At 52.2% G+C, this 57,671-nt stretch carries 36 protein-coding genes (1 of these 36 running past the window's edge); 20 read left to right on the top strand and 16 right to left on the bottom strand.

The features are described from left to right. Both RIC19_RS21755 and RIC19_RS21750 read left to right on the top strand, forming a co-directional pair. On the top strand, window positions 1–980 hold the 3' portion of the coding sequence (locus RIC19_RS21755) for a hypothetical protein (protein ID WP_350180483.1). It extends 541 nt beyond the left edge of the window; only the last 980 of its 1,521 coding nucleotides appear in the window; its start codon lies off the left edge, out of view; its stop codon occupies window positions 978–980. 10 nt (window positions 981–990) lie between these two features. Further along, window positions 991–2,568, top strand: a complete 1,578-nt coding sequence (locus RIC19_RS21750; protein WP_350180482.1) for a glycoside hydrolase family 28 protein — start codon at window positions 991–993, stop codon at window positions 2,566–2,568. Between the two features lie 2 nt (window positions 2,569–2,570). Here RIC19_RS21750 and RIC19_RS21745 read toward each other — a convergent pair whose 3' ends face one another. The 6 genes from RIC19_RS21745 to RIC19_RS21720 all read right to left on the bottom strand — a co-directional run bounded on the left by RIC19_RS21745 (window position 2,571) and on the right by RIC19_RS21720 (window position 13,479). Beyond that, window positions 2,571–4,007, bottom strand: coding sequence for a sulfatase (locus tag RIC19_RS21745; RefSeq protein WP_350180481.1), 1,437 nt, complete (start codon window positions 4,005–4,007; stop codon window positions 2,571–2,573). 31 nt (window positions 4,008–4,038) lie between these two features. After that, entirely contained in the window at window positions 4,039–5,262 is a 1,224-nt protein-coding gene (locus RIC19_RS21740) for a 3-keto-alpha-glucoside-1,2-lyase-like domain-containing protein (protein WP_350180480.1), read from the bottom strand. A 32-nt stretch (window positions 5,263–5,294) separates the two neighbouring features. After that, a complete protein-coding gene (locus RIC19_RS21735) occupies window positions 5,295–6,800 on the bottom strand; it encodes a T9SS type A sorting domain-containing protein (protein WP_350180479.1) in 1,506 nt (501 codons plus the stop codon). Between the two features lie 47 nt (window positions 6,801–6,847). After that, window positions 6,848–9,205, bottom strand: coding sequence for a hypothetical protein (locus RIC19_RS21730; RefSeq protein ID WP_350180478.1), 2,358 nt, complete (start codon window positions 9,203–9,205; stop codon window positions 6,848–6,850). A gap of 156 nt (window positions 9,206–9,361) precedes the next feature. Beyond that, window positions 9,362–11,725 (bottom strand): family 78 glycoside hydrolase catalytic domain, encoded by a 2,364-nt coding sequence (locus RIC19_RS21725; RefSeq protein ID WP_350180477.1) that lies wholly within the window; start codon window positions 11,723–11,725, stop codon window positions 9,362–9,364. Continuing rightward, on the bottom strand, window positions 11,722–13,479 hold the full coding sequence (locus tag RIC19_RS21720) for a sulfatase-like hydrolase/transferase (protein WP_350180476.1): 1,758 nt from the start codon (window positions 13,477–13,479) through the stop codon (window positions 11,722–11,724). The genes RIC19_RS21725 and RIC19_RS21720 overlap by 4 nt, the downstream gene beginning before the upstream one ends. Window positions 13,480–13,711: 232 nt before the next feature. Between RIC19_RS21720 and RIC19_RS21715 the strand changes: the two genes are divergently transcribed. From RIC19_RS21715 to RIC19_RS21695, 5 genes are all read left to right on the top strand, one after another. Beyond that, window positions 13,712–16,165: a hypothetical protein gene (locus RIC19_RS21715; RefSeq protein ID WP_350180475.1), complete on the top strand. Its 2,454-nt coding sequence runs from the start codon at window positions 13,712–13,714 to the stop codon at window positions 16,163–16,165. 8 nt (window positions 16,166–16,173) lie between these two features. After that, window positions 16,174–17,316 (top strand): four-carbon acid sugar kinase family protein, encoded by a 1,143-nt coding sequence (locus RIC19_RS21710; protein WP_350180474.1) that lies wholly within the window; start codon window positions 16,174–16,176, stop codon window positions 17,314–17,316. 4 nt (window positions 17,317–17,320) lie between these two features. Beyond that, window positions 17,321–18,376 (top strand): 4-hydroxythreonine-4-phosphate dehydrogenase PdxA, encoded by a 1,056-nt coding sequence (pdxA, locus tag RIC19_RS21705; protein WP_350180473.1) that lies wholly within the window; start codon window positions 17,321–17,323, stop codon window positions 18,374–18,376. Further along, the gene (locus RIC19_RS21700) at window positions 18,373–19,299 is read left to right on the top strand and encodes a 2-keto-3-deoxygluconate permease (RefSeq protein ID WP_350180472.1); all 927 of its coding nucleotides are present in this window, start codon (window positions 18,373–18,375) and stop codon (window positions 19,297–19,299) included. The genes pdxA and RIC19_RS21700 overlap by 4 nt, the downstream gene beginning before the upstream one ends. Window positions 19,300–19,380: 81 nt before the next feature. Then, complete coding sequence (locus tag RIC19_RS21695) at window positions 19,381–20,367, top strand: DUF6282 family protein (protein ID WP_350180471.1); 987 nt, start codon at window positions 19,381–19,383, stop codon at window positions 20,365–20,367. A 130-nt stretch (window positions 20,368–20,497) separates the two neighbouring features. Here RIC19_RS21695 and RIC19_RS21690 read toward each other — a convergent pair whose 3' ends face one another. Both RIC19_RS21690 and RIC19_RS21685 read right to left on the bottom strand, forming a co-directional pair. Further along, a complete protein-coding gene (locus RIC19_RS21690) occupies window positions 20,498–22,081 on the bottom strand; it encodes a RagB/SusD family nutrient uptake outer membrane protein (RefSeq protein ID WP_350180470.1) in 1,584 nt (527 codons plus the stop codon). A gap of 22 nt (window positions 22,082–22,103) precedes the next feature. Next, entirely contained in the window at window positions 22,104–25,340 is a 3,237-nt protein-coding gene (locus RIC19_RS21685; RefSeq protein ID WP_350180469.1) for a SusC/RagA family TonB-linked outer membrane protein, read from the bottom strand. A 189-nt stretch (window positions 25,341–25,529) separates the two neighbouring features. Here RIC19_RS21685 and RIC19_RS21680 point away from each other — a divergent pair, with 189 nt between their 5' ends. From RIC19_RS21680 to RIC19_RS21665, 4 genes are all read left to right on the top strand, one after another. Then, a complete protein-coding gene (locus RIC19_RS21680; protein ID WP_350180468.1) occupies window positions 25,530–29,639 on the top strand; it encodes a hybrid sensor histidine kinase/response regulator transcription factor in 4,110 nt (1,369 codons plus the stop codon). Between the two features lie 242 nt (window positions 29,640–29,881). Then, the gene (locus RIC19_RS21675) at window positions 29,882–32,206 is read left to right on the top strand and encodes an FG-GAP repeat domain-containing protein (RefSeq protein ID WP_350180467.1); all 2,325 of its coding nucleotides are present in this window, start codon (window positions 29,882–29,884) and stop codon (window positions 32,204–32,206) included. 79 nt (window positions 32,207–32,285) lie between these two features. Next, a complete protein-coding gene (locus RIC19_RS21670) occupies window positions 32,286–33,836 on the top strand; it encodes a hypothetical protein (protein ID WP_350180466.1) in 1,551 nt (516 codons plus the stop codon). A 150-nt stretch (window positions 33,837–33,986) separates the two neighbouring features. Then, window positions 33,987–35,003: a GntR family transcriptional regulator gene (locus RIC19_RS21665; protein ID WP_350180465.1), complete on the top strand. Its 1,017-nt coding sequence runs from the start codon at window positions 33,987–33,989 to the stop codon at window positions 35,001–35,003. Window positions 35,004–35,021: 18 nt separating this feature from the next. Here the strand turns inward: RIC19_RS21665 and RIC19_RS21660 are convergent, their stop codons facing one another. The 4 genes from RIC19_RS21660 to RIC19_RS21645 form a co-directional block, all read right to left on the bottom strand. Then, window positions 35,022–36,269 carry a cation:proton antiporter gene (locus tag RIC19_RS21660; protein ID WP_350180464.1) on the bottom strand — a complete coding sequence of 416 codons (1,248 nt, stop codon included), beginning with the start codon at window positions 36,267–36,269 and terminating at the stop codon, window positions 35,022–35,024. A gap of 18 nt (window positions 36,270–36,287) precedes the next feature. Next, window positions 36,288–36,701, bottom strand: a complete 414-nt coding sequence (locus RIC19_RS21655) for a YeeE/YedE family protein (protein ID WP_350180463.1) — start codon at window positions 36,699–36,701, stop codon at window positions 36,288–36,290. 12 nt (window positions 36,702–36,713) lie between these two features. Next, complete coding sequence (locus tag RIC19_RS21650; protein WP_350180462.1) at window positions 36,714–37,313, bottom strand: YeeE/YedE family protein; 600 nt, start codon at window positions 37,311–37,313, stop codon at window positions 36,714–36,716. A gap of 132 nt (window positions 37,314–37,445) precedes the next feature. After that, on the bottom strand, window positions 37,446–38,312 hold the full coding sequence (locus RIC19_RS21645) for a helix-turn-helix domain-containing protein (protein ID WP_350180461.1): 867 nt from the start codon (window positions 38,310–38,312) through the stop codon (window positions 37,446–37,448). A 172-nt stretch (window positions 38,313–38,484) separates the two neighbouring features. Between RIC19_RS21645 and RIC19_RS21640 the strand changes: the two genes are divergently transcribed. Next, window positions 38,485–41,442, top strand: a complete 2,958-nt coding sequence (locus RIC19_RS21640; protein ID WP_350180460.1) for an aminotransferase class III-fold pyridoxal phosphate-dependent enzyme — start codon at window positions 38,485–38,487, stop codon at window positions 41,440–41,442. A gap of 235 nt (window positions 41,443–41,677) precedes the next feature. Beyond that, entirely contained in the window at window positions 41,678–42,631 is a 954-nt protein-coding gene (locus RIC19_RS21635) for a c-type cytochrome (RefSeq protein WP_350180459.1), read from the top strand. A 41-nt stretch (window positions 42,632–42,672) separates the two neighbouring features. Here the strand turns inward: RIC19_RS21635 and RIC19_RS21630 are convergent, their stop codons facing one another. Together RIC19_RS21630 and RIC19_RS21625 are read right to left on the bottom strand one after the other, a co-directional pair. After that, entirely contained in the window at window positions 42,673–43,323 is a 651-nt protein-coding gene (locus RIC19_RS21630; RefSeq protein ID WP_350180458.1) for a response regulator, read from the bottom strand. After that, window positions 43,320–45,290 carry an ATP-binding protein gene (locus RIC19_RS21625; protein WP_350180457.1) on the bottom strand — a complete coding sequence of 657 codons (1,971 nt, stop codon included), beginning with the start codon at window positions 45,288–45,290 and terminating at the stop codon, window positions 43,320–43,322. Before RIC19_RS21625 ends, RIC19_RS21630 begins: the two co-directional genes overlap by 4 nt. A 138-nt stretch (window positions 45,291–45,428) precedes the next feature. Between RIC19_RS21625 and RIC19_RS21620 the strand changes: the two genes are divergently transcribed. The 6 genes from RIC19_RS21620 to RIC19_RS21595 all read left to right on the top strand — a co-directional run bounded on the left by RIC19_RS21620 (window position 45,429) and on the right by RIC19_RS21595 (window position 52,967). Next, window positions 45,429–46,115: a hypothetical protein gene (locus RIC19_RS21620; RefSeq protein ID WP_350180456.1), complete on the top strand. Its 687-nt coding sequence runs from the start codon at window positions 45,429–45,431 to the stop codon at window positions 46,113–46,115. 32 nt (window positions 46,116–46,147) lie between these two features. Continuing rightward, window positions 46,148–47,236, top strand: a complete 1,089-nt coding sequence (locus RIC19_RS21615; protein WP_350180455.1) for an endonuclease — start codon at window positions 46,148–46,150, stop codon at window positions 47,234–47,236. A gap of 1,083 nt (window positions 47,237–48,319) precedes the next feature. Then, a complete protein-coding gene (locus RIC19_RS21610) occupies window positions 48,320–50,173 on the top strand; it encodes a sensor histidine kinase (RefSeq protein ID WP_350180454.1) in 1,854 nt (617 codons plus the stop codon). Next, window positions 50,145–50,861, top strand: a complete 717-nt coding sequence (locus tag RIC19_RS21605; RefSeq protein WP_350180453.1) for a LytR/AlgR family response regulator transcription factor — start codon at window positions 50,145–50,147, stop codon at window positions 50,859–50,861. Before RIC19_RS21610 ends, RIC19_RS21605 begins: the two co-directional genes overlap by 29 nt. Before the next feature lie 294 nt (window positions 50,862–51,155). Next, window positions 51,156–52,079 carry a hypothetical protein gene (locus tag RIC19_RS21600; protein ID WP_350180452.1) on the top strand — a complete coding sequence of 308 codons (924 nt, stop codon included), beginning with the start codon at window positions 51,156–51,158 and terminating at the stop codon, window positions 52,077–52,079. A gap of 258 nt (window positions 52,080–52,337) precedes the next feature. Continuing rightward, window positions 52,338–52,967 (top strand): fibrobacter succinogenes major paralogous domain-containing protein, encoded by a 630-nt coding sequence (locus RIC19_RS21595; protein WP_350180451.1) that lies wholly within the window; start codon window positions 52,338–52,340, stop codon window positions 52,965–52,967. An 852-nt stretch (window positions 52,968–53,819) separates the two neighbouring features. Here the strand turns inward: RIC19_RS21595 and RIC19_RS21590 are convergent. After that, on the bottom strand, window positions 53,820–55,277 hold the full coding sequence (locus RIC19_RS21590) for a hypothetical protein (RefSeq protein ID WP_350180450.1): 1,458 nt from the start codon (window positions 55,275–55,277) through the stop codon (window positions 53,820–53,822). 248 nt (window positions 55,278–55,525) lie between these two features. Here RIC19_RS21590 and RIC19_RS21585 point away from each other — a divergent pair, with 248 nt between their 5' ends. After that, window positions 55,526–57,202, top strand: a complete 1,677-nt coding sequence (locus RIC19_RS21585) for an FISUMP domain-containing protein (RefSeq protein ID WP_350180449.1) — start codon at window positions 55,526–55,528, stop codon at window positions 57,200–57,202. A 105-nt stretch (window positions 57,203–57,307) separates the two neighbouring features. Here the strand turns inward: RIC19_RS21585 and RIC19_RS21580 are convergent. Beyond that, window positions 57,308–57,671 (bottom strand): response regulator transcription factor (locus RIC19_RS21580; protein WP_350180448.1); only part of this gene is annotated, 364 nt, incomplete at its 5' end.

The following is a 57,671-nucleotide window of genomic DNA, read 5'->3' as shown; positions in this document are numbered from 1 at the left end:
GCCATACCGGGCGGGGCCCCTGCTGGAACCACCCGGACTACCGCGCCTGGATCAGCGGTACAGTTAAGGACCTCGTGACGCACTTCGACATCGCAGGCTTGCAATATGGGGCAGAGCGCACCGGGCCACTCTCCTACCTCCTGTACAGGGGCCTGGTACCTACCTGCTTCTGTGAGCATTGCACCCGGCGCAACGAAGCTAAAAATATTGACGCCGGCAGGGCCCGGGAAGGCTATCAGCAGCTTTATCAATTCATGCAAAAAGTCGAAGCTGATGTGCTGCCCGCTGATGGGGTACTCGCTTCCGTCTATGGTTACCTGCAACGCTACCCCGAGATACTCTCCTGGAACTATCAGTGGTTTCAGGCCGATAATGAAATACACCAGGAAATTTATGACGTAGCCAAAGCTATCAAACCCGACTTTGAAATTGGCCGCCACGTAGACCACCAGAGGTCCAGCTGGGATATCTGGTACCGGGCTGCCGTACCCTACTCCGACATGGCAGGCTCTGCCGATTTTGTAAAACCGATTGTTTACCATGACATCCTGGGCCCAAGGCTACGGAACTGGGTCATCAAAGAGATGCACCGGCATGCATGGCGGGACAAGACAGAGGCGGAAATACTGCAGGAATTCTATGCCTTGTTTGGATATGACTCCGCCCAAATGCCTGCACTTGAAGAGCTGAACAGCCGGGGGCTGGGCGCCCCTTATGTACAAAAAGAGACCGAACGCTGCGTCAAAGGCCTAAACGGTGGCGCCAAAGTATACACCGGACTGGGCGTGGATGTGCCATGGCACCTGCCTGAAGGCGGTATGGCTCCCTTCCCCAGCCCCCCGGATGTGCTAACGGCAGCCATACACGGAGCCTTCCAAGCCGGCGCTGACGGCATACTGATCTCCCGCGAGTACGAAGAAATCCGCCTGGAAAGCCTGAAAACCATCGGACAGGCTATGGCGGCAATCCACAGACCATAACACATCAAGTATGAACCTAAAGACAAAATGCCTTCTATTCTGGCTCGCTTTCCAGGCTTGCCTGATCAATCTGCACGCTCAAAGCCAACCGGCAGACCCTTTCGATAGCTTCAACCAAAAAGTCGAAGCTATTACCAATCAAATTACTGAAGTAAATATCCCCGATCGTACCATCAACCTAATGGAATATGCCGGGCAGGCACCTGACAGGGAAGGGACCTTCGACTTCCGGGAGTCCATCCAAAATGCAATACGGGAACTCTCAGCCCAGGGCGGAGGAACCCTCCACTTCCCCCATGTTGCTGAACCAGATGCCTGGGTCAAGCTGACAATGATCTACCGCATCAAAGGCCCAATCCACCTGGAAAGCAATATCGAACTGCTGATCGACCACTCCGTAAAGCTCTTTTTTGAATGTGCCCCGGAAGCCTATCTCGTGGATGGCAAAGGCACCCTGCGCCGGTACGAAGGCACCACGCTATACAGCCTCAGCCCCCTGATTTATGCCTTCAACAAACGGAATATCCGCATACGGGCCAATAAGGGCAACGGCGCCCTTCCGGAAATCACGGGCGATGGCGAATCCTGGATCCACTGGAGCAGTCAGGTGAAGGATGCAATGGCAGCAAGAGGAGAAGAACCCTACTGGGAATTCATCCGGGCCGTTAATAATGCTGATGTACCGCTGCGGGAACGCCACTATACAGATCTGGAACGGCACCCCTACCGCCCCATTATGATGGAGTTCTTCCTCTGCGAACAAGTGGAGGTCAACGGGCTTAAATTGTCTGATTCTCCCTTTTGGGTCGTCCACCCGGTTTTCAGCCAGAATATGGCTTTCCGGAATATCATTTTTGATGCCCAAAATGTCAATAACGATGGATTCGACCCGGAATCGTCTAAAAATATACTCATCGAAGACATCATTTTCAACAACCATGATGATAATGTCGCCATCAAAGCCGGCCGGGACAAAGAAGGGCGGGACGGTGTTGACATCAGCGGCACCGAACTCGAAGGGCTGGAGTCGGACTACATCCAAAACAGCCGCCTGGGCGGGGCCACGGAGAATATCGTCTTCCGCAACAGTACCATACAAGGCCACTATGCATTGGCTATAGGGAGCGAGATGTCAGGCAGCGTGCGCAATATCTATGCTTACAACTGTGTGGCGCCCATCTACGTCAAGTCAGGCCTGTTTATCAAAAGCAGCCGCAAACGCGGGGGCACAGTCAGCGATATTTATATCCGTAACTTCCAGATTAACCGGACATTACTGGATGCTATTGCGATAATCCCCAACTACGATGGGGATGCGGAATCTCCCTACCCTCCATCCTTTTCGAATATCTATATTGAGAATTTCCGGGTCAGGTCTACCGAAAATGGGCTGCGGTTATATGGTTGGCCGGATGCCAGGACAACGGACATCTACCTGAAGAATATCCGTTTTAACGAAGCGGCAAACCCCCTGCAATACAACTTTGTGGAAAACATCCGCCTGCAGCGTGTAAAAATCAACGATCAGGTGTACAACGACACCCTTTCGCGCAGTGAGGCCGACGAGTCCACACCGAATCAAAACTAATGCTACTGTGCCGGGGTGTCAAAATCAGCACCCCGGACACGCAGCATCTGCTGATGCAGGATATCGGTCAGTTCCTGATAGGCAGCCTGTCCGGCCAGGTTGTTCATTTGTTTGGGGTCTTGCCTTAGGTCGAATAGCATGCGGGCGGCTACACTGTCCGGCCCGGGCATCCACGCTGTGTAGGCATAATCATCAGTAATGAGGGACAGCCCGTCTTCCCATTTGGAAAAGGCATAACCCTGGCCTTCAGCGTCGGGGTTTTTCAGCTGCGGCTCCAGGCTTTGCCCCATAAGGTGTGCAGGCATTGGCACTCCTGCTAAATCGCAGAGGGTAGGGTAAAGATCAACGAGCTCGGCCACCGCATCTGTTTGGGAAGGAGCATAGCCTGGCGCACGCAAGAGCAAGGGAACGCGCTGAGCTTCCAGGAAGTTGAACTTTTTGCACCACATGCCATGATCGCCAAGGTACCAGCCATGATCGCCCCACAACACTACAACCGTATTGTCTGCGAGCCCGTATTCTTCCAGTGCATCCAGTACCCTGCCCACTTGTGCATCCACATAACTGACCGAGGCGTAGTATCCATGTATCAGCTTACGGGCCATAGAATCGGGTAGCGGGCCCTCAGGTATGCCGTAGTACACCAGCAGCTCTGTCCAGGGGTGAAAGGCCTCTTCGGGGGCGCTTTCCGGATGGTAAGACTGATGGCTGGGCAGCTCAATCGCACCGGGGTCGTACATATCCCAGTAACGAGCAGGGGGCGTAAATGGCAGATGAGGTTTAAGGAAACCGGCAGCCAGGAAAAAAGGCTGTTCCTGAGCTTTCAATTGCCTCAGGCGGGCTATAGCCAAATTGGCGATCTTACCGTCAAAATAGGCGGTATCGGGCAGGTCAAGATGCTCCCATGGCAAACCGAGCTGATGCAGGGAATCCAGGTAAAGATTTTCTTCAGAGTGGTAATCTGTCCAGCGCAGGCGGCCCTGAAAACGCTCGGGGGGCACACTCCACCCCTCAAGATGATCGTCGGCCCGGTCAAACACTTTACCAATGGAATAGGTTTGATAGCCTTGCTGCCTGAAATGAGTATGCAGGGGGACCGCTTCCGGATAGTCCTCGTCTGCCCGGGTGCGGGCACCCAGAAAACGATATCGGGTTGGATAGGCTCCCGTCAGCACGCTAGCCCGGGAAGCGCCACATACCGGCACCTGACAATAAGCGCGGTTGAACTGCACCGCAGTACTGGCCAGGCGGTTAATATTGGGGGTATGGATGTGGCTGCTACCGTAAGCGCCCAGCTCGGGCCGCAGGTCATCCACCGCAATGAATAAAATGTTTGGAGGAGAAGCAGGGGCGGGCTCACTGCAACCGATACCGCTCATCAAAAGCAGCACCAGGCACAGGAGCCAGCACCCGGTCTTCAATAATTGGCTTTGCATCATCCTAAATCCTTAAATATCTGTGATCAACTTTTTAGTAACCCAGGAAAGGAATGCCTTCCATATCCTTGATCATCATATCTTTCACTTGCAAGGCCTGCCCGGCAGCATCTGCACCCAACCAGAACCCGAGAGGACCGGCGCGGTCCAAAGCTGCAGGCACATGCGCCTCTGCCGTTTTCTGTCCGTTGATGAATACGGCTATCTGATCGTCAAAAGCGAACACTTCCAGCATATTCCAGCCTTGAATATCGGTACTGCCCGCCGGAGCACGACCGTAACCCATAATGGAGCCGGCTGGCCACTTTTCCAAATTGTCTTTTGTGGAATGTAAACTGATCAGCAGGCTATTGGCGTTGCCCACAGATGAAGACAGGGTATCCCACCTGAGCACTATTGCCGCCGCCTGAGCTTCTTCCACTCTAAAGCGGCATTTGAAGTAAACGTTTCGGTAAGCCTCAAGCGTTAGCAACGCTCCATCAGCAGTTGTTGTGGAGCCGGTGAGCAGTGCGTCGCTCAGGTTCCATTCCGCAGGCCCGATGGCCCGCCAGCCCTCCAAAGAGGCTGTTTCCAACGCAGGCCTGAGCTTGCGCTTGATGGTCCGGCGTAAGTAGTCTTCGATGGTTGGTCCCAGGTATACGGGTTCAGGTAGTGGCTTTATACGAATGTTGCGCCAGGACACTTCATGTTTGCGGAAGCCCCCATGGCACTGTAGCCCGATACGCCCCGAAAAACTGCGCCGCTCATGGGTTTCCATCATCAGGCTGTCATTGATCCAGGCCTGAATGTGATCGCCTTCAGCCCGGATGCGCAGGTGGTTCCAGCCTTCTGTATCAATATGGCCGAGCCAGGGAGCGCGGGCAACCCCATAAATCGATCCGCTCGGATAGTCTTTTTGTGGCTCATTCTCCAGGTTGATTTCATAACCAGTTACTGCCGGGTGCCCGGCCCTGAAGTCGTTGTAGCGAATGGCCACCCCACTGTTGTGGGGCGGAGGCAGGTAATACTCCGCTTCCAGTTCAAAGTGGGCATATTCGGCTTCTGTCAGCAACCAGCCTCCCTTCATGGAAGCCCGGTCTTTGAGTGTTAGCACACCGTCTGCTATTTCGATGTCAAAATCGCCAACGGCTTCCCACCCCATCAGGTCTTTTCCGTTGAAAAGCTCCTGCCAGGAAACAGGCTCCTGGCAGAAGACGGAGTTTAGACGGATCAACGTCATCCAAAATAATGTCCAATAAAAACTTTTTCTGTATTGCATGTTCCGTTTTAATGATAGTGGGACTTATAGCGTCATAGTGAGCCTTTGACAAAGGAAGACCGCCTCAGGGTGCCATCCTGCATTCTCAGCTGAACGTAATAGAGGCCTGGAGGCAGCGCAACGGTATCAAGCGTCAGAGGGTCGACCAGGCTATTCACTGAAGTAGCCAGCACCTGTTGCCCGAAAGGATTATAAACAACCAGGCCTCCGGTTTCAGCAGCCGGAACATCCAGGGCCAGCTCCTCCCGGCAGGGATTCGGAAATGCTCTTATGCCGGGGATTTCCCGCTTGAAGTCGAGGAAGCCGGTAGAGCTCTGGGCATAGTCGTAAAGGGCCCGGTACTTGGGCGCATCCGCCATAGGCTGCCCGGTGAACCGCTTGGAGCCCCAGCAGTTTTGGCTGGAACATTCACCAGCATTTACGTAATGGGCGAACACGGTAAGATAGTCGTCCAGTGCTTCCAGGTATTCGATGTACAAACCATACATCTCCGGATCATAATTGACCATGTCGGCATTCGTCTGAATATGCTGCCCGCCTTCGTAGGCAATCAGGTTTATTGATTCATCAATGGCTTTGACCTTTTCGTAATTTTTGATCACGCCGTCCATACGGGAATCTTTGCTGGGGTTGTCCCAGCGGTGGTCAAAAATATCGGTATGCAGCAGTTGCCACACATTGGAGACATTAGCATTCAGGCCATTGCCCCCGAAATAGGGCGCTATGCCAAACACATCCGGGTGGAGCCCGTTGGGATTGTCGCTGCTGTACAGGTAGGTGAGCTGCTCATGGCCGATCCAGCTATTGGTTGCCTGTCCGCAAATGGTCTTTACCACCCGGTTCTCAAACTCCTCACCAAATACAGTTTGGAAATTGCCCCACAGCTCTGCCGAACGATGAGCCACATATTGCTGACGGGTGAGCCCAAGCGCCGCCCCCTGCTGATCGGCATAACCACCCTGCTCCTGGAAATTCCAGACTTCATTGGAGTACTCAACATATACCTTCAGGCCGGGCTTAAGCTGTCCATGGATGAGCTCCGCCAGGTTGATGTGGTAGTCGTCCACAGCTTTGTGCGGCAGGCAAATCCACATATCCGAATCGGTGCGGTTGCAAAGGTCCACCATCCATTCATAGGCTATACCTAAATCCTCGTTGAAGGTAGCAGTCTGGCCCTGGTCCGTTGGCAGGCGGCGCTGATGCCAGAACTGAATTGGTGATTTGTTGGTCGGTACCCAGTCCATAAACCGAAGTACAGTGTAAAATTCTATTTCTTCCAGGAAGGCTTCGTTCCAAACATTCTCGTTCACCAGGTGGTCATCGCCAATACCGCTGTTCCAGGCAGAGGAGAAGTTGACCCCGTTTTTGAAGGGCAGCTCACCGGTCCAGTCTACTCTGGCCCAGAAGTTGGTGCCGATCTCCATTTGCTGAGCACTGCTTGGGCAGGGGGCGCTCAGCATAAAAGCAATCACCCAGAAGCCAAAGGCAAGAATACCTTTAGAAAAGGTGCCCGGGATATTTTCGGTTTTTTGTTTCATGATCATCAAGTTTTTTGTCTGTGAACAGGTATCTGTGATAGCCGTAATTAAGCCTCTTCCAGTCTGAAAATACGCGTTTCGTAAGCTTTGGCTTTAAAAGCAATCCGCTGCGCTTTTGCGGCCACTGCCTCTCCGGTAAGGGCGTCGGCTACTTTGGCTGGAGCCGGCAGGAAAACCTCCTGCTGCCCATCTCGTGCAGCGGTAACTGATACGTACCTGTTATTGGCATAAATAAGGGCATGATCGCGGTTGTAGACATGCACACCGGCCGATTCAGCAATATTGCGGATGATTTCAGGCTGCAACAGGGGCGCTGAGACGTAGACAGAGCGGTACTGCCCCATATCTTTGACTGCAAAACCAGTATGCCCGTACCCCCGCAGTTGCCCCAGAGAGGTCGCACTCCGGTCATTGACATAGAAAATGGGGGCAAACTTGTAGTCTCCTGTATTTTTGGGCCATGGCATCCAACGGATATCTTTGGTGAAAAAACCGGGGTCCATATCTGTACCAAAGCTTTCGCCCTGCTTTACGCCCTTCAGAAACGGATGACTGTTGCCCGTGACTTCCACCTGAATAAAATCCTGTTTGTCGATTTTGCCCATCTTCATCCCGGTAAGGGCTTCTATATGCTTCAGGCTCCCGGTTTTACCATCGAGGTAGCCCGGCGCATAAAACCAAATAGCCGTGGCCCCGTCAGCTTCCAGTTTCGCTTTAATGGCCTCCCGCATTTTTGGTGGTACATAGTGGACGTCCATAAAGACGTAGACCTTATAGGATTTTTCAACCATAGGCAGGGCCTCCAGGATATAATCATCAAACGGGATCCCGACTTTGGGCATAAACCATTGCCGGAAGGCTTCCACATAAAGATTGCCAAAGACCTTCTCCATACGGCGATGGTAAAGCCCCTCATTGGATGTAAATATGGCCATCTCAGTCACGGAGGCGTTGTTTTCACTTTGATTCTGGTCTACCAGTTTCTTCAGTTGCCCAATGGTATCGAGCAGGGCGGGGTCATCAAACCAGAAAGGGCCCCATGCCTCAGGGGAATGGCGTACAATGGGGAACATATTCCCGGGCCCGCCTTCCAGCCAGTAGGCGTGGAAGTTTTTGGTGAGGCTGTAGCTGACATCCCGTTTGAGTAATTGCTCAGACTCCCAGGGGGTAGACGCGTTTTGGTTAGATCCGCCCCGAAGGTGGGGTTTGCTATCAATCTGATCAACCATAAGCTTTCCGTGCAGGGTAACGGTATCCACTGCATGCTGAGAATAATGCGTACCGTTGATACTCCGATTGTAGTAATGATAAGGCGAGTGCATGAAGTCCACCCATTCGGACTGCATCGCCAGCATTGCGGTGCCGTGGCCGTGGTGGTGGGGATAGAGGTTGCTATCATGCCGCCCGCAATAGCTGTAGCCATACATCATACCAGCCAGGCGGGGGATATCAGAGCTTTGCTTAATGGTTTTGCACCAGTGAATACCAAGCTCTGCCAGCGTCTCATCATAGCAAAGGTAATAATCAGCAATGCGGTTGCCCAGCGGTGTGAGGGTGTAGAAGAAGGAAGGGTCTTCTGCATACAAACGCTGCTCTTTGGAAGGCACACTTGCTGTTTCGAAGGTCACATTGGGGTCATTCCAGCTTTCACGCAGGGCACGCTCATCGCCGGCATAACGCGCTCTGAGCCAATCCCGCAGGCGCTCCTGCATCGGTTTGGAAAAATCTGCCCAACCGAACTTCCCGCCTGATTTGCGGTGGTGGCTGAACCATTCATTGGCATTGTAGATGGGGTTGAACCCGATGATATTCTGCGCATACCGGCTGTTGGAGAAGTACTTGACAAAAGCGGCAAACGCCCGGGCACTGTCTTCCCACCATATTTTGGAAGCGATAGAGGCGGCCTCCAGGCGCTGCCCGGTATCAAACTGTGTCAGCTCCTCTTCATGGGCTTTGCACCATTTATAGGGAGCACCGCCGGCAGCGCCCACGTACAGAATAAGCCGGATATCCGGTTTTTGCTCCACGAGCCGGCGCAGGTGGGCCTCATACTTATCAAAATAGAACTCCTCCTCTCCGTTCCAGCAAAGAGAGATGGCTGTATCCAGGGAAGTAAAATACACCTGAATACCTGCCGGGGCATACATCTCCAGTTTTTCCGGCCCGTAATCACCGGGCAGCGCCAGGCGGGCCCACATGCGGGAGGCTTTCTGACCATCGATGAAGAGCTCAGGGTAGCCATTAATGACTTTGACAACGGCGCCCTTTTCCGCAACCGCATCATCCAGATACCTGGGGGTATCTTCAGCTGCTAGCGCTGGAAATACCGGCGAGATGAGCGAAGAGGAAAAAGCAAGACCGGCTTTTTTAAGGAAGTTCCGGCGGGAATCGTTTGATGACTGCATAATGGCTTTTTTAGCGGGCTTGATGCTTCGGGTATCATTGCGGGACCAAAATGGCTACCTCCTTCCCACTACACTGAACCAATGCATCAAATCCAATATATTCAAACATAGCTCTGCCTCATTTTCTAATGTTATGGCAGGAAGGCTTAGCGTGCTCTAGAGCAGGGTTTCAATGCGGTTGACCCCACTGTTCAGCGGTATATGTTCTGTACCAAAGCACCAGTCTCCTGAAAGACCATCCGGCAGTACAACCTCCGCCCTGAGCTTGCCTCCCACAACCTGATAGTGCACCTGAATACGGCCCTTGGGGTGGGGCATTGAGGCGCTTACTTTCTGAAGGCCGTTGAGGTTTGGTGCAATCCGAACCCGGTTGAAGCCCGTGTCTGCCGGCTGAATTCCACAAACAAGGCTCAGCAGGTAATACGATGGATGTGCACTCCAGGCGTGACAATCTGAACGGTCATGTGAAGCAAATCCAGTCTCACCAAAAGTGGTAAAGCCTTTCTCCTGAAAGCCCTCCCAAAAATCCAGGTGCTCCAGGAACAGATGCCCCCGGCCTGCTTTTTGCATGGCCTTAAACAGGAAAAAGGCAAAATAGGAACTGGCTCTTTCATCAAAATGCTCATAGCTCACTACCCTGTCGAATAGCGCGGGCTGCGAAACCGGCGCAACCGCATCACAAAGGATTGCGAGTATGTTGGTATGCTGTGAAAATTGCTTTTTGTCGGGGAAGTCCGCTATGAGCTGCTTCTCTTCATCCCAGCAGTGGATAAACACAGCCGTTTTGATTTTGGCAGACACCTGCTCCCAGTACCTGGCTTTTTCCTCTTCCCCCAGCATTTCATACAGCTTTACCGCACAGTCCAGGGTATGCGCATAGTACAAAGTCAGCATAGCAGAGTGGCGAAGGACGAACCGGGGCCTGGGCTGAGGCACGGTGCCTTTATGCATGCTCCAGTCCATAAAGTTCCGGGTATGAATAGGCCCCAGCAGCCCCATAGACTCATCAAGGTTGTACAAGTAGAAATTGAGTACGCCTTCTATAGGCTCAGCAAGCTGTTGCACAAAAGCAGTATCGCCACGGAAAACGAAGTAGTCCCAAAGGCTTTGCACCCATGCCAGGCTCCAGGTCCCCTGGTCAAAATTGAACCGGGAAGGATAAGCAGACTTGAAAAGGCGGGTTTCCTGGTTGACCGATTGCGGGTACAGCCGCATCATTTCGCGGAACAGCCGGTCATCAGTGGAGTTGTAAAAGGAGATGGAAGCAATGGGGCGGTTGTCGCCACCATAGCTCAGTTGTTCATAGTAAGGCGTATCATAATAGGTCTCTCCGGAGCACATACGCAGGGTGCGCAGCCCCATTTCAAATAGCTCGTTGAGCTGAGGGTCATTGCTTTCAAAAGTCCCCATATCCGGATAGGGGTAACCGGAATACTGACTGCGCAACGACAGGAGCTGAAGTGGTTCTTCGCCTGTAGTAATGTCTACTTCAACATAGCGGAAAGCGCGTTTCCAGATTGGCCGGAAGGTGCGTTTTTCTCCGTTAGTATGGAAGATATCGAATACGCCGTACATCGTCAGGTTGTCCACTGAGTCCCGGTGCCCTTTGATGTTGGGGCTTTCATAGAGGGCTTCCGCATAACGTACTTTAAGCGCACTGCCAGCCCCATTTTCTACTGTTAGCTCCGGGTAGCCCATCGTGAACACCTCGTAGTCAAACAGTATCCTAGCCTGAGTTTGAGCAGGTACGGTGATAGCAGAACGCCCCTTCAGAAAGCCAGGTGGCACTTTTACGCCCGCAGCCCTACGGATGGCTTGGGGGGTTTCCATATGAGTGTCCATGAAGGGGATGTTGCGGGCCACCAGGTTCCAGGGAGCCTTGCCCTGAAAATCAAGCACTTCCGGTACCATCCAGCCGCTGTCATCATAAGCCAGGGTTTCCCACCCCCAGGGGTAGCGGTCAGCAAATACTTCATCGCCAGGCCCACAGGCATAGTACCCCTTTACCCATGAGCGGGTATCAAGCTCTTCATAGAGAATAGGATCATAGGCTTCATTCCGAAAGGTTTTCCACCCCTGATCGCTATTGATAAAAGCAAATACCGGGTCTTCGCTCCGGAATAGAAAAGCGGTTTGGGCAGATATAAACGCCATCGGCTTGTCATTGCCCATATTGAAGACCAGTACTGCGATAATATTCGCTCCTTCTTTCAGGAATGGGGCGAGGTCCAGTACATCGTACTTGTAAGTTTTGAGGTCGCCCTTTGCCGGACCGAAGCAGGCCCTCTGCCCGTTGACAAAAAGCTCATAGCGGTTATCAGCTGAAATATGCACCAGCAGCTCAGCGGGCTTCTCTTTCAGCACAAAAGCCTTTCGGAAATGGTAAACCCCGTACCCGGTTGTATTCGCTGTGGGATAACACACCCAAGGCTCGGTATTGTTTTGCGCCATCAAAACGCTGCTTGCCAGAAACACAAGAAGCAAAGCGATACTGATGCGAAGCGTATTTCTTAATCTCATTCCCTGAGTTGGTTTAATTCGTTGAGGGTATAAGCTACAAATAGATGAGTGGAGCTGTCTTTACCAACTTGTTCCATTAGAGATTCCAGGTGGTTAAGTGCTTGCTGCAGGTATCCGTGCCTGCCCAATGTACGAGCGGCAGCTACCTGTACTGCAACGGAAGGGTGCTCCAGCTGCTCACTAACAAAATTATAATGCTCCCCCAATGAAGCATCCTGTAGTACCCTGCTCATTGCATAAAGACCCCAGTACCGGACTGCCGGGAAAGGGTCACGGGCGGCCTTCAGGACCGCCTTTGCGTCCGTACCTGGCACATTGAGCAGAGCCGCTTCCCAGGAGCGCCGCACCAATTCCGGATTAGCTCGTGCCCAGTCATAAAGGGCCATGCCCTCTCTTTCCTGTATAGCATGTAGCTCCGGCTCGGGTATGGCCCCCAGATCAAGGGTGGCAGCCCGCCAGGATTCGTGTGCCAGCCGCAGCTCTCTGAGCTTGTCCTGATAAGCCGGATCGGCGGCAAGATTGTTTAACTCATCCGGATCCGATGCTGTATCGTACAGCTCCTCAACGGGCTTGCTCGTATGGAACCAGATCTCCTGTTCGGGCTCTAACTCACCAGCCTCATGCAAATCAATAAGGGACTGCATCATTGGCACCTGCAACCGGTACCTGATATCCTGAATGTTGGGCCGCTCGGGGTGGTAGTTCCGGAAATACTTATAGCGCTTATCCCGAACACCTCTGACCAGATCATACTGCCCGTCCATGCGGTCGCGATGCAAATACACATAGTCCCGCTCCGGTGCTTTCTGCCCACCCAGAAAAGGGCGGCCGTGCATATGTCCGGGCACGTCCACTCCCACCAGGGAAAGCATCGAAGGCCCCAGGTCTATCAGGCTGATCAGTTCATCTGTTCGGCTACCTGCCCCATACCCATCCGGGTAGCGAATGATGAATGGCACCTTAACACCGGAATCATACAACTCCCGCTTTTGCCGGGGCAGTGGGCCACCGTGGTCGCTCCAGAAGACGATGATGGTACTGTCCAGCAGATTTGCCGATTCCAGCTGCCGGAAAATATAGCCTACATGTGCATCCAAATCCATGATATTGGAATACACCCGGGCTATACTCTTGCGTACTTCCTCATTGTCCTGAGGATAATAACCTGGTACCGGCACGTCATCAATATCTACACCAAGGAAGTTGCGCTCGTTGTACCAGGTTTTGTGCTCGTGGGTGACGATGTTGTTAAATACCGTAAAAAACGGCTGCCCGGGTGCCCGGTTGCGCCAGTGAGCCGTTTGGCTGCTTTCATCCCAGGTCCCTGTTGGCTTTTTGAAGTTGAAATCTTCTTTGTGCTGATTGGTGCAGTAATAACCGGACTCCCGCAGGTAAGTGGTAAACGGGCGGATTTCAGGAGGTACCCCAATACCCCAGGTACGCATGTGTTGTGTGCCCATGGAAGTGGGGTACACGCCAGTAATCATAGAGGAACGACTGGGTGCGCATACCCCTGCTACTGTAAAGGCGTTTTCGTACACTACGCCTTCATTAGCCAGCCGGTCGATATTGGGCGTATAAGCTGTGGAATCTCCATAGGCTGCCAGCATGCAACCAATATCCTCGGTGGAAATCCACAGAATGTTGGGCTGAAAACCAAGGCGTTCTGCCGGGGAGGCCTCTTGTGCGAACAGTGGCGTACCCGTTAGCCCGATCAGCAGGCAGAGGCTAATCATACGAACACAAATCATCATGATTTATCTTATTTTTTGTTTGAAGTGAGGCCTTTATCCACTGCTTGCGTAGTATCAAAAAGCCTCCGGAAAGCAAACAATAATAAGGTTCTGTTTCCACTTTTACTACAGGATGGGGCAGGATAGCCTGCCTGACAGCAGGCTATTGCAGGACACTCTGCCCCACGATAGGTTAGAAATTAGGTGGATAAACCGGAGCGGCCCGCGTGGTTGCTCCCAAATCCATTATTTTATGCCTGACTATATCCGATTTTTTACGGCATGCCTGCTGCTCATAGCAAGCGCCTGCGGGCCCGATCAGCCTGCTGTACACGTCTACGAGGAAGAAGGAGCTGCCATTATTGAGCAGGAGCAACTACGCATTGCATTTGACCTCTCTACCGGAAAATATGATATCAACCATCGGCCTGACGGGAAAGCACTAATCAGAGGAGCCGCTTTTCAAATCAATGATTTGCAGCCTGACAGTACCTGGCAATATGAATGGGCCGCACTGCCTCTTCAAGACAGCCTTGGCAGCGGACAAACCCTTTCTATAAAAGCCACCAAATCAGGGCAGCCCGGGCTCATTCTACAGCTTCAGCTCTATGAGAATGCTCACTATGTAGCTTTCAACTGGGGCTATCAGAATACGTCTCCCCGCCCGGTGCAGGTAAAGAATGCAGCCGTCTTGAGTGGAGTGGCTTACCCCGGGGCAGCCTTCCGGGATTACTATGTGCTCGATGGGGAAAGCAATGACTATCAGACTGTTGTCACTCAGGCTGATACCCTCCTAAGCACCAATAATCTGCTCGCCACCTGGGGCGCCAAAGGCCAAACCAAAACTGCTGTGGTAGCCGGCGGGCTTACCTATCTGGAGTTCTTAAAATACATGGAAGCCATAAGAGTGGAAGACGGGCTGCAGTTACGGATGTGGCTGGAAGACCCGGTGGGCAAACGGGTAGACCCGGACAGCACTTTCCTGTCCACTGACCGCTTCTACCTCGATTTATTGACCTCCAACCGCTACGAAGCGCTGGAGCAGTACGGGCAGGTGCTCGCTAAGGCCAACAAAGTGGATATTTCCGGACCGGACTATGCGATCCTGAATTTCTGGTATGCTTACATCCGTTACTATGGCGGGGACGAATTCTTAAACAACACCTCCGGCACCGTTGAGGCGATGGAAAAAACCGCCCAAACCGGCTTTCTGAAATATGGCCCCATCGGCATACGGCTGGAACCCGATGACTATGCGATGCCCAATAACCAACAAGGCTGGTGGGATGACGAGCACTGGGCTATGTATGAAGGCGGGCAATTTTTACCTCCCTATGAGACGCTCAACAAATGGGCAGAGGCTATACATAACCTGGGCGGCCGGCCTTTCCTCTATTTTCAAACAGCACGGCGCTCAGAAGACTATGCCCTTGCCCATCCGGAGCATATGCTCTTTAATGATGCCCACCGGGAGCGCAGCGGCGGCCCCGAAGGCTGGTGGGAAGGGGGCGACCGGTACTGGAGCTATGATTTTACAGATCCGGGCTTTGTGGTTCATATGGAAGACGTGTATGCCCGGCTGCGCAAAGCCGGAGTGGCTGGCGTCAAATACGACTATCCGCTAACCGGATGGGCTTACGATGGCGGGTTCGAAGACCCCTATGCCACTACGGCCTATGCCTACCGTCGTATCTACGAACTGGCCTACGATGGACTGGGCCCGGGCCGCGACATCCACGAGCGTATGGGCAAAGGCGATATCACCCTCGGTGTGATCACCACCCATCGTACGGAAGGCGATAATGATGTAGTCATGCCACCAATGACTGCAAAGACGGGGCTCCGATGGTACAAAAACCGGGTAGTTTACCATTGCGACCAGGACGCCCGCAACCCTTACAATGCCTTGCCTTATGGTTCCCGTCACGGCGTAAGGGCTATGTTTACCATGACCTACCTGACCTCCGGCCGGATGGAAATTGGCAAGTACCTCTACAAAATGGCGGATACTATGCAGTACGACCTCTCGCGGGTCCTGCCCCTGCACCAAACGCCGGTCAGCCCAAGGCCCGTCGATGCATTCTCCGGGGTGGATTACCCTCAGGTTTATGACTTGCCCCTCACCGATCAGTGGCATATCCTCACCTTCTACAATACCCGTTGGACCGGTCAGGAATGGCCTTCCACGCTGAAGGGGCGCTACAAAAAACTGGAGGAGAAACTACTCCCCCAAACCATCGGGCTGCCGCTTGGCGCACCTACCGATGAAGGCGGGCTGGGTTTTGCTGCCGGACAGCTGTTCCACGTCTGGGATTTTTGGAATACCCGCTACCTTGGCACCTACTCCGGATCTGACTCCCTGATACAACATCTGGCACCCGGTGAAGCCCGGGTGATGGCCATTCATGCAGCAACCCCACATCCACAGTTCCTCTCCACCAACCGGCATATTCTGCAAGGGTATGTGGAAATGCCCGGACTACCGGTCTGGGATGCTGAACAGAAGCAACTACAAGGCAGCGTAGAAACGATAGGTGAAGAAGAAATGCAGCTTTTCTTTTCGGCCAACGGGTCAACAGTGCGTACCGTCAAATCCGATGCAGCCGCTGTTAGATGGGGCTGGATTGATGAGGAGAAAGGCATCTTCGCTCTATACCTAACCACCACTGCCAACCAACTTTGTGCCTTTACCATTGACTTTGAATAGCCCTGACCATGCAGCAAAAGCCCATAATTGTTTTGGCTGATGACAGCTCAGGAGCTTGCGAAATGGCAGGTATTGCCCTTCGCTTTGGCCTGCCTGCCGAGGTACAACAATCCTTTAATACAGCTACCGATGCAGCGGTGATCGTTTACAACAGTGACACCCGGAGCAGAGAACTGCCTGAGGCCCGGCAAATAGTACGGGCATTTTGCCAGCGACTGCCGAAGCAGGGCCCCGGGTTTTATTTATTCAAAAAGATCGACTCTGTACTGCGCGGGCATATAGTGGAGGAAGCCCGTATCCTTCAGCATGCGCTGAATCTGGAACAGGCTTTTCTGCTACCCGCTAACCCTTCCAGAGGGAGGATCATCCAAAACAGAGCGTACCTGATCAACGGGCAACCTCTGCACAAAACTGCTTTCCGCTATGATCCTGATTTTCCAAGGGCGCACGCCTACCTGCCCCATCTGCTTGGGGATAGTCAGCAAATTAACCATCTTCAGGAAGGGGAAAGGCCCGATCGGGCGGGCCTGTTCACGATGGATGTAACCCGGGCTTCCACTTTGCAGGATTTTGTTGATCCTCAGGCCGGGCATTTGTATTGTGGTGCAGCCGACGCCTTCCAAGCCTTTCTAAAAAAGCTGGGCAAGACTCCCACCCCCTCTAACCCGCCACTGGAGTACCTTACCGCCAACTATTTTATTGTGGTGGGCGGCAGTACATTCCAGGCCCCTAACCAAACCCTGCTTGACCGGCATACAACGCTGCCCCGCCTCACGCTGCCCCTTCACCTGCCGAAAGATAGCCACGCCTGGCAGGCAGAAGCCATTGCCCTTTTTAAGCAACACCGATGCCTTTTCATAAGAGCACCTAAGGAGATTCGCCCTTCCCCGGGTACTGCAAGGCAGATCGAAACCCTGCTTGCCCGGGCTGTAGTACTTCTTCTATCCCTAACTGAAGGGGAACGAGCCCATATCCTTGCCACAGGCGGGGCTACTGCCGCTGCGATCATTCAAATGCTTGGCTCCCCCTGCCTGCATGCCCGGCAGGAACTCGCACCAGGAGTTGTAGTCCTGGAAACTGCTGAAGGCCTCCAACTGACCATTAAACCGGGCAGCTATCCCTGGCCGGACATCCGTTTTAAAATCCGATAAGACTATGCAACCTTCTTTTAGGCCCATATTGGGCATTAGTACCGGTGACCCGGCCGGCATTGGCCCCGAAGTGACTGCCAAAGCGCTGTCAAAGCCCGAACTGTACAGCATCTGCCGCCCCCTTGCCGTGGGTGATGCAGGTATTATGGAGCAAATTATTGACCTGTGTGATCTTCATCTTCGGGTCAATGTTGTTCACGCCCCTGCTGACGGGCGGTACGAGCCGGGCACCCTCGATGTTTTAAGCCTTGACAATGTGCCGCCTGCTGAATTTCGGTTCAATGAAGTGTCTGGCATGTGTGGCAGCGCTTCTTACGAATACATCGCTAAAGTCATTGAACTGGCTATGAATGGGGACATCCATGGTACAGTCACCGGACCCATTCATAAGGAAGCACTACGGATGGCGGGATACCCATTTGCGGGGCATACGGAAATTTATGGGCACCTGACCGGCACAAAGGACTATGCCATGATGCTGGCAGATGAAGGCTTCCGGGTCGTTCATGTTTCTACCCATGTATCACTGCGGGAAGCTATAGACCGTACCAAACAAAACCGTATTCTCCGGGTCATCCACCTGGCTAATGATGCCCTGAAGCGTATGGGCATAACTCAACCACGCATTGCAGTGGCCGGACTCAATCCTCATGCCGGGGAGCATGGCTTGTTTGGTACCGAAGAGATTGAAGAAATTGAGCCTGCTATTGTGGCAGCCCGGGCACTCGGCATAGATGCAGATGGGCCCCACCCGCCGGACACGATTTTCCCCAAAATGAAGGGGGGCGGCTACGATATCGTGGTGTGTATGTACCACGATCAGGGGCACATCCCCACCAAAGTATTAGCGTTCAATTATGACCACGAAAGCGGGAAGTGGATGGGGCTTTCCGGTGTCAATATAACCTTGGGGCTGCCTATCATCCGGGTATCTGTAGACCATGGTGTGGCTTTCGACAAGGGAGGCAAAAACGAAGCAAATGAAGAGAGTATGGTCAACGCCATACAATATGCGGCCCGCTTTGCCTCCGCCACCCCTGTAAAAACCAACCACTCATGAAAGTCATGTCAACCCTTAAGCGCATTCCCGGAGGTTTGATGGTAGTACCGCTGATCGTTGGGGCTGCCCTCAACTCCCTGTTCCCGGAAGTCTTGCAAATAGGCGGGTTTACCACAGCAATAGCGGGAGGAGCGGCACCCTTAATTGGTGCTTTTCTGTTTTGTATGGGTGCGGGGATCCGTATCAGGGCGGCGCCACTGGCAATGCGCAAAGGGGCGGTGATCACCCTGAGTAAGTTTGCCTCGGGCACTGCGCTGGGGTTAGTCATTGGGTATTTTTGGGGCTCAGATGGTTTTTGGGGGCTATCTGTCGTGGCTGTCATTTCCGCAACCACCAATACCAATGGAGGGCTTTATGCCGCGCTTGCTGGTGAATTTGGGGATGAGACCGATGTGGCTTCTATCGCCATCATTTCAATTAACGATGGCCCTTTCCTTACTATGATTGCGCTGGGCGCCGCCGGTGTGGCCCAAATCCCTTTTCTTGCATTGCTGGGGGTTGTACTGCCTATTCTGGTGGGGATGATCCTGGGCAACCTCGATGAGGAGGCCCGCCATTTCTTTCTGACTGGCGGCATGGTACTCATTCCCATTTTTGCGTTCAGCCTGGGCTGTGGGCTGGAAGCAGCAATGCTGTTAAAAGCAGGGCTGCCAGGCCTGTTCCTGGGGTTCGTGGTGGTTTTTGTGGGAGGCTTTTTCAACATCAGGGCGGACCGGCTGGCTGGGGGAACAGGTATTGCCGGAGCTGCGGCCTCAAGCACAGCCGGCAATGCTGTGGCCACTCCTGCTGCACTGGCTCTGGCAGACCCCTCGCTGGAACCTCTAGTCGGTCAGGCGACAGCACAGGTAGCCGCAGCTTGCCTGGCTTCCACCCTGCTGACGCCCCTGCTCGTTGCCCTCGTGCATAAGAACCGGAAACAGTAACTCCTTTTCTAAACTTTGCCTGCCCCTGTCAGCACTACGCAGCTGAGTACCGGGCGCGGCGTCTAATCGTATTTTATAACTATGAAACCTCTTTTTATCAATCGTTGCTTTTGTCAGATGCGGATTTTGCTGTTGGTGGCCTTGATCTCTTATGGTCCATCGATCCTATCTGCACAGTATCCCGGTGCACCATCGGCCGGGCACTTGCTCGAAGGCGCTATTGACATCCACATGCACACTGCACCAGATATATTTGGGCGTTCAGTCAACGACCTTGAAGCTGCCGAAATGGCTGAAGCACGCGGGTTCCGGGCTATCGTGCTCAAAAACCACATCAGCAGTACAGCCGGCCGGGCAGCACTGGCTAATTTGAAGACGAAGGAACTTATGGTATTTGGAGGCATTGCCCTCAACCGGGTAGTAGGCGGCCTAAATCCGGAGGCCGTCAGAAATATGGCGCTCATGGAAGGGCGGTTTGGTCGTTTTGTCTGGTTCCCTACTTTTGATGCGGGGCACCATCAGTCTAACTTTGGAAGTAAAGGCACCGGCCTGAGTATACTCGAAGAAGGCACGCTCAAAACGGATGTCCTTGCCATCCTTGATTTGATCAAAACCTATGATCTGGTATTAGCTACCGGGCATTTGTCGGGAGAGGAAGTGGTTGCTTTGGTACAAGCCGCCCATGAACGGGGAATATGGCGAATCGTCATTACACATGCTATGGGCGACAGCCCGGGACTAACACTCGAAGAGATGCAGATGCTGAGCAAATATGGGGTTTATTTTGAACTGACCTACCTAAGCTATCTGACCGGACCACAATCTCACCTTGGCTTCTTGCAAAACGGCAAACACGTATCGATAGCGCAAATGGCCGAGGCGGTAAAAGCTATTGGTGCGGAACGGTTTATTATGAGTACGGACCTTGGGCAATCCGGCAACCCGGTGCCTTCTGATGGCATGCTGCAATTCGTAACCCTTATGCTCAATGCGGGGCTAATCGAGACGGAGGTTATTACAATGATCCGAAAAAACCCCTATCGCTTGCTGTTTGGGAAGCAGGACTAATTCGCTAAGAGCCCAAAAAAAGCGGGATGCAAACAAGGTAATTCCCCATCTGCATCCCGCTCCGGATTGCATGAGCAAGGGGTAGCCCTAAAGCTACCCGGCTTGCCCATACCTCAAGTTCCAAATCAATTTATCCTCCAGACCATGCTGGTTTTTGCGTCAAATTAGGATTCCGGTCTATAGCTTGCTGCGGGTAAGGCAGCTTCCAGTGGCGCTCGGGGTTGAAGCCACCAAAATCATTATCATCGCCGTCAGAATCTTTATCTACGATATCACCAAAGGCTTCAAAGATATAGTTCGGCAGGATGTCACGCTTACGCACGAAGTCGAACCAGCGCTTAGCTTCACCGAAAAGCTCCCAACGTCTTTCCTCAAGGATGGTTTCTACCTTGACATCTCCTGCTTCAAGCCCAGGAAGGCCAGCACGGGCGCGCACGGCATTGAGGCTGGTCAGACCGGCATCGCTAAGGGTACCGTCAGCAAGCAGGTCTGCTTCAGCGTGGATCAGCAGTAGCTCAGCATAACGGAGCACAGGGTAGTCTACGGTAGAGATACCATTTACGTTCTTCGAGCTTTCCTGGTACCAGAACTTCTGGAACCCCATACCATTAGGACGGGCACAGCAGCGGTTTTGGTTTAGCTGATTGTATAAGCTGGTGGTATCACCGTTGACAATGATGGGCTCATCCTGGAACCAGATGTTGTAGTCCTTGCGGGCATCCGCATCGTCCCATTGGTCAGCAATACCTTCGTAGACATACGCCCAGCCAAAGCCCCACATGTTGTTGCTGTTACGCTCCTGCCGTGGGTTCATGGCCATTGGGAACTGACTGCCAACGTCACCGTCGCTCCAGTTGCCGCCACCATTGAAGTGGTTAACGGAGAAGATGTGCTCTTTGCCGCTGTCGTTAAAGGTTTTATAAATGGACTGCAGGTTCTCGGCTGGTGTATCAAATTCATCAAACAAGCCATAAGGGCCTCCATTGATTACTTCAGCTGCCTTGGACTCAGCGAGGCCGTACCAGCTTGTATTGCCCAGCTCGTCAGCTCCAAAGAGATAAACATTGGCCAACAGTGCCTTAGCTGCCCAGCTTGTTGCCCGGCCACCCTGTGCCGCAGTAGGCAAAAGGTTTTGCTCGGCAAAAGTCAGGTCGGCTACCGCCTGATCATAAACCGCAGAAGCAGGAGAAGGCTCGGGGGTAAATCCGCTCGGATCATCAGGGATTTCCAGAACGATAGGCACCTCACCAAATATTTTGGTGAGCTGAAAGTAAGCATATCCTCTCAGGAAGGTTACCTCTGCAATAGCCTGTGTGCGTATTTCAGCAGCGACATCGGCATCCGGTGCACGGGAAATAACCTGATTGCACATATTGATGAGCTGATAATAGGCTGAATATACCCGCTCAATATTGCTGCTATTCGGGTCATAGTTAAACGTCGTCCAGGTCGCGTGAGAGCCATCTGTAGTGGTAGAACCGCTGTAGACGTTATCCGAAAACTGCTCGAAACCTACCATCCCCAGGTACTCGAATGACCTACTAAAACTGAGCCCTCCGTAGGCTGCAATGACAGCCTGGTTCAGGTCATTTTCAGTAGCAAAGAAATCCTCTCCGGTGGGCCCGGTGGGGTCTACCTGATCCAGCATGTCTGTGCATGCCGTGATGGCCATCGCAGACAAAACCACCAACAGGGCTGCTTTTAATTTTTTCATGGTTATACAATTTTTAGGATGATCAGAATGATAATTTCAGCCCGACAGTATACTGACGGGACAATGGATAAAGACCAGAGTCTACACCGGCTGTCTCCGGGTTGCCGGCGTTTCTCAGGCCGATTTCCGGGTCAAAGCCGCTGTAATCAGTAAACGTAACAAGGTTAGTACCTACAGCATAGACTTCAAGGCCGCCTGTATTCCAGCCTACCTTGCTCAGCATATTGCGTGGCAGCATGTAAGACAGGCGTAGGTTCTTAATCCGCACGAAGGAGCCATCTTCCACCCAGTGGTCAGATGCCCGCTCGTTAGCGTTGGGGTCCTGAGGCGCTGCCCGTGGGATCGTATTGGAAGTGCCTTCGCCCACCCAGCGGTCTAGCACGGTACTACGCTTGTTTTCCCAGCCACCACTGGAACGCTCCTGGAATACACGGAGCTGATTGTAAATTTCCACGCCATGTACCCCCTGCAGAAAGATGGAGAGGTTCAGGCCTTTATAGCCAAAGGTATTGGTCACACCCCATGTAAAGTCAGGGATAGTACTGCCGATAATCACACGGTCATTGTCTGCATCAATGATACCATCTCCGTTTTGGTCAACGAAGCGGAGGTCACCAGGTGCTGTTTGCCCATTGATGGTCTCCTGGCTGGTGTCGTCAGAATAAGTAGGCAGGCCCGTTACTTCATCAAAGGAGGCAACTGCCTGATTCTGATATGCATGGCTGTACACGTCATTCCAGTTTTGGAACAGCCCATTAGACTGGAAACCATACAGGGCACCAATTTCTTCACCTACACGAGTGATATTGACACCATTGAAACGGTCAGCATTTTCCGGCAGCTTCGACACCATGTTGGTCACAAAAGTGAAGTTGAGGTCTGTACGCCAGGTAAGATCCCGATTGGCGACATTCACGGAGCTGAAGGTGAATTCAAACCCACTGTTATCCAGCTCACCGAGATTGCCGGTAGGATTGCTCAGTGCGCCTACTTCAAGAGCAGGAGCAAAAGGCAGTAGCATGCCACGTGTGGTCTTGTCAAAGTAATCTGCCGTTATGGAAAGGCGCCCATTCAGGAGTGCCACATCCAAACCTACGTTGAGCATTTCAATTTCTTCCCAGCCCAGAAACAGGTTAGCCAGGCGGGTCAGGATAGCACCTTCCACACGCCCTCCGTTGAAGACGTAGTTTTGATCAGCACCTGCCCCAACGCGGGAGTTCCACTGATATAACCCTGTGTTGTCACTACCGCTAATACCATAACCGGCACGCAGCTTCAGGTTGGAAATCGTGTTGGAGTTTTGGAGGAATGGCTCATCAGAAATGATCCAGCCAGCAGAAACTGCAGGGAAAGTACCCCAGCGCTGCTCTGGGCCAAAGCGGGAAGAACCATCCCGGCGTACAGTAACAGTCAGCAGGTACTTGTCGTCAAAGCTATAGAATGCCCGCCCCAGTGCAGAAACGAAGGCAGATTCGTTCTGGAAATTGCCCACACTCGGAAAAACCAGAGGCACCGTAGCCACCACATTACCATCTGCATCGGTAATTTCGTTGGTCAGGCCCGGGCGGTCAAAGAACCAATAGTCTGTATCTACAAAAGCGCCGTTGTAGGAGTTAAACCCTTTATTAAGGTTGTTTTGCGCCTGATATCCAGCCATCAGGTTGAAGTTGTGACGGTTGATTCTTTTGGCATATGATAAGGTATTCTCAATAAACCAGGTCCTGCTTTCGTTATAATTGAGGCGCATGCCATTAGAAGCCAAATCCCTGGCAGATGCACCATCAATAGTATTTGCAGGAGAGCGGACTTCCCCGTTGTTGAAGCTCCAGTCTACAGAGCCCATTGTGTGGAATACAAGTCCGTCCAGGATTTCCACATCAGCAAAAAGCGAACCCCAAATCCGGTTGCGGATATCACGGTCCATACTTTGCTCCATAGAGAATATAGGATGCTCGTTGGCATAATCGAGCTGAGCTTCCGCGTCAGGGTCCTGAGCGCTTAGGCCGGCGTAGTCCCCATCAACAGGATCGAAAATCGGTTTGTAAGGGTTAGCAGCCAGCAAGCGAGTGATCCAGTCCTTGGTATTTTGGTTACCATCGACGTTACCAACAGTGTTAGCTACACTGCGGGAAACAGCCAAGGTATTACCAAACTTCAACCATGGCGTCACCTGATGATCGCTGTTGAGGCGCACGGTGTAGCGTTCCAGGTCAGAGTTGGGCAGAATACCGGTCTGATCAAAGTAGTTGGCAGACATAAAGAACTGCGACTTGGCTGTGCCAGCATTCAGCGACAGGTTGTAGCTGTTGGACTGACCGTTGCGGTAGGCATGGTCAAACCAGTCATAGGTTTCAGGAGCATTGCCTGCGCGAACCTTGTCTACAAAGGGCTGCCCGGGATAGGTATCCTGTCCGGACTCCGCCATCACTTCAGAGAAGTACTGCGCCCATTCCTGGCCGGAAAGCATGTCAAAGTTGCTCTGATCCAATACCTGAGCCGAGGTCCAGGTATCAAAATTGAGGGACATACGGCCTTCCTTACCCCGCTTGGTAGTGATGATGACCACACCGTTACCGGCACGGGCACCATAGATAGCAGTAGCGGAAGCATCCTTAAGGATATCGATGCTCTCGATATCGTTAGGGTTGATCAGAGACAAAGGGCTCACGGAGGTCTGTCCGCCACCCGTTACGTTACCAATAATGATACCGTCAATGACATAGAGTGGCTCCGCGTTGTTGAGCGAGCCGACCCCGCGAATACGAATGGAAGCACCTGCTCCCGGCACACCGGAACCTGTTGTCACCTGTACACCCGCTGCCCGGCCGGCAAGCGCCTGCTCAAGCGAGGGGGTTGGCAACTCATTAATAACGTCACCGGAAACAGAGGCTACAGATTCAGTCAGATCACGACGCTGTTTGGTACCAAAACCAACGACAACGACCTCATCCAGTGCCGCAGCACTAATGGTGAGGGTGATGTCCACGACCGTACGCCCGTTCAGGGGTACGTCTTTACTTTCATAACCGATGTAGGATACGGTTAGGGCTGTATCCGTGGAAGGGACCCGAAGTTCGAAGCCGCCATCATAATCTGTTATGGTACCAACACGACTATTCTTGACAAGAACATTAGCCCCGATGAGGGGTTCGCCTTGTTCGTCCGTCACTGTGCCAGACACGACTGTGGCTCCCTGTGCCAGCGCCCATTGGGCACAAGACAGGATGGCCAGAATGATCAAAAATTTCTTATTTTTCATAAGAAGAACTTTAAGGCATTTAGTGAATGAAAGAAAACTTGAATAAAGTCAATTAGCTAATCTTAAACTTGCCATCCTAAATTAGAGCAATCAGCAGGCGGGGGCATCCTGCTGTATACTGTAAAAAGTATGAAGCCCCTGTATTTATTGGATTGGAGAACTTTCACCTGCTTTGGTTATATTTGAGTAATGAAGCCATTTTCGCTAAATCTGCTGTTATTGCTCGGCATGTGGTTCGGTATAGTATACTGTCCGGAACTACAGGGGCAATCCAGTTTGCATTTGCAGCCTGCACCAGCCCGGAACCGGATTTCTGAAAACGCCAGCCGGTGCATGATCAAAGACTCCAAAGGCTTCATTTGGGTCGGTACGATTGACGGGCTAAACCGGTATGATGGCTACCAATTTCATGTTTATCACACCAATTATCTGGATACAGCCTCGCTTTCCGAAAATTTTATCACCTCACTACACGAAAGTGCAGGGGGCGATATTTGGGTGGGCACCCGCAATGGCATCAACCTTTATAACCCCTCAACAGACAATTTCCGGCGCTTCCAGTACTCTCCTGCCCGTAAGGAGACTATACCGGATAACTATATCAGGGACATTTTTGAAGATGCAACAGGGCAACTATGGGTAGCCACTTTCAAAGGTATTGCCCGGTATGACGAAGAGGACCAATGTTTTCGGCGGATTTCGCCGGGAAAAGGGATAGACAGCGCCCAGGAAGCCTCTGCCTTCGGAGCTACAGAAGGTGGCTTCTGGGTTGAGCTTGGGAGTGTGCTCTACCGGTATAAAAACGGCTGTTTTGAGCATTTTGCCAACCTTGCTATCCCGGAATCTGCATCCGATCTCTATGAAGACAAGACTGGAAAACTATGGATAGGGACGCCGAAAGGGATTTTTCGGTTTGACCCCAATGACAAATCCCTCACCTTCTGCCACAGCGGCAGAAGCTGGGATATTTATCCCATGGACGGTAAGATCTGGTTCAACCTCTACCTGCAGGGCATTCATGAGTGGTCGCCTCAGCAGCAGGCCATCGTACCTGTCAAAACCTACCTTGGCGGAAAAGAAATAGCTGGTGACGTCAAGGCTTTTTTTAAAGATGAAAACGGCATCATCTGGACCACCTACCATGGGTTATACAAACAGGATCCCTATGAGGACCGGTTTCAGTGCATCCGCCCTGAACAAGGCAACTCCAACAGCTTGATCGACCAGTTCGTTTCCGGTATTGCAGAGGACAATGATGGCAATTGGGTGGTTGCCTCCAGCAATAAAGGGATTAGTTTCTACGACCAAAACCTCCAACAGTGGAAGAACTACAAGACCCATGCCCGTTTCAATAATGAGCTGGTAGGTAAACGCGTATTTTTGCTGCGCTTGTTTGGAGACCAGGCTTTCTTGCTTAGCCAGCATGCCTTACATAGTTTTGATACCAGGACAGGGTTATTCAGGACCTACGACTCTCCCGGTGAGCATCGCCATGCCAATGCTTCTATCCTGCAGCTTGATACCAGCCGCTACCTGGTAAGCGGCGACCGGTTAATGCTCTTTGATCAGCCGACCGGGATATTTAAGGACCTTACGCCAAAAACTGCAGGGGCTGCTAACCCGGGCTATCGCTTATGCCGGGATACAGATAATAAAATCTGGGCGGTTTCCGCTAACGCACTTTTCACATTTGACCCTGAGCATGAAGAGTTTAGGACCTATGCACAAATAAAAATGCCTTTTACCAGCCCGAGCAGTGCTTTGATTTCTTTTCACTGCGATTCAAGTGGGCGGTTGTGGATGGGGCGCAATACGGGTTTGCTTGTTTTTGATCCGGAGAGCAGGGAACTACGGCATTTTTCCACCCTTGATGGCTTACCTAATAACAGTATCAATAGTATCCTTACAGACAGCAAAGACCGCCTTTGGCTGGGCACCAACAACGGTCTTTCCTGTTTTGACCCTGCTACTGAAACTTTCCGCAACTACGACCGGCACGACGGCCTGCAGGATGAAATATTCCTGCCCAACTCCGCCTTTGAAGCGCCGGACGGACGGCTCTTTTATGGTGGGGTCAATGGTTTTAATATTTTTCACCCCGATTCTATTGTCAGAGAAAACCCAAACCCACCCCGGGTACTGATTACCGATCTGAAAATTTTCAACCAATCGGTACAGCCCGGGCCGGATGGAGTGCTCTCCAAACCGGTTATGGACACCCGGGAAATTGAACTTTCCTACCAACACACCGTAGTCAGCTTTGAACTTTTAGCTTTGGGCTACAGCCAGCCCGAAAAAAACCAGTACGCTTATATGATGGAGGGCGTAGACCCGGACTGGAATTATGTGGGCACCAGGCATACCGCCTCCTACTCTGGTCTGCCCAGGGGCAAAGACCTAACCCTCAAGGTAAAGGCGGCCAACCACGATGGCGTATGGAGCGAAACTCCGGCTACACTGAAAATTTATGTCAATCCTCCATTTTGGGAAACGACCTGGTTCGAGGTTTTGCTACTGATGTTACTTATTGGTATGTTGCTCGTTTATTACCGTTGGCGAATGCGCAATATCAAGCTGCGCAACCGATGGCTGGAGGAGGAAGTCAAAAAGCAAACGGCAGAAATCCAGGATCAGGCAGAGAGCCTCTCCCAGGTCAACCAGGAACTACAGCAACAGTCTCAGATCATCCGGGAGCAGATGGCACAGCTCGACCAGCTCAACAAGGCACAGTCCCGCTTCTTTACAGGCCTGTCCCATGAATTCAGAACCCCACTCACCTTGCTTGTGGGCTACCTGCAAGAGTTGAACGCGCCGGACCGGCCGAAAGACCTCGGTCTGATCACTAACCGTATGCAGCAGAGCGCCAAACAACTACTGGGCCTGATCAACCAGCTTATGGATGCTGCAAAAATAGATAGTGGCTTCTATAAACTACAGGCGGCTCAGGGCGATCTCCAAAATGAAGTCCGCAAGATATTTCAGTCTTTCCAGGTTATGGCGGACCAGAAAGGGCTGAACTACACCCTTGATGATGCTGGTCTCTCAGAAAAGCCCTGCTGGTTTGACCACGATGTGCTCTGCAAGGTGCTCAACAACCTGTTGTCCAATGCCATCAAGTACACGGAGCAAGGTTCAGTGCGCCTGGAAGCCCGGACAACAGTGTACCCGGATGGTGGCTCATGGGTGCGGTTGAAGCTTACAGACACGGGAATTGGTATATCAAAAAAGCAATTACCTTTTATTTTTGACCGCTTCTATCAGGCAGAGGAACCTATGTCGCCACATAAAGCAGGAACGGGGATTGGACTGTCTCTCGTCAAACAGCTCATTGACTTGCACAAAGGGCAAATTAAAGTCGAAAGCCATAAAGGCCAGGGCAGCAGGTTTACCGTAAGTATCCCCGTAAGCGAAGCAATGTTTACCAATGAAGAGCTTTTCGATCATGCTAAACCTGCACAGCTACCGAGCCTGAGTAATAACCAAAGTGATACACCCCCCAACAGCACCCTGCCTCAGGCTGTGTCTTCTTCTGATAAAGAAGCCCCCCTGGTCCTTGTCGTGGAGGACAATATGGAGATCCGGGCATTTGTCTCCCGTCAGCTTCGCCCACATTACAATATTGTCGAGGCGGCCGATGGGGCAGAAGGATGGGAAAAAACATTAGAGCATATCCCTGATATCATCATCAGCGATGTGATCATGCCTAACCTCAATGGCTTCGGGCTATGCGACCGGGTCAAAACTGATCAGCGCTCCAGCCATATCCCTGTGGTTTTGCTCACCGCTTTGTCTGAGCAGGAAAAGAAACTACAGGGGCTACAGCATGGAGCCGACGCCTACCTGTCCAAGCCTTTCAATCAGCAGGAGCTGCAACTCATCATGGCTAATTTGCTCCGCCACCGGAATACACTACAGGAGTGGTTTCTCAAAAAGTATAATCCGGGCCACCTGCCGGAAGGCCTTGCCCCTATTGACCAGGAATTTATTAGCCGCCTTAATACCCATATCGAGGAGCATTTGAATGATGAAGAACTGGGGGTGGCCCAACTCATTAAGATCCTGAGCGTGAGCCGTACGCAGTTGTTCCGGAAGCTCAAATCTATCACCGGCATGTCCGCCACAGAATATATCAGAGATTACCGCCTGAAAAAAGCCTATCTGCTCCTGAGCGAAGGGGATAAGACCGTGAGCGAAATCATCCATACAACAGGCTTCAACTCCCGTTCCTATTTTTATGAGTCCTTCAAAAAAAAATATGGCGCTTCTCCCTCAGAGCTGATTGACTCGAAAAATCATTGATACGCCTCCTTTTTTGACAGGATATTACAGGATAGCAGACTGAAAATAACCGTGTATTCTCGGTAAATTTTGAGATCATGCCCTGGATAACTGATCCTCATCTCGACCGCAAGGACATCCTATTCATCCTTGTATTGGCTTTGATTCTCTGGACGCTTATCCTTAGCATCCTCTGAAATCAACCAGGATTACCAGGCCCGGGCAGTTGCTTCTGTTCTGAAACAAACAAAACCAAACAATACATGAAATCCCTTCTTCCAGTCATGCTCCTGCTTGGGCTGATCCTTCCCCGCCTCTACGGACAACAGGTAAAATCTTCTGCATGGCATGCTATTCAAATTGACAGTACAAAGGGCAAATGGGGCGACTGGGCTACCCCCGAATGGCTCCGCTACTTTGGGCTCGACATGGGCGATGTCAATCAGGACGGGGATGCTGACGTACTTTCCGGGCGCTACCTCTACATCAACCCCGGCGGGGATATGACTGCTGAATGGAAGCGCCTGGAGCTACCAGAAAATGTAGACGGTATTTTCATCATGGATGTGGACGGAGACGCCTATGCAGACCTTATCGCACAGGCCCTTCCAGATATTTACTGGTACGAAGCCATAGACAAAGCTGCCACCCGGTGGGAGGGCCGAAAGATTGGAACCGTCCCGGCGACCGGCCACGTTAACAGTCAGGGTTTTGAACGCGGGCAAATCATCCCCGGCGCTACTGAAGAATTTGTCATTGCAGGCAACGGGGACCTTTATCTTTTCCAGATTCCGGAACAGCCCGAACAGCAACCCTGGCCGCGTACCCTAATTGGAGAAAACACCACTGACGAAGGCATCAGCCTTGGAGATATTGATGGAGATGGGGATCTCGATATCGCTGCCGGCCGCCCGGATGAGCATGGGGCACTGCTCAGCCTCGTTTGGTTTGAAAACCCCGGCCAGGGACAGTCTCCATGGAAAAGCAGGGCCATAGGGCAAAGCCATCACCCCATCGACCGGGTGGAAATTGGCGACTTCAACGGAGACGGCAGGGCCGATGTTGCTGTTTCTGAAGAGCGCTGGCCCAGTAAAGAGCCGGACGGCAACTTATTTTGGTGGGAACAGCCAGCCGACCCTTCCACAGACTGGCCACGCCACCATATTGTTACTCAATACTCCATGAACAACCTGGACGTGAGCGACCTGGATGGCGATGGGGACCTGGACCTCGTCACCAATGAGCACAAAGGGCCAAGGCTGGAAACCCAGCTTTGGGAAAATGACGGCACCGGGCAGTTCACTAAACACCTCATTGATACCGGCCGGGAGAACCACCTCGGCACACAGTTATACGACCTGGACGGAGACGGGGACCTGGACCTTATTGGCGCAGCATGGGACCACTATCAGAATATGTATGTCTGGCGCAATGACTTCATCAATAAACGCTTCAGCTGGAAGCACCTGAGTACGGCCCGCGGCGAGCTGCCACCGACCAATGGCGGCCAACAGCAAACCGCCTCTCTCGTCGCTGACGTCAATAACGATGGCGTGAATGATATTTTTACGACAGACCGGTCCGTGACCCCCTCTGTGGTGGGCCACATTTATGACGCTGGCACATGGCAGCGCTACGTCATTGATGAAGAGCCCCTTCGCATTGAGGCTGCTTCTGCTACTTACGATATTGATGGCGACGGAGATACAGACCTCGTCTTTGGAGGCGAATCTCAAAGCAACGAGATCTGGTGGTGGGAAAACCCCTACCCCACCCTTCAACCCGATCAGCCCTGGACCCGGCGCACCATCAAGAAAAGCGGCAAAAACAAACACCACGATATCGCCTTCATCGACTTTGACGGTGACGGACAACAGGAATTTGTCTTCTGGAATCAGGGCGCACACGGTTTGTTTTATGCTGAAATCCCAGCCAATCCCAGAGAGGTGCAGGAGTGGGCTTATAAGCCTGTCTATACTTATACCACGGATGGAGAGATGGCCCCCCGGAGCACTTATCCCGGCTGGCGGGGCACCAATGAGCACGAAGGCCTGTTTGGGATAGATATGAATGGTGATGGCGTGGACGACATCCTGGGCGGCGGCCGGTGGTTCGAATACCAGGAGGGCACCTTCCGGGAGCACATTATTGATGCCAGCTACACCTTCACCCGGGCCGTTGGCGGGCAACTGATCGAAGGTGGCAAGCCCGAAGTAGTCATGGTAGTAGGCGATGGGGAAGGGCCACTGCTGCTCTACCAATGGGAAGAGGGCTTCTGGCGGCACTACCCTCTGATTGAGCACGTAAGCAACGGGCACACCCTTGACATTAAAGATTTTGACGGAGACGGGCATCTCGATATTTTCAGTGCGGAAATGCGCTTTGGGGAAGGCAACCCTGGCTCGGAAATCCTAATCTTACTGGGCGATGGCAAAGGTCATTTCACCCGCCACGTTGTAGCCCGGGGCTTTGGCGTACATGAGGGCCGACTGACAGACCTTGACGGGGATGGCGACCTCGATATACTGGGCAAGCCCTACAGCTGGCAGGCACCAAGATTGGATATTTGGTTGAACACCACGAAATAGTACCACACTAATTCGCTCCGGCAGGCAGTTATTGAGTGTAGCGCTGCCGGAGCATTTGCTCCTTCAATACCGATGAAAAATGCGTACGCCACTGCAAACGCCCATCTTTTTTTTACTCTTATGGTTAAGCACTACCCTGGCAGCAAAACCCAAACCATCAGACGTTTACCGGGAGCACATCTGGTTGCCAGACATGGTCCGGGAAACTGCTAAATTCCTGCGTGTAGGAGGTTCTCTCGACTACCATAAACCAGACAGCGCTTTCCCACACAACTATCTGGTGGATGCTGCACTGATATTGGAGGACAGCCTGGACCTGGAGGATGCAATCCGGGCGGAAGTTACCCTGGAAATGGTACAGTCGCATGAAGATACCAAAGGCCTGGCCCTTCGTATTAACCAAAAGGACTGGATCCCTGTCCCTGAGCTTCCGGGCCTGCCACGCCCGCAGTCTGATTATATGTTTCATGCTTATCCGACGGTGCAAGTACCGGTAAAGCAACTGAAGGCCGGCACCGGCAACACCTTTGAACTACGGGTTGACAGCCTGCAAAAGTGGGCATGGCCACAGCATATTTTCTACAGTATCATTTTTCGGATTTACTATGATGCCGACCACAAACCTCATGCAGGAGGCACCATTCAGGGAGGGAGTCAGGATACCCCATTGATGGGCAAGTTACAGTTACTAACACTTGACGACCCCGGCATCCACCGACCGGGAGAAAACCGGCTGACTCCAGGAATAGAGGACAAAATGGTGCACGGTATGGAAGTACAATACCCCGGGCCGATGGTCAAAGTAAAATACCACAGCCTAATGCCCGAAGGCATCCGCATTACAGAAGGCTATTATCAGGGCAGGCCCCACTTCATTGTGCATACCCCTGGTGCCATTTACTACTATGACAAAGCTGGCGGCGGTTTTTCCCGAATGATTGATCGGACCGGGAAAGACTGGATCAGCTTCCGCCCCGAGCCTTGGGGGGAATACCCGGCATCCGCCGCATCCGCATTCCGCGGCATCCCCAATCTCGTACACGGCACTGCCGAAGCAGGGGCTGGCCATCCCGGCCATGAGCAGTGCAGTAGCGAACAAACAGGCGCTAACAAAATAAGGACAACATCCGGGAGCGGCGTATGGCAATGGGAGTGGACATTCGAGCCCGGCTACGCCCGATTGGATATCCTACGCGTCAGTCCCGATGCCCCTTATTGGTTTTTGTACGAAGGCACCCCCGGCGGCGTTTTTGACCCTCAGCGACAGTTTTTCGGTACAGATAAGGGTGGGCCCCTTTATGTACAACCCGATTTTTACAAAGAGGATAAAATATTTGACTACTGGCAGTGGGCTTATTTTGGGCATGACGACTGCGAAGCCCTGCTATTCATTGCGCAGGCAGAACCAGATACACTGACCGACACCTTTTCCTATTTAGGCCATACCGGGGCAGGCATTTCCTCCACCGATGGCATGACCGTTTTTGGCTTCGGACGGGCAGATGGTACCCGGCCTCTACTAACAAAAATCAATACCTTTTATCTTGGCTTTTTGGACAGAAAAGCTGACAACAGGTACCTCCATCGGAAAGCCCGGCGATCCATAAAGACCATCCTAAAAGCAAACTGAAACATTATGGCATCTCAAAACCCTTGAAAATACTAAGTCTGGAACATAACCACACATATTTGGAACAACACCGGACAAACCCAATTTTATTCAGCAATAACTTAGTGAGTGTAATAAAAAATCTGATAGCCTAACCAACACTTACTAGTCATGATGAATGTCATCGAAATTCAATCCAACTCCCGGGTACCTAAGTACAAGCAGCTTTTTTCTCATTTCAGGAACAGGATCAACAGCCGGACCTTTCCGGGCAATGAACGGCTGCCTTCCATCAATCACCTCAGTGCGAGCCTTGATGTATCAAGAGATACAGTGGAAAAAGCCTACCGTGAACTCAAAAGGCGCAACCTTATAGAGGCAGTGCCCGGAAAAGGGTACTTTATCAAGCTGAAAGAGAAGCAGGAAGAATACAAGGTCTTTCTCCTTTTTAACAAGCTCAGCGCTCACAAAAAAACCATCTACGATAGCTTCGTGGAAACGCTGGGCGATAATGCTCAGATTGACTTTCATGTTTACAACAATGATTTTGCCACTTTCCAGCGGCTGCTCAATTCGCATGCAGGGGACTACACCCATTATGTCATCATCCCGCACTTCTACAACCGCTATGAATCGGCGAAAAGTGTAATCGATCAGTTACCCAAAGACAAGCTCCTTTTACTGGACAAACGAATTGCCGGTATCGAAGGGAATTATGCCTGTGTGTACCAGGATTTTGAGCAAAACATTTACGATGCGCTCTGCCAGTCTAAAGAACTGCTGCGCAAATACGACAACCTAAAGTTGATTTTCCCTTCCAAAACCTATCAGCCCAAGGAGATCATCAAAGGGTTCCAGCGGTTCTGCATTGATTGCAACTTCCGGGGCAGGCTTGTACCGGATATCCAAAAGGAAACCCTGGCTGCGGGAGAAGCCTACATCACGCTGATGGAGGATGACCTCGTAGAGATCGTCAAAAAATCAAAGGCTTCAAGCTTGAAAGTGGGCCGGGACATCGGCATCATTTCCTACAATGAAAATCCGCTTAAGGAGGTGCTCCTCGATGGCATCACTGTGATTTCCACCGATTTCCAACAACTCGGCCGCACAGCCGCAGAGATGATACTCAACGAACGCAAAGGTTTTGTGGAGAACCCTTTCCGCCTCATCCGCAGAAACTCCCTATAACACAGCTTTTGAATCATTTCATTTTGGTAACAGGGCTTGCACTACTTTCGGTAGCGTAAGCCCTTGTACCAATATGGAAAATATAACCAACCCGTAGGTCAGAAGCAATAGGGTACTGCCTGACATATTTTCGGTAAGCGAGTAAGCCAATGCCAGGGAAATCCCCCCTCTTAAGCCGCCCCAGGTCAGGACGGCTGCGGTATCCACCCAGCTGTGGGCATCGTGGCGCAGAAAGGAATACGGAATAACAACCGCTATAAACCGGGCAGCCAGTACCAGCACAATAACGGATAGCATTAACCATATCTCCGCCGTGCTGTCTGGTGACATCAGGTGGATGGCCAGCCCGAGAAATACGAATAGTATGCCGTTAAGGCTATCGTCCAGAATCTCCCAGAAACCAGCCAGCACTTTTCTCGTCCCGGCTTCGAAGTCCGGTCGCTTAATTTGGTGGCCGATATAAAGTCCGGCCACAACCATCGCCAACGGCCCTGAAGTTTCCAGCGCTTGTGCCAGGCTGTAGCCCCCGAATACGATAGCCAGACTAACCATCGTCGCAAGGTGGGGATCCTGATCCACCATTTTCATTGCCCTAAATCCCCAAAAGCCCAGCAGGGCACCCAAAGACAGGCCCAAAAAGACCTCCCTCAACAATAACTGCCCCAGTTCCAGCATTAAGGGTGACTCTCCGCCGGATGAACTCATTTCGGAAAGCAACAGTAAGCCTGTGAACACAATCACCCCAACACCATCATTAAAAAGCGATTCCCCTTCAATCTTTAGCTCCAGCGAAGGACTTACTTTTGTTTCTTTAAGCAATGCCAAAACGGCTACCGGATCAGTGGGTGAAATAAGTGCCCCAAACAGCAAACAGTCGAAGAAGGATAAAGGAACCCCAAGCCCGGCAGCAATACCGTACAGCCCTACCCCTATTATGACTGTAGACAACAGCACGCCAAGGGTGGCAAACCAAAAAACCGTCCAGCGCTCCGCTTCCAGCCCCCTGATGTCGACATGCAAGGCTCCGGCAAACAACAGGAAGCCCAACAAAATATCCAGCATAAAGTGGTTGAAGTCCACTTGCGTCACGGTATTGCTCAGAAATCCATAAGCGGCAGGCCATAGCGGTTTGGCAACCAGTACCAGCACTGCCAGCCCCAGCGACAATAGCAGCTGGGCTATAGTAAGCGGCAACTTTATCCATCGGTAATTGATAAAGCTAATCACCGCAGCGGTGAAGAACAGGAAGCTAAATGACTCGTACATAGGTACGAAGATAGTGTTTTAGTGGGGCAATCGCTTTCGCAAAACCCCATACAGGAAGGTGCCCGTCATAGCGGCCAGCAGAAAAACTACAAATACGGTGTACCCGCTGCCCATTAAAATAAACATCGGTCCCGGGCAAACACCCGCCAAAGCCCAGCCCATACCGAAGATGAACCCACCGATGATGTAGCGGGGCCAGTGTTTGTCTTTGTCGTGAAACTGAATCTCCTGCCCTTCTGTGGAGCGCAGGTGCCGCCGCTTGATGAATTGCACGGCCAATACGCCCAGTGCAATGGCCGAAAAGATGATGCCGTACATATGGAAAGACTGGAAACGGAACATTTCGTAAATCCGGAACCAGGAAACGGCCTCGGCTTTGTACAAGGTGACTCCAAACAGGATGCCCACCAGGATATATCTTGACATTCTCATCACAGCGTAGATTTAGGCATCAAAAATGAACGGGAAAAGAACGTAGGTCATAAACAGCCCGCCCGCAAAAAAGCCGATTAAGGCATAGACCGAAGCAATCTGCAGGGCCGAAATGCCACTGATCGCGTGCCCGGAGGTGCAACCACCAGCGTAGCGTGCCCCAAAGCCCACCAGAAAACCGCCGCCCACGATGATGAGCAGGCCTTTCCAGGTGAAGAGGGCTGCCCAGGTATAAAACTCGGGGACGAGGGGGACTTCCCCATTCTCAAAGCTGAAGCCCCTACTTTCCAGGCTTTCCACAGTGGCGGAAGAGATGTGGGCCACGTTGCCATCCGGACCGCTGAAGTACGTAGCCGCCAGATAGCCGCCAAATACCGCGCCCAGAGCAACGAGGAGGTTCCACCCCTGCGACTGCCAGTCAAACTTGAAAAAATCGGCCATGTCTCCTGCACCATCGGCAGCACACATGACGCGCAGGTTGGCAGACATGCCAAACTCTTTCCCAAAAAACAACAGGATGAACATGATCAGCGCAATCATCGGCCCGGCAACGTACCAGGGCCAAGGCTGGGAGATGAGGTCTTTTAACTGAAGGAGGAATTCGGGTACCATGATTTTGAAAGGTTAGTTTCGCTTTCAAATTTAATGGCCATTTGGGATCCTTTCCGATAAACTCTATCGCCATATAGGGTGATCTTTGTCATTGGGGAAGGCCAATCCTTTACTTTACAGCGTGTTGGGACTTTACAGAAGCTTCCGCCCCGACCGGAAGGCAGAAGGCGGCATGCCTACCCGTTTTTTAAAAAACCCACTGAAGTGCAGGGGCTCCTCAAACCCCAGCCTATATCCCACCTCCTTAATAGCCAGATCGGTATGCAGCAGCAGGCGCTTGGCTTCCAGTACCAGCCGGTCCTGAATGGCTTCCTTGGCGGGTTTGCCAGTCAGGTCTTTTACGGTTTGGCTGAGGTGCTTGGGCGTAATGTGCAGCTGCCCGGCGTACTCGCTTACCTTGTGCCAGCTGGCGTACTGCTGATCAATGAGCTGTTTGAAATCGCGCAAAATACAGATGCTGCCGTTTTCCTCGTCCAATTGGGCCGTGTCCAGTTGGGCGGTATTGTTGCAATAGATTAGGAAGAGCTGTAGCAAAGCCCCCAGCGCACGCTCCCGGTAGGTCAAATCCGGGCTCAGGCAGTTCTCCATCTGACTGATGATATCCAGCAGCCGGTTAAAAGTAGCCGGATCCAGTTGCAACGGAGGCGTATCTCCAAAGGCCTTGAAGAGATTGATGTTGGAAATGAAGCTTTCGGGGATGTTATTTTCTGCCAGGAAGTCCCTGGAAAACGTGAATACCCAGCCTTCCGGCCGTGCTTCCGCCAACACCTGATGCACCTGCCCCGGGCTGACAAAGTGGACTTCCCGTTCCTGAAAAGGATACGCCTGATAATCGACCACATGCCGACCGGTGGCATGCTCAATCAACAGCACCGTATAGTAGTCATGCCGGTGCGGCTCATCGGCTTGCCCGGCGGCGCGGTCGTAGAGGCGGCCCATGTGCTCCAGGTAGAAGGGGTGCTGGGGGGCTCGGTGTTCCAGCGTTGGGGTACTGCTCACTTGTGCTGACCTTGATACGGTGAATAATCTGTAACAATACGAAGATAGAAAATCAAAAACAGAACTGCTGCGATGCTTTCTAAGTCACAGCTCCAACAATTCTTTATGCCTTAATTGTTCGCTTTCTCCCCCACACTCCCGACTTTTGGGCCAGAACAAACGGTAACGCCCTATGCCAACTCCTGCTGATGCCACCAAAATACTCGAAGCGTACTACCAACTCCATGCTCAGCCCCGACAGCTGGAAGGCGAGCAAGACGCCACCTTTGAAGTCAGGCCCACCGGGGGCGGCACTTACTGCCTGAAAATCACGCATGCATCCCCTGCACTGGTGGACCTGCAACTGCAAATGATGCAGCGGCTGGCATCTGCCGGGCTACCCTTCGCCACGCCCAAGCCTATCCTCAACAACAAAGGAACCCGTACCTCTCCCCTACCCGATGGCACCACCGCCTACCTCACCACCTGGGTTCCCGGTACGCTTTACGCGAAAGCAAAACTGAAGGATGCTGTATTGCGCGAAAGCCTGGGTCATGCGCTGGGGCAACTTAGCCAGGCACTAAAGGGCTTCGACCACCCGGCAGCCCACCGGGAAATACGCTGGGACAACAACCAACTGCCCTGGGTAGCACAGCACCTGGAGCGCTTTGACGCGGCACAGCGAGCAATCGTTGAACAGGGGCTGGGGTATTTTCAGAAATATGCCGCACCGGCCCTACCCCACCTCCGCCACTCCGTCAATTACAACGATGCCAATGACTACAACCTGATGACCGAACGGGACAGGAACGGGCACTACCGCATAGCTGGACTGTTCGACTTTGGGGATGCCGTACATACTGCCACCATCAATGAGCTGGCGGTTGCACTGGCTTACTCCATGATGGAACAGCCCGACCCCGCCGGTGCCGCCGTAGAGGTCATCCGCGGGTACCATCAGGCTTTTCCGCTGGAGGAAGCGGAAGTGGCCGCCCTGCCCGCCCTGGTTTGGGCGAGGCTGCTCATCAGCGTCACCGTTTCCACTATCAATCAACAGGCGGCGCCGGACCGGGCGTACCTGCAAGTCAGCAATAATACGGCCTGGGCCCTACTGCAACGGCTGCAGGGCATTCCCTACAACCTGCTGCACTACCACTTCCGCCACGCTTGCGGATGGGAGCCCTGTCCGCAGGCTACGGTCTTTCAGGATTGGATACGGGAAGAACAACCTGAGTTCGCCCCTGTCTCCCCTATTCCCGAACAGTGGCGGCAGATGGACCTGGGCGTGGGCAGCCTGGAGCTGGGCAACAACCGAAACTTTGAGGACGAGTACCGCTTCGAGCGCCACATACAGCGGATCATGGAAGATGATGGCGTCGAATTTGGGCTGGGCGGCTACGGGGAGGTCCGCCCTTTCTACACCACCGATGCCTATCAGGTGGAAGGCAACAGCGGTCCGCGCTGGCGTACCGTCCACCTGGGACTGGATGTGTGGGCGACCTCGGGAACGCCCGTCTTCGCCCCTCTCGATGGACGGGTACACAGCTTTGCGGACAATGCAGCGGAACGCGACTACGGCCCCGCCATCATCCTGGAGCACACCCCACGGGAAGGGCTGACTTTTTATACCCTCTACGGCCACCTCTGCCGGGAATCTTTAACCCAACTTGAAGTCGGCATGCCCATCCAAAAAGGGCAACGGATTGCAACCTACGGAGCGCGGGAAGTCAACGGCAACTGGCCGCCCCACCTGCACTTTCAGGTGCTGCTGGATACGCTGGGTAAAGAAGGCGATTTCCCTGGTGTCGGCTTTCCCGATGAATGGCCGGTCTGGCGCAGCCTTTGCCCCAACCCGGAATTACTGCTGCATTTGCCGGAAGGCAGTACGCAGCCCAAACGGGTGCAGTGGGACGGAAAGACCATCCAACAGAAACGGCAGGCCCATATCGGGCCCAACCTGAGCTTGTCCTACCGACAGCCCCTGCACATGGTGCGGGCCTTCCGCCACTACCTCTACGCTGCCGACGGGCGGCGCTACCTGGATACAGTCAACAACGTGCCCCACGTCGGGCATCAACACCCCAAAGTGGTGGAAGCCGTACAGCAGCAGGCGGCCGTCCTTAACACCAATACCCGCTACCTGCACACCGAGCTGGCCCGCTACGCTGAGGAGCTTACCGCCACCCTTCCCGGGCCCCTTTCGGTGGTCTATTTTGTCACCTCCGGCAGCGAGGCCAACGAACTGGCGCTGCGCATGGCACGTACAGCCACGGGGCGCCACGATATCCTGGCGATGGACGGTGCCTACCACGGGCATACGGCTGCCTGTATCGATATCAGTGCGTACAAATTCAATGGGAAAGGCGGCAGCGGGCAACCTCCCCGTACCCACCTTATGCCACTTTTTGACCAATCGGAACAGCCTCTTGAACAGGCCAAAGCCCGCCTGGAGGAACTTTCCCAACAGAACATCCACCCCGCCGCCTTCATCAGCGAAAGCATCCTCAGCTGCGGAGGGCAACTGGTCCCGCCTCCGGGGTATTTTCAAACCGTCTTCGAAGCCATCCGCAGCATAGGCGGGTTGTGCATTATGGATGAAGTGCAAACCGGCTTCGGCAGGGCCGGCGAAGCGTTCTGGGCATTTGAGCTGCAGGGCGTGGTCCCGGATATCGTAGTGCTGGGCAAACCTATGGGTAATGGGTTCCCAATCGGCGCAGTGGTCTGTACCAAGGCTGTGGCGGAGGCCTTTGACACCGGCATGGAGTTTTTCAGCACCTTCGGGGGCAATCCGGTCGCTTGTGCAGCAGGGCGGGCGGTCCTGCAAGTCATTCAGGAAGAAGGGCTACAGGACAAGGCGCGTCTTACCGGACAGTACCTGATGGAACAACTCCGCCAACTCCAACAACGGCACGACATCATCGCTGAGGTGCGGGGACACGGGCTCTTCCTCGGTGTGGAGCTTTCGCAAAACGGGCAGCCTAAAGCCCGGGAGGGATCATACATCATCAACCGTATGCGGGCAATGGGCGTACTGATGAGCACCGACGGGCCTCAGCATAACGTGCTTAAAATTAAGCCGCCTTTGTCTTTCGGGATGAAGGAAGCCAACCAGTTAACAAAGCGGTTGGATACGATCCTGAAGGAATTGTAAAGGGCCTCATTACAGGTTGCACCAAAAATTCTTTACCCTACAATAGCCTGAATTCATTCCACTTTTAGTACTTTTAAATCCCTCTTGAGACGATTGCCCAAATCATTGGCAACTCCTGCTTATAAGCAAACACTATTCCATTTCCACTTTCGCAGCTTTCCTTGCATACCTGCGGGTCACCTTTGGCGGCCTCGTAAATTCAGGATCGTACCTGATCACCTAAAACCACCATATCATGAAGAAAGCATTGAAAATCCTCGGAATGGCCCTTCTGGGCCTGGTTGTCATTGTGCTGCTTGGTGCAGCTTACATCAACTTCTCCCCTATCCCCAAGCACGAAGCGGAAGTACCGGCTATCACCATTAAGGCGGATTCGGTTCAATTGGCACGTGGGGAACACCTGGTCAACGCCTCCTGCGCCCTTTGCCACAAAGGCAAGAATACCAACCAAATGGAAGGTGGGCTCTGGCGGGAAAAAGACTTTGGCGAGGTCTACACCTCTAACCTGACCCTCCACCCGGATTCTAAACTCTCGCAGTATTCCGATGGGGAACTGGCACTGATGCTCCGCACCGGCCTCAAAAAGAATGGCGAAGTGGCCTTCTTTATGCCCCGGTATATGCATTTGTCCGATGAAGACCTTAATGCCGTTATCGCATTCCTGAGATCAGAAAGCCCCCTTACCCGCCCTTCCGACAAGCAATGGCCGGAGCGAAAGCCCAATTATCTGGCAAAGCTGTTGGCCAAGGTAGCGATCAAACCTACCCCTTACCCTGAAACGGTAGCAGCGGTGGACTTCAACGACCCGGTAGCCCACGGCCGCTACCTGGCCCACAACCTGGCCTGCTATCACTGCCACTCCGGCAGTTTTGACGGTATCAACGAGGTGGAACCAACAGCCTCAGCAGGGTACTTCGGAGGCGGCAACCCGATCCTGAAAAAAGACGGGAGTGCCAAAGTCCTTTCCTCCAACCTGACCCCACACCCTGAACATGGACTGGGCAAATACAGTCCGGAGCAGTTTGCAAAGGCCGTACGCACGGGCAAGCGGCAAGATGGCAGCAACCTCGACCATTCGATGCCATTGTTCACCAACCTCACCGATGCCGAAGTCAACGCCATGTATGCGTACCTGCAAACGGTACCGGTCATTGATAATGCCATTGAGCCGGGGGCAGTTGTGAAGTAAAAAAGCGGGAGCGCAAGGGCCCGGTGCAATACCCGGGCCTGCTACCTTTTCCCATCCAGCAAGTGATATTCCAGTGCCGTCCGGACAAGACCAGCTGTATTGCGTGCGCCCAGCTTGGCCAGGAGATTACGGCGGTGGGTCTCAACGGTGCCAAAGCCGATGCTAAGCTGATCGGCAATTTCACCGGTTGTAAACTCTTCCACGATAAGCTGCAGCACCTGTTTTTCCCGCCTCGAAAGCCGGGGGAAAGGGGAAGCCGGGGCAGGCTGTGCTTTACTCTCGGAAAGCAATTGCGCCACATCAGTGCTCAGGTAATTGCGCCCGGCCATTACCTCGCGTACGGCCAGGAGGAGTTCATCCTGACCGGCATTTTTCAGCAGATAGCCATTAGCTCCCTGTTGTAGCATTTCTTTGATCAGGCTGGCTTCGCGGAGCATAGAGAGCGCCAATATGCGGACAGTGGAATTGGTTTTGCGGATTTCCCGGCAGACCTCCACCCCGTTCATTTCCGGCATATTGATATCAAGCAGGATGAGATCGACTGCCTGTTTCTGCAATTGCACCAGGGCATTCCTACCGTGCCGGGCCACTGCCACACAAGCCATATCCTCAGCATCGGACAGCATGAGCTGCAAACCATCGAGTACGAGCTGATGATCGTCAACAATCAGTATACGGATTGGGGACTTCATAATACAGCAGGTTTTAAAGGTTGGGCAACCGGCATTTGAAAGGTGATGGTGGTGCCCTCCAGGGGTACGCTGTCAACATCCAGAGTGCCCTGCAGAAACTGTGCACGCGAGTGGAGCCCTTTCAGCCCTAGTGTTTCCGCTGAGCTGTATTCGGGAGGTTTGAAGCCCCGCCCGTCATCTTCCAGAATGAGCGTCAGCTGATCGCCATGCATTAGAATCTGAAGCAGGACAGACTGCGCGTGAGCGTGCCGGAGGATGTTGTTGGTACCTTCCTGCAGCATGCGGTAAAGCGTCACCTGTTGCCTTTCCGGGATATCGGTGAGGTTGCCCCGGATTTCCAGGTCCACCCTGAGCCCACTTTGACGGAGCTGTCCGGCGAGGTCCTCCACGGCCCCTTTAAGCCCGTACAGCGCCAGGCTGCGGGGCATGAGGTTATGGGAAATACGGCGCACCTCCACGCAGGATTCATCTATGAGGGCCTGGGTTTTGGCTTTTAGCCCATCGGACAACCCTCCGTTGGCATATTGCCCAAAGTGGGCTTTCACGGAAGTGAGCAAGCCGCCCAGCCCATCGTGCAGGTCCTGAGCGATGCGCGCCCGTTCTTGTTCCTGGCCCTCCAGCACCGCATCGAAGGCAAGGAGTTTTTGCTGTTGTTCCAGTTGCTGAATGCGCTGTTCCTGCAATTGGGCCGACTGTGCCGCCAGCCGCTGTTGGGTCCGAAGGCGGAAGACCAACCCGAAACCTATGGATACGCCAAGCAGTACAAGCAAAGCCACCAGCCCAATGAGCCCGTTGCGCTGTTGCGTTTTCTGCCGGATTTCCAGGTTTTGGATGCGAAGGGCCTGTTCTTTTTTATCCGTCTCATAAGCCACCTGAAGCTCGCGTAAATGGGCTTCCGCCTCAGCGGTATTCAGGCTGTCCGAAAGCTGCCGGAACTGCTCCAGGGCGGTTAAGGCAGCGGCTGTCTCTCCCCGGGCTTTGTACAGCTGATACAGCCGCTGTTGTACCATCCCCCGGCGCAGGTGAGCCCCTGCGGCTTCGTAGTGGCGGAGTGCCCTTTCGTAGGCTTGCAGCGCGGCGGCAGGCTGCTGGTTTTGCTCAAAGTATTGCCCCCGGTTCTCCTGGCTCCAACCTGCCATAAAAAGGTTCCCACCGCTTAGGTAATGCTCGTAGGCACGGTCGATGCGGGCAAGAGTGGCAGTATCATCGGTCAGAAACAGTCGGGCCATGCTGTAGTGCCCGGGATGCTCCAGGATTTCTGAGGCGGAATGGTTGTCCTGCTGCAACGCTTCCCACTGCTGTTGCACCCTGGCAAAATCAGCAAACCGGTCGGCCATGAAGTACCATTCGGCCAGGTGATAAAGCACAAACCCCTGATCCATACGGCTATCACCGGACTGGGTAACCTGCAGGGCTTTGACCAGGTACGCCTCGGCTTCCCGGGATTGCCCCTGCCCTTCGTAGAGCTCGCTGAGCCCGAAATAGACATGCCAGTTTTCATATGCATTCTCACCCTCAGTAAAGTCCTGTTCGGCAGCAGTGAAGTAGTAAAAGGCGGAGTCCTGCCGACCCATGCGTTTGTAGACCAAAGCCAGGTTTTGGCGGGCAGAGCCCAGTAATGCACGCTTGCCATTGGTAGCAGCCAAACGGGCGGCCTGATGGAACAGGGCAACCGCTTCGGCTTCCCGGCCCTGCCTGTGGCCCAGCATACCGCGGATGAGCAGCGCCCGGATTTCACCGCTGTGGTTTTTCAGCTGCTGAGCCAGCGCCTCCGACTGCCGGGCATATAACAGGCTACTGTCGGGTTGCCGCAGGCGGTAGTAATTGGACAACTCCAGCATCAGTTGCAGGCGGGCGGTATCTGCCGTTGCTGCTTGCAATTGCTTTTGCAGGGCAGCCGTGCCAGACTGCGCCAAGCCTGTGTAGCAAAGGTTGAGCAATACAAACAGAAAGAAAAGGTTTCGCATAATCGGTTCATTAAGCAGCGCTTCGAAACTGCAAAACGCCCTCCAAATTACGCAGATTCATGTCTTGCGCAAAATCGGCGGCCCCTGGCTTGGACTTTGCCGAAAGGCTCGCCTATCTTTGCAACATATTTTCCTACTATGCAACTGAAACAGATCCAACATTACTTTGGGGAATACCGCAACTATCTGAAGTCCCGGACCGCTCAGGCCGAGCGGCTCCCCATCTGGGAATCCCAGCGGGTTTTCCAGGAAAACTGGGATAAAGACGCAGCCGACTGGCCGGAGATGTACGACCATAGCCTCCGAAATTCCACCACCAAACGCCTGTGGAAGCGGGAAGCCTATGAGCCCAAGCGCATGATGCTGGAGCTGATGCGCATGCAGCCGGACTTCACCCGGCATATGTTTATCGACCTCTTCAATGAGGAGAAGAGCCTGGAGGGGCGCGCCAGCCGTTTTGTCTATTATTGCGATATGCTGCTGCAGGAGTACAAGGAGAAAAACCCGCGCTCCATTGACAACAACCACTACCACGACGATAACTACCAGATGGTTTCCCTTTACCTGGCTTTCCGCTATCCGGGCCAGTATGCGTACTACGATGCTGCGGCCTTCCGGCAAATGCTGGAAAAACTGGGCAGCACGCAATTGCCCGAAACCAATGACCTGGAGCGCTATGCCAAAGTCACGCAAACGCTTTATAAACTTATGGCTAAGGAGGAAGGCCTGCTGGAGCTAAACCAAAGAAGATTGCAAGCCGGGCTACACTACACGGACGAGAGCCGCCTGGTCGTCTGGGATTTTTGCAAATTTGTGGCTGGCTAGCCCTGCCAACACGTCTACTGAAAACCGTAATTATGCTACGTCACCACTTTACAATTTTACTCTCCCTTTGGTCTGCCCTGGGTATGGCCCAAATGCATCAGCCTGTATTCTCCAATCTGCAGGGCGGTGCCCTGATCCAAGCTTTGCAAGACACCTACCGCCCCAACAATCTCCTCTCCTACGGAGACGCACGGGACACCCTCTACCGCAATATTGACGCCCGCAACGACACGCTCTACTGCGTCTACACCGGCTATTCGGTCTACCTGCCACCGGGCGCAGACCCCACCACAGCAGCCTTTGAGAATGGTACCGGCATCAACACCGAGCACACCTACCCCCGGGCGAAGGGCGCTGAAGCTCCAACCCCCGAAGCCGATATGCACCATCTTTTTCCGACCCGTGCCCTGGTAAATGCGGCAAGGAACAACTTCCCCTTTACCGACATTCCGCCCAATCAGGTCAATGCCTGGTACTATCTGGACCAGGAGCAAAGCAACACACCCGGCAGTAACATCGAGCTGTACAGCCGGGTCGGTGACCAGGTCTTTGAGCCCCGCGACGACCACAAAGGCGACGTAGCCCGGGCGATGTTTTACTTCTACACGGTCTACCAACAAGAAGCAAACGCTGCTGACCCGGCTTTCTTCGCGCAACAACGCGCCACCCTTTGCCAGTGGCATTCTGCTGACCCGGTAAGCGAAAAAGAGTGGGAACGCACCCACGGTATTGCACCGTATCAGGAAGGCAAGCCCAATCCCTTTGTCCTCGATTGTACGGTGGCCGATCGCTGCTACTGTGAGGGGATTATCCCGCCCTGTACGCCTCCGGTTAGTACAGAAACGGCAGCCTCTGTCCGTGTCAGTGCCCGCATTTTCCCGCAGCCCGCCCGGGGGCAGGCGTATTTGGAGATCAGCCTGCCTGAGGCAGCGGTAATTTCCGTAAAACTGTACCGGGCACAGGGACAGGAAGTGCTCCACCTCCCCGGGAATTTTTATACAGCAGGCAAGCATCAAATCAAAATAGCCTTACCGCAGGAGGCAGGAGTTTATTTTTGCCGGTTGCAATGGGAAAAGGGGGCGCAAAAGGGCGGAAAAACGCTAAAGGTGGCCACTTTTTAGAGCGTGTTGGGGGTTCTTTAACGCCGGATAAAGGAAAAAGCGCTCCTGGAAAACCGACAATTATTGATTGCTCGTCGCTTAAGAGTATGTTTGGAGCAACCTTTACGTTGCAAATCAGCGTTTTGTGAACCATGGCGTCCGGTTTTTTCGGTCATTTAGTGAGGAAGTCAGAGCTTGCCCCGCATTCCTGCGGGGTTCATAAAGCGTTGATTTGCAATAGCAACGAGCTCCAAACATGCCCTAAGGCACATCGGACTCCACCGCGTACCGAAGTGCAACCGCATCTCGGTACGATGCCAGTGCTTTGTAAAGTTTGAAAAGCCGGGTGGCCAAATGAGCAGAAGGAGCATCTCCTGTGGCTGTGGATAACATGCGACTTCTCCGAAGTCGAACTCCTGTGGTGTTGCCAAGGTTAAAAAGGTGTGACTTCTCCGAAGTCTTGCAGTGTTTACTGGCCTGGCTCCACTCTTTATTTGACACTTGACGGAGCATTAATTTGTATGGTCTTGCGCTCCGGATTCGTATCCGGTTGAGCACGAATCAGAGCTCCCAACAGATTCGGATTTTTTACATTTTTTTGTATATTTGAAGTCGAAATCAGTTTACTCACTTTGGCTTACCGCATTCAAAAGGGAAGTAGCAACATGGGTAAGCAGCTGATTTTATTCCCAATACATCTGTAAGACTATCTACACCTCATATCTCGAAAACGAAGTAGACTTGCATTTTTCATATGCTTTACCACTTCCTGGCCGATTGCCCCGGAAGCACTAAGAGCTTGTTGACTACCAACAGCTTATCCTCAAAACCGTTATTCGAATTTACTGCATACAGAAAGTCAGTTGTTGCTTTAAAAGCTCTAAGCCTGCTGCGCGGGCCTTCGGAGAAAGACAGGCAACGGGCAAGCGCCGGTAAGGAGTGGATGAGCATAACGCTCACCTATTACAATCCTGCATGCCCAAATTCGTGAAACCCGATTTGTGAAACCATAAAAGTGCAGAATAAAATTTTCCATGGCTTTGTTTATGGAAAATACCCCAGTGTGGTATCTACCTTTCAATACCCTATGCACACCCTTTAGCTATGAACAATTTTTCCAGGTTACTAAAGATAGGGGGGCTGTTAAGTATAATACTTTTTATCCCCTTCAGAGTATTTGCAAAGAAGGCGCGAGGTGCGGCCACACCGGAAACGGTCTATAAAGAAGCCCTTGCCCATATCGAAGCCTTTCAGCTTGATCGGGCGAGCCTGCTGCTGGATCAGCTTGTCCTTGATCTCAGGCAGTCCGGAGGGCTGCATTCTGCGTTTGGTATTCAGGTACGCCTCAAACGAGCGGAAGCGCTTGAGAAGGATGATCAGGATGAGGCTGCCGTTCAACAATTACTGGAGGTTGCTACGGATAGCTGGCAACAAAAGTACTGGTCTAGTTACACCAATGCCCAGTTATCACTGGCCCGTTTGCACGAGAAGCAGGAGCGGCCTGCACACTGCTACAAAGCTTTGCAGAAAGCCCAAATCACAATTAAGGACCAGCAATTGGACAGCTTGTACCCACGCCTGGCCATCCGTATGTCTTCCTATCACCGGATTTTCGGACAGAAGGAAACGGCGCTGTATTACGCCAAGGAGGTCATCCGTACGGCCCCCCTTTATAACCAACTTGAATTTCTCGGTAATGGGCATATGCTGACTGCGCTGTTGCTGAGGGAGGAGTTCTTTGAAATCTCTGCTCAGCACTTCTTGGATGCTGCAGAGATATTCAATAGCCTGGGCAACCAAGTGGGCTATTCGGCAATGCTTTGCAACCTGTCTTCTCTTTACCTGAAACATCAGCAGCTGAACCTAGCCTTAAAATACAGCGACGCCTACCTTCAGGCTTATGACAAAGCTTGCAGCAAGGGCATTCCAGACTACTGGACGCTGTCTAAGTTTTATGAGGTCAGATCAGAAATTATGGCTGCAATGGAACAGCACGATTCTGCCTATCACTACCTGCAAATGGCTTTCGAGAGCCGTTTAAAACTAATTCAGGAGGAAAACCGGTCTAAGGTAGTTGAAATCGAGGCCAAATTCAACGACCAGCAAAAAGCGCAGAAGATCTCAGATCAGGCGCAGATGCTGAAGTACGAAGAGGTCAAACAAAAATGGGGCATTGGCATCGCCCTGCTTTCGTCTCTGTTTACAGGTATTGTCCTGTTTTTCTACCTTAAGCTCCGCGGAGCGAACGCCAAGATGCGGCAGCAGGCTGCCCTGATTCAGGACAAAAACCTGGAATTGGGCAAAAACCTGGAAAAGCAAATTATGCTGCAGGGCGAAATCCACCACCGGGTTAAAAACAACTTACAGGTCATCATCAGCCTGCTGGACCTGCAGAGAGATGAAATACAGGACCCCAATACATTGGACCGGCTGGAGTCCATGTCCAACCGCATTTACAGTATGGCTGCCGTTCACGAGATGCTGTACAACAAAGAGGGAGCGGAAAACATCAACTTACGGGCCTATACCCAACAACTCTGTGAACACTTCAGGCAAATTGCTCCCGAAAACCAAACCCCGGTTTTCAACTTAAATATGGATACGCCCCCACTTACCCTGGAAACCCTTATGCCGCTGGGCATTATCATGAACGAGCTGATGACCAACAGCCTTAAATACGGTACGATCCCCAACCGGCGACTGGAAATCGCCATCCATCTGCAACCTTGTGCAGACGGATTCTGTTTGGAGTATCAAGATAACGGCCCCGGCTTCCCAGCCGGGACCATTGAAGAGCGGGAAGGAGGGCTCGGTTCCTACCTCTTGAAGAGCATGGTCAGACAGCTAAACGGGCACCTGACCACGCATAACAGCGATGGCGCTGTCTACAACATTTTCTTTAAAGAAAAGAATCAACGAAAGTTGAGTTATGAATTCATTTCGGATACTAATTGTTGAGGATGAAGTCCTGATTGCTGATACCATAGAACGGCACTTAGCCAAAAAGGACTATGTAGTGACGGGCAAAGCAATATCCTGTGAGGAAGCCATCGAATCGTACCAGCAAACGCAACCAGACCTGGTACTACTGGACATCCGGCTTAATGGTTCTAAAACAGGCATTGATGTTGCCCGGTGGCTTCGGGAGCAAGGCTCACCTCCCCCATTCATTTACCTAACCTCCCAGATCGACCGCCAAAGCCTGGATGCTGCGAAATCCACCTACCCTGCCGGTTACCTTTCCAAACCGGTACAGCCCCAGAGCCTTTACTCAACCATTGAGATCGCTCTGCATAATCATCAGGCGCAGGAAAAGCAAAAGACCACCATCCGCCTGTACAACGGCAAGCAATACTTCCAGGCCCCGGTGGACAACATCCTTTACCTGCGCGCCGACCACATCTATGTGAAAATTACGCTGCAGGATGAAGAGGAAGTGGTACAGCGCGCCACCCTCAAAGAAATGATCGACCAATTGCCGGAAGGGCAGTTTGTACAAACCCATCGCAGCTACGCGGTCAATATACAACAGGTCACCCGATGGGACCAGGACTACCTCTACATACATGACTTTACAGTACCGGTCAGCCGGGGGCGCCGACAGGAAGTGCTGGCTTTACTCGAAAGCAGGGGCCAAAAAACCTGAGCCTTGCCCCTGTCCGCCACCGCCACTGTAGCCAGAGGGGAGGTGCCGGAAACCGCCCATCCTGAAAATCCTATTTGTCAAAACTCCTATCCGATCACTCCGCCCCTTCCCGTTTCCCCTTCCTGCATTCCCACTTCACCATCGCTCTGCCACCCTCATTGTTACCATTCAGAACACCAGGGCTACCATTCAGAACATTTTTGGCATTTTTCTGCGTAATACCAGGTATCCAAATTACCTTTTGGGAAATATACGGGCACAAAATACTTGTACAGGAATCAAACCAAACTCAAAATGACACCAACTAAAAGTCTTTCCCCGTTTTTCATCCTTTTATTTGGCACTGCCGTCCTGTTGATATCTTGTGGGCGATCATCGGATCAGACAGAGAACATCCCCACAGAGAACGCTGCAGCCTCAATGGTTCCCTCTAAATCGGAAACTAAAAACCCTACCGATACAGTTAAGGAAGCGATAGCAGCAGATACAACAGTAGATACCGCTCCCACCGAGGAGCCTGAGGAGCCGGCTCCAGCTCCCGATATGCCGGCTACAGATGACACCTCCTCCAATGCCAACAAGTCCAGTGGCAAGCTTGCAGAGCGGACGGTAAATGAAGAACGGCTTGGCATCATCCTCGACCTGATTTCAGAAGACCTCGAATCACAGCAGTTGGAGTACATCAGTAGCAAAGGGCAGGACTGCTCCGGTATTTATCATAAAATCAAAGACCTGGTCCAAAAGAAGATGTCTGTACTGGGCGATAAAACCAAGTTCCATTACCCTACCTTCTCTAAAGACCGGAATTCCCGTCAGATTGCCGACTGGTACTACCGCCACGACAACCTCCACATCGTACAGGATGCCAACAAAGACCGCAACCTGATCACACCGGGCACAGTGGTTTTCTTTGGCCGTACGGAAGAAAAGTACAGCAACATCACCATCGACCTGCTCACCAACCCTGGCAAGTTTGTGCACGATGGCACCAATGGAAAGATCATGCATATTGCTATTGTCACGACAGTGGAAAAGGACGATGCCGGCAACGTCATCAAGTACGATATGATGCACGGCCGTAACTCCCGCAACTTCGCCTCCCGCACGACGGCCAACTACGATGGCCCGGGCAGCTACGCCAAGAAACACGCCAAGTTCCCCTTCGGCAACTGGAATCAGCAGTTGGTCGCTTTGGCGCATATTGAGACACCGAAGTAGGAGCTCTTCCATCCGGTGAAGCCCACCGGGACCAAAGGAAACACCTAAAACCCAATGGTGGAAACTCCTAAACCCAGTGGCCGGCTCGTTCTTACTCGGGCTGGCCACTTCCTTTATCCCCTGTTCTTCAACAAATTGGATTCCGACTGGCTATCACTGCAATATCTCACCTAACTCAGCAGTTAGATGCATAGGCAAAGGTAGCCAACGACAAGGCTTATCCACCTTAGTTATAACCATATTAAACATCATTTACCGATGAAACGAGCTAACAGCACTTTGACATTCTTACTCCTACTGGCATTGACTTGCACCCTCTCCGCTCAGGAAGGGGGCATCAAAGGCAAAGACGGCCATACTTACGAGACTGTAAAAATCGGAAGCCAGGTATGGATGGCCGAGAACCTCAATACCGAAAAAGTGGCCTGCGAAGGCGCTGCTAAAATAAGCTTTGCCAATGGCAGCGAGCGCGGCAAAGACGCCACCTTTCAGGATGGGAAGCCCCACTTTGCCTACTACCAAAACCGGCCCGAGCTGGAGTTCGGTGCGCTGTACAATCAAAGTGCCATCCTGCAATGCGACGTTTGCCCGAGCGGCTACCGTATCCCGTCCAAAGCAGAGTGGGAAGCACTGGCTCAGCACCTCGGTGGTGTCGATAAAGCCGGCGCAAAGCTCAAGCGCGGCGGCAGCTCCGGCTTCAATGCCGATATGATGGGCCACCTCGACACGAGCGGGTCCGCCCTCGAGGGCAAGGCTGTTTCCTGGTGGGCCATGGCTGAAGATGGCTCCGCTGCCTATACCGTCGAACTGGCTAAGGATGGCACACTTACGCTGTACGAAGAGGGGAATGACAAGTGGGGGAATTATGTGCGGTGTTTGAAGGAGTAGAAAGCCTTCGCCGAAAGCGGATGAAAATCACCTTCCATAAGTAAAAAACAGGTTTGCCTGCTGCCGGGCAAACCTGTTTTTTGTTGGCCACTGATCCTAATACGCTCAAAACACTGTGTGCCAAACACCAATTAAGACATCCTCATTGTTGCCATTCAGAACACCAGGGCTACCATTCAGAACATTTAACCCCTAAAGTTTGGAGAATAACCGCCCAGTACCCTACATTGCTGTCAAATCAGTATAACTCCATAAGATCAAACAAATTAAACACAATGACCAGTTAAGTAAGGGGGAATACTTACTTATCTAATTCCGGGCCAGGCCATTAACTATGGCCTGGCTTTTTTCCTTCATGCACGCCTAACTTAACTAACCCCATATTTACACCTTTCCGCACCCTTGTAGCGCTCGCACTGCTCCTTATGGGCTTTGATGCCGTTGTTGCCCAGACCCATGAGGTCTGCCAGGACAACGATTACTCCCCTACGAGGCTGTGTCAAGAGTTGACAGAGCCTAGATAAGCCGATTCAAAGCGGCTTTTTCACACTTATGAGTATTCAAATCAACTAAAAAATTACCATTCAGAACACCAGGGCTACCATTCAGAACATTTTGCCCTAAAAATGGGGCAACCAGTTAGATAGAGCGCTATTTTTGAAATAACACTCACAGGCAACCTTTATTTCTAACACAATCCTGCACCCGTAAAACATAACACATTCATTCATCTACCCAAACAGATCCTGCCCACTTGGACATGACCTGAAAACCCCATTATTACCATGAAAACTTTTTTTTCTCCTTCCTTGAAGAACCCCCTGCATTCGATTATCACCGAAGAGGTCATCGTCAATTGATAACCTTACGACGGGCACCGATTTCCCGTTGCTTATGCCGAAGCCAGTTGAGGGCTTGTATATTGACGGTATCGTCGAGCAGCCCCTCAATCTGAGCCTTCTCAAAATCCGGAGCTTCGTAACAATCTAACAGTTGCCTGCACTTCTGTACAAAATTGAGAAACGCCATTTTGAAGGAATCCGAATACTCCTTTTTCCGGTATAGCCACCGTTCATAACTATCCAGGTAACTGAAGAGATAATCACGGTAGGAATGATCCTCCAGGTAAAGATCAAAATAAGCTTGCGCCCTAAGCACACGCCCGATGAGTTGAAAGTGAGGCGTATTAAACTCCTTCTTCACCAGTAATGCCAAACACTCGTTGAGCTGCCTGGACCAATAGGTAGTATGAGCACGTGCCCAGCGTTCACAATCTTCCCGTATAGCCTCATCTACAAATCTGGAGTAGCTGGCAATAAACTGATGGCTAAAATCAAATTCACCTTTGGTATTGCTTGCCATCACAATACTCGTGTAGGTGTTACGCGTCAATTGGCCTTCATGGAGTAAAAGATTAGTCTCCAGTCCGATTTTATAAAGGGGTAATAGTGCGGTGATATCCAGCTGCCCGTGACGGATCAGTCGTTTAGCATCATTGATGAGGTAGAGCAGGTGCAGTTTTTGCTCTCGTCCGCTCAGGCGCGAAAATTGCTCCACAAAAGCCGCTCTCATCTCCATATGCATGGGCAAGTCCGGCTCCTGATCAGCGGCAAACCTAGTCCGGTAAAGCCCTATCGCTGGATGGGTAACGCCTTCACTGGCTGACAACCACCGGCTCGTCTCCGTTTCCAGGTCGTGGTTTTCATCCTGCAACAACAACGCCCTCGACCGTTTCTCCTCAATGATCACGGCTTTTTCCAGCAAGTAGACCAGGTCTAGTTGCTCGCTCATACGAACAATGGTCTGATCACCAGCTTTCATACGGGGGCTGCGGGTTGGATGATGGTATACCGCCCGCTGTAACTGGAAAAGCATCAGCCGGTCTTCCCAGCTCATGACGGATTGCTGCTGTAGGGCTTCCATTTCCTGCTCCACACTTTTGAAAAACCATTGGTCCAGATGCCGCCCCCGTAGAATACCCAACAGCATTTGTTGCTGCTGAGTGGTATTAGCGGCAAACTGGTGGAATACCAGAAAGCGCTCGGCGGCCTTAAAGCCTTCCGACATCAGGTTGTTCATGCGCCGGTCGCTGTATTTACCTTTGGGCAATACCTTCTTAAATAGGTGCTCCCTGGTAAGGCGCATCTGATCAAAACCCGGATGATACCTCTCTAATGCTTCGATCAGCGGGAGTAGATTCTTATTGCTGTTACACCAGGGGGACCGGAGCCATTGGCGGAACGCTCGAAGAGTTGGTGCATCAAAGGTGCTCAGTAAAGTGGTGAGTTTAGCATCTCCAAGACCAGACATTGTTGTGATAGTTAGTTTTAGGTTGAAGCCTTGCCAATCAAAGGGTTCAGCCCGGCTAGAACACTAAATGTACAGTATTTTTTTGTGGTTTTAGCCAAAAATTGACTTTGCACTACTCAACCGCAGGGATGTACTTTTGCAAATGGAAAACCAAGTAAAGGCTTTTGTCAGGCCAATAAATAAGTTTCCCAAAGGAGCTTGCCGAAAATCCTGTAAAGAGTAGGCTTAGTCATATCAACATCATTAAAATGGGAAATACCAAAACCTATTTACCCCTCTTTGTCTTATTTTTCCTTGTCAAGAGCATGAGTGCCCAAGTCACACAAACTCCATGGCAATACCAGGAAGGAAAGGTCGTTCAATTCAGCACTGCAAAACCTGCTGATGAATCTGTAGAGGACGTATTAAGAAAGCCTTTCGACGAGTATAAAGAAGACATTCCCGAAAAAGATAATAGTGGTTGGAAAACGGCACCGGTCAATAGTGCGGGGCAAACTGAATATACCTTTCGCAAACCGGTGCAATGTGCCAAACAAGTGGATTTTGTTTACTTTCAGACCATTGTAAACGTGCCGGAAAACGTTGATATAGAAAAATTCACTGTATCTTATCAAACCGCTAACGATGCTGCCCGCATCTACTTTTACAATTCAAAAAATGATGGGACTTTTGACCTTAAGTCCGATTTGATAAGACGAGTAAGTACCAATCAAAAAAGTGATCTGCGTGACAAAGTTGTACCCGGAGAAAACCGAATAGTCATCGTAGCCTACAATCAATGCGCGGGAGGCGAAGTTAGAGGGATAAACATACAAGTAAATGGTAAATCCATAGAAGAGGTTGAAGCGGAAGTCACAAAGAGCCACTGCGGAAAAGAATACGAAGTCGTTACGATCGGAGACCAGACCTGGCTGAGGAAAAACTTAATGGAGGAAAGTTGTGAATGTGATAGCCTGATGAAGGTCGATGGTAGCAAAGGCGGGAAGAAAGGCAGCCCCAGCCCTCTGTATGTGAATGAACCGCGTTTTGCAACTTACAAAAACATCCCCAATTACGAGGTAGGAACAATCTACAACTACGCTGCTGTAATACAGTGCGATCTATGTCCAACCGGATACCGACTGCCAACTAAGGAGGATTTTGATGATTTGATCAGCAGCCAGGGAGGAACAAGTCAGGCAGGCAGCAAATTGAGAAACGGAGGCAGTAGTGGTTGGAATGGAGGCTTTGACGGCCGTATTGATTCTTATGGGTCAGTACTCAGCGGTAGAATAGGCTTTTGGATGACTTCCACGCCATCCCCGAAAAAAAATCATGTATGGCACTTTGAGATTCATCAGGATGGGACGGTTAAATTGACGGAGCAGGATGCCAGGACAGGTGCCTATGTCCGTTGTATAAAAGTAGACCACAGCAACCCTTTGGGGCTTGAAGAAATTGAAGAGGAAGAGTTTACAATCAATGCTTTCTCCGTCAATCAGGGAGCGGGTAAAGGAAAATGGTTCATTGGATACAATAATAACGACGGGAATAAGACAGGACGGATTGTTAAGGATGATAATACGGCAGCAACAATAACTACAGTAGAAAGGATCAATGCGGATCCGGAAACCTATGGTGAATACACTTACGCATTCAAGGTGAAAGGCGAAAATAGCTATCTGGTCGTCAATGAAAACTCGGTAAACGTATTTTTTGAAACGATTGAGTCCTCAGATCCTAAGGACCTACCTGCTAGGGCACTATTCAGAAATCACCCTGCGTTCACTAAGGCTGATGGTGCTGAGCAGTTCAGTTCTTTTGAATCCTTGTACAAACCAGACCACTTTTTGCGGCACCAGGGCTATATTCTCTACGTACATACGGAGAATAATTCTGAGCTTTACAAACAAGACGCTTCCTGGAAACTCATGAAGGCGGAGTAGATACCCAGCAGCCTGTCAGAGATAGGCTGCCAGGATTCCCGGAATTAACAGAACTGCCCTTTGCAAGGATGCAAAGGGCAGTTTTTTTGCTCCCCTTACTAGCGTTTATGAACGTAAATTTTGACTTAGCTTTGTTGATCGGCGCTTCGCTCCTCTGGATCCCGGCTCACCACCTTGAAAAGCCCCGCCGTAGCTCAGGGCAACTTTTGAGCAGCTTAAAACGTAGTGGATGCTATGCTGCTGCAGCAAACGGCGAATTTCGATGAGTTTTTGAATGCGAAGCGCCAACTCCTGCGGGCTGAAGGGTTTGGTGAGGTAAGCGTCGGCCCCGCGTTGCAGGCCTTCGAGGCGGCTCTCCAGGGAGGCCCGGGCGGTCAGCAGGATAAGAGGGATGTGGGAGGTGCTGAGGTTGCTGCGGATGGCCTGGGTAACGGCAAAGCCGTCCTTTTTCGGCATCATCACATCCGAT

Source organism: Phaeodactylibacter sp., from assembly GCF_040219495.1.
Taxonomy (GTDB): Bacteria; Bacteroidota; Bacteroidia; order Chitinophagales; family Saprospiraceae; genus Phaeodactylibacter.
Note: the sequence above shows the minus strand (reverse complement) of the source record. Positions and strands in the feature narration are given on the sequence as shown.

Coding starts and splice junctions, on each gene's coding strand:
- RIC19_RS21740 (WP_350180480.1), bottom strand. CDS start 5,262: ATGCAATACAGAAAAAGTTTTTATTGGACATTATTTTGGATGACGTTG.
- RIC19_RS21660 (WP_350180464.1), bottom strand. CDS start 36,269: ATGTACGAGTCATTTAGCTTCCTGTTCTTCACCGCTGCGGTGATTAGC.
- RIC19_RS21750 (WP_350180482.1), top strand. CDS start 991: ATGAACCTAAAGACAAAATGCCTTCTATTCTGGCTCGCTTTCCAGGCT.
- RIC19_RS21610 (WP_350180454.1), top strand. CDS start 48,320: ATGAACAATTTTTCCAGGTTACTAAAGATAGGGGGGCTGTTAAGTATA.
- RIC19_RS21600 (WP_350180452.1), top strand. CDS start 51,156: ATGACACCAACTAAAAGTCTTTCCCCGTTTTTCATCCTTTTATTTGGC.
- RIC19_RS21640 (WP_350180460.1), top strand. CDS start 38,485: ATGCCAACTCCTGCTGATGCCACCAAAATACTCGAAGCGTACTACCAA.
- RIC19_RS21590 (WP_350180450.1), bottom strand. CDS start 55,277: ATGTCTGGTCTTGGAGATGCTAAACTCACCACTTTACTGAGCACCTTT.
- RIC19_RS21650 (WP_350180462.1), bottom strand. CDS start 37,313: ATGGTACCCGAATTCCTCCTTCAGTTAAAAGACCTCATCTCCCAGCCT.
- RIC19_RS21695 (WP_350180471.1), top strand. CDS start 19,381: ATGAAACCTCTTTTTATCAATCGTTGCTTTTGTCAGATGCGGATTTTG.
- RIC19_RS21715 (WP_350180475.1), top strand. CDS start 13,712: ATGCCTGACTATATCCGATTTTTTACGGCATGCCTGCTGCTCATAGCA.
- RIC19_RS21670 (WP_350180466.1), top strand. CDS start 32,286: ATGCGTACGCCACTGCAAACGCCCATCTTTTTTTTACTCTTATGGTTA.
- RIC19_RS21595 (WP_350180451.1), top strand. CDS start 52,338: ATGAAACGAGCTAACAGCACTTTGACATTCTTACTCCTACTGGCATTG.
- RIC19_RS21585 (WP_350180449.1), top strand. CDS start 55,526: ATGGGAAATACCAAAACCTATTTACCCCTCTTTGTCTTATTTTTCCTT.
- RIC19_RS21700 (WP_350180472.1), top strand. CDS start 18,373: ATGAAAGTCATGTCAACCCTTAAGCGCATTCCCGGAGGTTTGATGGTA.
- RIC19_RS21725 (WP_350180477.1), bottom strand. CDS start 11,725: ATGAGATTAAGAAATACGCTTCGCATCAGTATCGCTTTGCTTCTTGTG.
- pdxA (WP_350180473.1), top strand. CDS start 17,321: ATGCAACCTTCTTTTAGGCCCATATTGGGCATTAGTACCGGTGACCCG.
- RIC19_RS21680 (WP_350180468.1), top strand. CDS start 25,530: ATGAAGCCATTTTCGCTAAATCTGCTGTTATTGCTCGGCATGTGGTTC.
- RIC19_RS21620 (WP_350180456.1), top strand. CDS start 45,429: ATGCAACTGAAACAGATCCAACATTACTTTGGGGAATACCGCAACTAT.
- RIC19_RS21655 (WP_350180463.1), bottom strand. CDS start 36,701: ATGAGAATGTCAAGATATATCCTGGTGGGCATCCTGTTTGGAGTCACC.
- RIC19_RS21735 (WP_350180479.1), bottom strand. CDS start 6,800: ATGAAACAAAAAACCGAAAATATCCCGGGCACCTTTTCTAAAGGTATT.
- RIC19_RS21720 (WP_350180476.1), bottom strand. CDS start 13,479: ATGATGATTTGTGTTCGTATGATTAGCCTCTGCCTGCTGATCGGGCTA.
- RIC19_RS21745 (WP_350180481.1), bottom strand. CDS start 4,007: ATGATGCAAAGCCAATTATTGAAGACCGGGTGCTGGCTCCTGTGCCTG.
- RIC19_RS21675 (WP_350180467.1), top strand. CDS start 29,882: ATGAAATCCCTTCTTCCAGTCATGCTCCTGCTTGGGCTGATCCTTCCC.
- RIC19_RS21690 (WP_350180470.1), bottom strand. CDS start 22,081: ATGAAAAAATTAAAAGCAGCCCTGTTGGTGGTTTTGTCTGCGATGGCC.
- RIC19_RS21635 (WP_350180459.1), top strand. CDS start 41,678: ATGAAGAAAGCATTGAAAATCCTCGGAATGGCCCTTCTGGGCCTGGTT.
- RIC19_RS21615 (WP_350180455.1), top strand. CDS start 46,148: ATGCTACGTCACCACTTTACAATTTTACTCTCCCTTTGGTCTGCCCTG.
- RIC19_RS21605 (WP_350180453.1), top strand. CDS start 50,145: ATGAATTCATTTCGGATACTAATTGTTGAGGATGAAGTCCTGATTGCT.
- RIC19_RS21730 (WP_350180478.1), bottom strand. CDS start 9,205: ATGCAGTCATCAAACGATTCCCGCCGGAACTTCCTTAAAAAAGCCGGT.
- RIC19_RS21625 (WP_350180457.1), bottom strand. CDS start 45,290: ATGCGAAACCTTTTCTTTCTGTTTGTATTGCTCAACCTTTGCTACACA.
- RIC19_RS21665 (WP_350180465.1), top strand. CDS start 33,987: ATGATGAATGTCATCGAAATTCAATCCAACTCCCGGGTACCTAAGTAC.
- RIC19_RS21685 (WP_350180469.1), bottom strand. CDS start 25,340: ATGAAAAATAAGAAATTTTTGATCATTCTGGCCATCCTGTCTTGTGCC.
- RIC19_RS21630 (WP_350180458.1), bottom strand. CDS start 43,323: ATGAAGTCCCCAATCCGTATACTGATTGTTGACGATCATCAGCTCGTA.
- RIC19_RS21710 (WP_350180474.1), top strand. CDS start 16,174: ATGCAGCAAAAGCCCATAATTGTTTTGGCTGATGACAGCTCAGGAGCT.